This is a genomic window from Bacillus sp. F19 (assembly GCA_023823795.1).
Classification (GTDB): domain Bacteria; phylum Bacillota; class Bacilli; order Bacillales; family Bacillaceae; genus Bacillus_P.
In genome coordinates, this window is record CP085710.1 from 4,093,712 (window position 1) to 4,151,382 (window position 57,671).

The window sequence follows — 57,671 nt, forward strand, 5'->3', positions numbered from 1 at the left end:
TGGATCGCTGTTATAGGATTAATCTGCATGGCTACAGGCTATTTTTATACAGGCGGCCCTATGCCAATTGCGTACACTCCATTTGGAGAGCTCGTTGCCGGTTTCTTTATGGGAATGGTAATTATCCTGCTTGCTTATTACATTCAAACTGGAACAATTTCACCGATCAGCATTATTATTTCCATTCCCATCGCTTTCCTGGTTGGAAACATCATGCTATCAAATAATATCCGCGACCTTGATGGTGATAAAGAAAATGGACGCAAGACCCTTGCGATCCTGATTGGACGCAAAAAAGCGATTATTTTCCTCGCTTCAATGTTCGCTGCTTCCTATGCTGTCATCTTAATCATGATTGCACTCGGCTATTTGTCCTTTTGGGCGCTTTTAGTCTTAATAAGCACCCCTAAAGCATACAGTGCCGTAAAAAAATTCTCAGGCAAATCATTGCCGCTGGAAATGATGCCTGCGATGAAAGCAACAGCTCAGACAAATATCCAATTTGGCTTTTTGCTCGCACTAGGTTTATTCATAAGCACGATCTAAATCTGCACGGCCCTTTGACGGGCCGTGTTTTTTTGTGCATTATTTACAATCATGATTTAGATGATTATGTTCATACTAAGAAAAGCAGAACACCCTTTTAGCTCCCTCATGATGATGATTTATTTTGTCCGAGGAGTCGGGGGATGGAGCTAGACACCATTGGCGAAAATTTATACACATTTAAAAAATACTTATTTTTTAAGGAAGGAGCGTGAATGGAATGCTTAACAGCGGTCAAATAGCTTCCTTTCGCTCACAGCTTGATGCAAGAAAAGCAGAAATCGAGCATCATCTGCAGGAAAACCAACATTTTGGACTTGAGCAAAGCTTCGGGCACGATTCTACTGGAGAGCTTTCAAGCTACGACAACCATCCGGGCGATGAGGGTACAGAGCTTTATGAGCGTGAAAAAGATATCGCTTTAAATGAGCATGTTGAGGAAGAATTAAGTGATATAAATCGAGCACTTGCAGCCATCGAAAAGGGAACTTACGGGGTATGCGAAGTATGCGGAACAGATATACCTGAAGGAAGACTTGAAGTGCTTCCGACTGCAACAACTTGCAAGGAACATTCCCCGGAGCAGGCTATTTCTCGCTCGAGACCGATTGAGGAAAGCATACTTGAGCCGGCATTCGGACAATTCGAATACGATGAAAGCGATTCGGAAGCTTATGATGCGGAGGACTCTTATCAGGACGTAGAGCGCTTCGGCAACTCTGAAACTCCTTCTGACATGGAATATCCTGTTGATTCATACAACGACGTATACATGGAGAACGATGACCCAACAGGGTATGTAGAGGATTATGAAAATTTCGCGGCTACAGATATTGAAGGAAAGAACGTAACCGTGTATCCAAACATACAGCATAGACAGTATGAACATACACTCGATGAAGAAGGACTGATGACTCCTTTCGGGGATCTTCCTGCATCAGAAAAAGAACCATATAGTGAGGAATAAAAGCAAAAGCGTCTTGTTAAGCTCCGAAAGCAAGATAAGAATCCGGCAGAAATCAGCGAATCGATTCTGATCAGGAGTTAGAAGAACATCAATTTTATGCTTTTCATAATCTTAAACAGAGTTTCCGCCCCGGAACTCTGTTTTAATTTGTTTCCGCGATTTTTTTCAGCTCCTTTGCCCGGTCTGAGATAAATTTTTGCATATACCTCTCTAGAAATAATAAATCTGCGGCTTTGCCCAAAAACCCTAATGGAGATTGATAGTCAAAATGATCAATCATCACTGTTTCATTTCCTGAAGCAACGAAAGTATGAGTATGAATAAAAGACTTAAATGCTCCTTTAACCATCATATCTTTAAATTCATAAGGTATGTTCATCTCTGTTATTTTGGAAGACAGTCTTTGCTTTATACCGAAGTGCACGGCTTCCCATTCTTCGAGAAGCCCGGAAGTTACACCGCCAACCGCTTTCTCTTTTGTTTTTTTAGTCGTTTTCGGATGGACTTCTACATTCCGTGCGAGGTCAAAGCAGACTTCGATTGGCGCTTTAATACTCTTATCCCCTTTATATGACGAACTTCTTTCATTATTAATGGAAAACAGAAGGGTTTTCTTTCTTTATGACGAATGTTTACAAAAAAAAGCAAAGAGGTGACCATTTTGAACGCACATGAAATTGATTACAAGATTTATGGAGATGACATGCAGTTTGTTGAAATTGAGCTCGATCCAAGTGAAAGTGTAGTAGCCGAGGCCGGGGGTATGATGATGATGGATGACGGCATTGATATGGAAACCATCTTTGGTGACGGATCAGAGCCAAAGGGTTTGATGAGCCGTTTAGTAGGTGCCGGTAAGCGTGTTATTACTGGAGAAAGTTTATTTATGACGGTCTTTACAAATAAAGCTGGGGGCAAAAAGCAAGTTTCATTTGCAGCGCCCTATCCAGGCAAAATCATTCCTGTCGACTTAAAAGAAATGCAGGGAAAGGTCGTTTGTCAAAAAGACGCTTTCCTCTGTGCTGCTAAAGGTGTGTCTGTCGGAATTGATTTTCAGAAAAAGTTAGGAACCGGTTTTTTTGGCGGTGAGGGATTCATTATGCAAAAATTAGAAGGAGACGGACTTGCTTTTCTGCATGCTGGAGGTACGATACATAAACGGCAGCTTGCACCTGGGGAACGCCTGAAAATCGATACAGGCTGTCTTGTCGCGATGACGCGGGACGTTCACTACAACATTGAATATGTCGGGAAAGTCAAAACGGCCTTCTTCGGCGGTGAAGGATTATTTTTTGCAACTGTACAAGGACCTGGGACAGTATGGGTACAATCACTCCCTTTCAGCCGTCTTGCTGACCGCATTTTTGCCAATGCTCCAAGCACCGGCGGGAACGCTTCAGGAGAAGGCAGTATTCTGGGCGGACTTGGACGATTGCTTGATGGAGATAATTGATAATTCGGTAGACGCATGAAATTTTCATGCGTTTTTTTCCTGACTTACTATCAATGCGATTATCAAAAGCTTGTACATCGAAATCTTGATTTTTTTTCGAAATCAGAGAACATATTGGCAAATCTTTAAAATACTAAACAGCAGAAAACCCGCTCAACAGGCGGGTTTTCAAATACTTAATGAATAACAGGAATCGGCTGGATATCCCAAATGCCATCAGCATACTCATGAATCGTCCGGTCACTTGAGAAATAACCAGAGTGAGCAATATTAAGAAGTGCTTTTTCAAGCCACTTATCTTGGTTTTTGTAAGCTTTTTCAAGTTGTTCCTGGGCATTGACATAGGATGCAAAGTCACGTAAAACAAAATATTGATCATTTTCATAAAGCAGAGAGTCTTTAATCGCTTCAAACTCATCTTCTGTATCAGGGAAGAATCCGTTTGTGAGCTGATCGACCACTTGTCTGATCCGCAGATCATGATGATAATACTCAGATGATCGATACCCGCCATTTTCGTAATAATTCAGAACCTCATCGGCATTTAAGCCAAAAGTGAAGATGTTTTCTTTTCCGACTTCTTCTAAAATTTCAATGTTCGCTCCGTCCAAAGTTCCCATTGTGAGCGCACCGTTCATCATGAATTTCATGTTTCCTGTTCCAGATGCCTCTTTACTGGCAGTTGAGATTTGTTCACTTACATCTGTCGCCGGGAAGATATGCTCTGCGAGCGAAACCCTGTAGTTTTCCATGAAAATGACTTTCATCATCTGCGAAACCTTAGGATCGCTGTTCACTTTATCTGCAAGCGAGTTAATTAGTTTAATGATCTTTTTCGCATAATAGTAGCCTGGGGATGCCTTGGCTCCAAATATAAACGTTCTTGGATAGATCGTAAAGTTTGAATCCTCTTTCAGCCTGTTATAAAGATACATGATGTGCAGCACATTTAACAGCTGTCGTTTATATGCATGAAGACGCTTAACCTGAACATCAAAAATCGAATGTTTATCGACGGCAATTCCCGTTTTCTTTTCGATAATGTCTGCAAGAATCGCTTTTCTTTTTCGTTTAACGGCTGCAAATTCTTCTTTTAAAAGCGGATTATAGATATGGCGTTTTAGTTCAATCATGAGGTACGGGTTTTTAATCCAGTCGGTCCCGATTGTTTCGGTAATGAGATTTGTCAATTCTGGATTGGCTTTAAGCAGCCATCTGCGGTGAGTGATTCCATTGGTTTTGTTATTGAACTTTTGAGGATAAATTTGATGGAACAATTTCATTTCCCGGTTTTTCAGAATGTCAGAATGGATCTTTGCGACTCCATTGACGCTGTGGCTTCCGACAATCGCTAAATGGGCCATTTTCACGTCACCGTGAGCGATAATCGCCATATTTTCAATACGCTTCCAATCTCCAGGGAAACGATTCCACAGATCTTTGCAGAATCTTTCGTTTAATTCCTCTACAATCATATAGATTCTTGGGAGCAGCGGCTTAAAGATATGCAGCGGCCATTTTTCAAGCGCTTCAGATAATGTCGTATGATTCGTATAAGATATCGTATTAAATGTAATATTCCAAGCTTCTTCCCATTCCATATGCTCTTCATCAAGCAAAATTCTCATCAGTTCCGGGATGGCAAGAACGGGATGAGTATCGTTTACATGGATGGCAACATGCTTGTGGAATTCATGCAGGGTATCATTCTTTTTAAGGTAAGACCGGACAATGGACTGCAAGCTTGCAGAGACAAGGAAATATTGCTGCTTAAGTCTGAGAATCTTTCCTTCGTCATGCGTGTCATCCGGATATAAAAACTCCGATACTGCTTCTGTTTCACGTTTATAAGCAAGAACATCACGGTGAGGCGGATTTGGAGAAGGCTCAGCGTTCCAAAGCCTCAGCGTATTAACTGTGCTCGTTTCATACCCAATCACAGGCATATCATAAGGTACAGCCATAATATTTTCAAAATGAACATGGCGGAAGTCAAGCTTACCATCTTCGTATACATGTTCAACTTTTCCCCAAAACGGAATCTCAATCGCCTGATCCGGCTTACGGACTTCCCATACATTTCCGTGTCGTAACCATTGCTCAGGCAACTCCACTTGATAGCCATCCACAATCTTCTGATCAAAAAGACCATGTTTATACCTGATGCCAAGACCATGTCCCGGCAAATTTAATGAAGCAAGCGAATCTAGAAAACAAGCAGCAAGGCGGCCTAAACCGCCATTGCCAAGACCTGCATCTGCTTCACTTTCTTCAATCTCTTCAAGGTTGATGCCAAGATCATCAAAGCCTTCAAGCACAACGTCACGAATGCCCAAATTTAAAAGATTTTGTCCGAGCAGTCTCCCAAGCAAAAACTCAATCGATAAATAATAAACTTGTTTGTTGTTGCTTGCCCGGTTCCATTCGTTCGTAGTAATCCAATTGCTGCTGATATGTTCTCTTACCATATTTCCAAGCGTTTGGTATTGATCACGTTTTGTTGATTCAGCAAATTTTTTTCCATAACTCATTTCCAAGCGCTTAAGAAAACTGTCTTTAAATTCATTTTTGTTAGAGAACATGACTCCCACTCCTAGTCATTAAATCAGCATATAGCTGGTTGTATTTAAACGCTGACTGCGCCCAACTGTAGTCTTCTTTCATCGCTGTTTTGACAAGGCTGTTCCAGATGGTTTTATTTTTATAAATAGAGCATGCGCGATTAACGGTGTTCTTCATATCGTGAGCATTGAAGTTGGTGAACGTAAAGCCATTCCCCTCGCCTGAATCATCGCGGTAGGATGTTACAGTATCATTCAGGCCGCCTGTTTCTCTTACAATCGGAATCGATCCGTACCGAAGAGCAATCAGCTGGCCAAGACCGCATGGTTCAAACTGCGAAGGCATTAAAAAGAAATCCGAGCCCGCATAGATGCGGTGGGCAAGCGGCTCATCAAATCCGATATATGCTTTGCACTTATCAGGATACAGCCACTCCATGTGCCTGAAGAAATCCTCGAACTTTTTCTCTCCGGTTCCAAGGATAATGATCTGCATATCTGATTGAAGCATTTCATGCAGGACGCGATCGACCAGATCAAGGCCCTTTTGCTGTGTTAAACGAGTGACCATTGTAAGAAGAGGCGTATCCTCTTTTTCCGGAAGGCCAAACATCTTCTGAAGCTCTTTTTTATTCTTTGCTTTGTTTTTGACAGAGTTTTCATCAAACGGAAACGCTATGTATGGATCGTCCTCCGGATTATAAATCGCATCATCAATTCCATTTAATATCCCTACAAGGGATGCTTCCTTCACCCGCAGCAGCCCATCAAGACGCTCACCGAAGTATGGGGTCTGAATCTCATTCTTGTAGGTAGGGCTTACTGTTGTAATCATATCTGAAGCCACAAGAGCTGCTTTCATAAAGTTCACAAAGCCATGGAATTCCAGCTGATCTGCATTAAAATACCGGTCATCAAGACCAAGTAAATCATGCAGAATATCTCTTGGGAAAATACCCTGAAATTGCAGGTTATGAATCGTAAAAACCGCTTTCATATTTTCATAAAACGATTGAGAAGCGTACTCTTCTTTTAATAGGAATGGCACCATGCCTGTATGCCAATCATGACAATGAATCACATCAGGCTGGAAATCGACTGCTTTAATCGAATCCAGAACAGCTCTAGAGAAAAAAGAGAAACGCTCCCCATCATCATAGTGGCCATATAAAGAATCACGCTTAAAATAATATTCATGATCGATAAAATAATACGTGACTCCTTCAAATTCCAGCTGTTCAATTCCGCAATATTGTCTTCTCCATCCGACAGGAACAACAATATCTTTGATTTTTTTCATTTTTGACCGGAACCGCTCCGGAATTTGACCGTATTTAGGTAAAATCACTCGAATATCTGTTCCAAGACGCTTTAATTCCTTGGGCAGCGCCCCTGCAACATCCGCCAGACCCCCTGATTTTACAAAAGGGACACATTCCGATACAACAAATAATACCTTCACGATTTCATCAGCTCTCCTTGTACTGTTCCTTTTCTAAGTACGATCGGCAGATCAGCAGATCCTTTTAATTCGATGCCGCTGCCTACTTTTACATCCTTATCAAGAACTACATTCTCAAGCACGCAATTTTCTCCAACTTGAGATTTTTGCATAATAATACCATTTTTTACAACTGTTCCTTTTCCGATATGAACAGCTCTGAAAATAATACTGTTTTCTACATACCCTTCAATCACGCTGCCGTTTGCGATCATTGAATTTTTCACAACAGCATTCTGTCCGTGTCTTGCAGGCGGCTCATCCTTCACCTTTGTTAAGATCGGACGGTTTTTAATAAATAACTGCTGCCACACTTCCGGCTTAATCATTTCTAAGCTGTGGCGGTAATAGCTTTCAATTGAATCAATAATGGCAACGTATCCATCAAACTCATAATCACAGATCATCATTTTATGAGTATTCTCCATGATTACTTGTGCAATGGTTTTATAACCCGTTTGATTATTGTCATGGATAAGATTCAGTAATAATTTTGTCGACATCACATACATATGCAGAGATTCGCCGTCTTTGCGGACTTCCGTAATATCGCAGCCTATTTTCACATGTTTCGCCAGAACATCTTTGAAATCAATGTTGCAGACTGTATAGCTGTTTGTGATCACCGCATATTCCTGCTTGCTTCTCAAGAAATAGTCAATGTGATCTGACAGCTGGCGAATGGATCCGAATTCACTATACTGATCATTTAAATGCGGAGACGGGAAAAAGAACAGCCCATCGCGCTTTCTATTAAGATCCCATTGCTTGCCTGACCCTAAATGATCCATCAGGGAACGATATTGGTACTTTGGAAAAATAGCTACACTTTCGATATCTGAATTCACCATATTTGATAAAATAAAATCAATTAATCTGTAACGCCCCGCAAACGGAATAGCAGCCATCGACCGATTTACCGTTAAGTCCTCGATGGCATTTGTATACGTTGTTGCATCAATAATTCCCAGCATCCTTTGATTCATAGCTGTTCCACCTCTCGCATTAGTTTATTTTCATCGGAAATAAATAGGGTTTCTCTGCTGTTTGCACATCGAACTTACCGGTTATGCTCCTGCCGTTTGCTCTACTAGCTCTTCCGTTACTAAAATGACTTCTTCAATATCTTTATCCGAGCGAATCACCATGCCATCCGGTACTACTAAACCTGATGGAACAATCGCATTTTCAATATATACATTATTGCCAATGACCGCATCCGGCATGACAACCGTGTTTTTCAGGAACGAATGCTGCCCTACTGTTACACCTTGGAATAAAACCGAATGGTGAATGGTTCCATAAACCACGCATCCTTCATTCACCAGAGATTCCGTTACTTCTGCACCATCTGATAAATATTGAGGCGGCTGATTCGGGTTCACAGAATATATCCGCCAGTTGTTATCAAACAAATCAAGTTCTGGCACTTCATTTAAGAGATCCATATTGGCTTCCCAAAGACTTTTAACCGTTCCGACATCTTTCCAATAGCCTTTAAATGGATAAGCCACAAGTTTTTTCTTTTCATCAAGCAGCAAAGGCAATACGTCTTTGCCAAAGTCATGACTTGAGTACGGATTCCGTTCATCCATCTCCAAAAAATCTTTTAATATCGACCATTTGAAAATATAAATACCCATTGATGCAAGGTTATTCTTAGGATTTTGAGGCTTCTCATCAAATTCGATAACTTCTAAATTTGCATCTGTATTTAAAATACCAAAGCGGCTTGCTTCTTCCCAAGGCACTACTTTAACAGAGATCGATACGTCTGCATCTTTTTCAACATGGTAATCAAGCATTTCCGAATAATCCATTTTATAGATGTGATCACCAGATAAAATCAGGACATACTCAGGATCATACTGTTTTAAGTAGTTCATGTTTTGATAGATGGCACTTGCCGTTCCTTTGTACCATTTAACCTCTGATGATTCTGCGTATGGAGGGAGTACTGTAACTGCTCCATTTTTACGGTCTAGGTCCCATGCACTGCCAATTCCGATATAAGAATTCAGGACAAGCGGCTGATATTGTGTCAGCACCCCAACTGTGTCTACACCTGAATTGCAGCAATTGCTTAATGTAAAGTCGATAATGCGGTACTTTCCGCCAAATGGAACTGCGGGTTTTGCAAGGTTTTGCGTTAACGAACTTAAACGACTACCCTTTCCTCCTGCCAATAACATTGCGACGCACTTTTTTTTCACCATGGTTGATTGTCTCCTCTCGTTTTTTAACTGCGCGTAAAATGGATATTCCATAAGGGGGAATGGTCATTGATATGTGATAAGGCTGATTATGCTTCATGCCTTCTAGTGCTTTAAGATCTTTCTTATTAACCTGGCCTGATCCTCCAAATACAGTGTCATCACTGTTCATGATTTCAATGTATTTTGTATCAGCCGGCACCCCCACTTTATAATCGTGGTAGGTTTGCGGTGTGAAGTTGCAGACTACAACGAGCTGCTCATTAGGCTTTAGGCCTCTTCTGATAAAGGAAAATATACTTTGCTCGGAATTATTCACATCAATCCATTCAAAGCCTTCATGAGAGTGGTCCTGCTCATACAGAGGGCGCTGTCTCTTATAAACAGCCAGCAGTTCCTTGAAATAGCTTCTTGCCTTTTGATGCATGTCAAAATCATCAAGCACCCAATCAAGCTGCTCAAGATCCTTCCACTCATCAAACTGGGCAAACTCCCCGCCCATAAACAGCAGCTTTTTGCCTGGATGAGTCATCATATACCCGAGCAGCAGACGATATTGAGCAAACTTCTGCCAATAATCACCCGGCATTTTATTCAGCAGCGAACGTTTTCCATGAACCACTTCATCATGTGAAAGCGGAAGGATAAAGTTCTCAGTAAAAGCATAGATCAATGAGAATGATACCTTGTGATGCAGGTGCTTCCTCTGTTCAGGCGGAGCTTCCATGTACTTGAGGATATCGTTCATCCAGCCCATGTTCCATTTATAGTTAAACCCAAGTCCTCCATCAGAGGTAGGTGATGTCACTAAAGGATAGTCTGTTGAGTCCTCTGCGATCATTAAAACACCAGGATCATACGCAAATACATTTTCATTCAGCTTTCTCAAAAAGCTCACTGCAAATGGATTCTCGTGAGGCTCTTCAGTATTCTGCCAGTTCAGCATATTTGCTACTGCATCCACTCTGAATCCATCAATATGATACTTTTCAAGCCAGAAAAGAGCATTTGAGATTAAGAAGCTCTGAACCTCAGGCTTTCCTAAATCAAAGTTAGCCGTACCCCAAACCTCATTCTCCCGGTCTTCATATCTCTTATATTCAAATGTCGGTTCCCCGTCGAAATAATAAAGCCCATGAGCATCCTTGCAGAAATGGCCAGGTACCCAGTCCATGATGACGCCAAGATTATTCTGATGACAAAGATCTATGAATTTCATTAGTTCATGAGGAGTTCCGTACCGGCTGGTAGCCGCATAATATCCTGTTCCCTGATACCCCCATGAACGATCATAAGGATGTTCAATAATAGGCAGAAGCTCAATGTGAGTAAATCCATGATCGAGAACATACGGAATCAATATATCTGCTAGCTCCAAATATGTATAAAGGCTTTCGTTTTCTTTCTTTTTCCAAGAACAAAGATTAAGCTCGTAAATATACATCGGACGGTTATAAATTTCCTTTTGACGCTTCTTCTTCTGCCACTTCTGATCGTTCCATTCATATCCTGCCAGATCATAAACAATTGAAGCGGTATTAGGTTTTACCTCAGCATAAAAAGCAAATGGATCAGATTTAAGAATTTTCTCATTTTTCTGTGTAATAATCTCGTATTTATACAGGTCTCCCTCTTTTATATCCTGAATAAAAGCAGACCAGATACCTTGATCATTCACTCTTTCAAGCTTGTGATTCGAGCCGTCCCAGTGATTAAAATCACCTGAAACCCGCACCTCAAGCGCATGAGGAGCCCAAACAGTAAACACAGTACCGCAAACACCGTTCCGTACGCTGCTGTGAGCACCAAATAATTCATGAGCTTTAAACAAATTTCCCTCATGGAAAAGATGAACCTCAAAATCAGTTGGCGTAGCAAGATTCATTCCTAATCACCCTTTCTATAAAGTTATCTTAATTCTAAATTCAATTAGAGGGAAGGATTACCTTTTTTGTAAGCGCTTCTACTTATTGACATGATATGTCATGAACCATTATTCATTTTTCAAAAAATTATTCTTTTAAAATAACTCTTAAAAAAATGTCGAATAAAGAAACGAAAGAAATAAGGATAATAGAAGAATTTGGCGAAATAAACATCAGTCAAATATACTAAATAATTCATTATGTGTAAGAAAATACAGGAATTTCTACCATGATATTCGAATAGTGTAATTCGAGTAAGTTATATCACAAAAACAGTTAATTCGACAAAACGAGTAAGAATTGTCGAAATCTTTTTATTCTTCGCTTTTGTTTTCTTATTACCATTACTTATACCTCTGTTTGTGATTAATGAAACCTTCACGCTCGATATTTTTATAAAAATTTATATTATTTGTTGAAAATATATTTTTTTGGCCGGGGAAAAGAAAGTGAATTATTTTTTTATAACCTGTGCTGAAGTTTTGATGAACGGAAGCTCCATTCGAGTTTTCAGAATGATTTTGAGTTGTTTTTTATAAGTGGAATTTATTCTGGCGAGCTGCAACACTATTTTTAAATAGTTGGAAGGGCAATCTGCGAGCAGGGGAATCATTTCGGATAGTAAGGCGAAAAGGCAGATACAGCTTGATTCATAACCAACAATGACTGCTACTTAAAAGATCCCATAATAGACTTGATCGATTTACAATCTAAGTTTCAGCATTTAAAATCAACAAAAAAGCGCTGCACTATGTGCAGCACTCTTTTAAGTATGACCCGTACGGGATTCGAACCCGTGTTACCGCCGTGAAAGGGCGGTGTCTTAACCGCTTGACCAACGGGCCAAAAACAGGCTTTCTGGCGGAGAAGGAGGGATTTGAACCCTCGCGCCGCTTACGCGACCTACACCCTTAGCAGGGGCGCCTCTTCAGCCACTTGAGTACTTCCCCAGATATGGCTCCGCAGGTAGGACTCGAACCTACGACCGATCGGTTAACAGCCGATAGCTCTACCACTGAGCTACTGCGGAATAATATTGAAACCTTATTTCAACAAAACAGAAATGGTGGGCCTAAATGGACTCGAACCATCGACCTCACGCTTATCAGGCGTGCGCTCTAACCAGCTGAGCTATAGGCCCATTATGGAGCGGGTGATGGGAATCGAACCCACGACATTAGCTTGGAAGGCTAGAGTTTTACCATTAAACTACACCCGCAATATGAATATAAAAATGGGGCGACTGATGGGAATCGAACCCACGAATGCCAGAGCCACAATCTGGTGCGTTAACCACTTCGCCACAACCGCCACTATTATATTTTTTAACATTTACATCATTAAGGTAAATGGTGGCTTGGGACGGAATCGAACCGCCGACACAAGGATTTTCAGTCCTTTGCTCTACCGACTGAGCTACCAAGCCATTTGTTTTAATTAAATCTTCACCGCATTTTACTAATACTGCGCAAATCAAGTAAAAATGGCGGTCCCGACCGGGATCGAACCGGCGATCTCCTGCGTGACAGGCAGGCATGTTAACCGCTACACCACGGGACCATTTGGTTGCGGGGACAGGATTTGAACCTGCGACCTTCGGGTTATGAGCCCGACGAGCTACCAGACTGCTCCACCCCGCGACAATAATAATCAAGCTCTTTCTCATCCGATTATGCTGTGTATCAACCGGTTTGCTGAAGTAAGATATTTCACTAATTTAAAATAATAATGGAGGAGGTAGAGGGATTCGAACCCCCGCGGGATTTGACTCCCCTGTCGGTTTTCAAGACCGATCCCTTCAGCCGGACTTGGGTATACCTCCGAAAGACTAAATAGAATGGTGGACCTTGTAGGACTCGAACCTACGACCGGACGGTTATGAGCCGTCTGCTCTAACCAACTGAGCTAAAGGTCCTTTTTTTTGGTAGCGGCGGAGGGAGTCGAACCCACGACCTCACGGGTATGAACCGTACGCTCTAGCCAGCTGAGCTACACCGCCCCAGGAACAAAGTCAATTAATTCTATTTAATTGGTGGAGCCTAGCGGGATCGAACCGCTGACCTCCTGCGTGCAAGGCAGGCGCTCTCCCAGCTGAGCTAAGGCCCCTAATTAAAAGTTGAAAATGGTCGGGAAGACAGGATTCGAACCTGCGACCCCTTGGTCCCAAACCAAGTGCTCTACCAAGCTGAGCTACTTCCCGTATATATGGCGCGCCCGATAGGAGTCGAACCCATAACCTTTTGATCCGTAGTCAAACGCTCTATCCAATTGAGCTACGGGCGCATATATGATATAAGTGGTGCCGAGGACCGGAATCGAACCGGTACGGTAGTCACCTACCGCAGGATTTTAAGTCCTGTGCGTCTGCCAGTTCCGCCACCCCGGCGCAAGTAAGAGCGGAAGACGGGATTCGAACCCGCGACCCCCACCTTGGCAAGGTGGTGTTCTACCACTGAACTACTTCCGCAAAATATGATGCGGGTGAAGGGACTCGAACCCCCACGTCAAAGACACTAGATCCTAAGTCTAGCGCGTCTGCCAATTCCGCCACACCCGCATATTAAGGAAAAATGGTGTGCCATGAAGGACTCGAACCTTCGACCCTCTGATTAAAAGTCAGATGCTCTACCGACTGAGCTAATGGCACTTAGTTAAGAAAACACTCTTTAGTTTTGCAAGACACCCAAATCTCAGAAAGATTATTCAAGGAGTGGCTCGATTTGTGTGCTGAAGCGTAAGCTTCGAAGATTACTCGGTCGTGCTCTGCCGACTGAGCTAATGGCACGTAATTAATTTATATCTTAATTCGGTTTCAGACCGAATGGTGCCGGCAAGAGGACTTGAACCCCCAACCTACTGATTACAAGTCAGTTGCTCTACCAATTGAGCTACACCGGCATATGAGGTAAGTAATACTTTTTTGCTAATCTCTTTTGCAGCATGTTAACAACAAGAATATATGGTGGAGGATGACGGGCTCGAACCGCCGACCCTCTGCTTGTAAGGCAGATGCTCTCCCAGCTGAGCTAATCCTCCGCTTGAATATTTTTGTCATTAGCCTGGCAACGTCCTACTCTCACAGGGGGAAACCCCCAACTACCATCGGCGCTAAAGAGCTTAACTTCCGTGTTCGGCATGGGAACGGGTGTGACCTCTTTGCCATCATCACCAGACATAGTGACAAAAATTATTATACTATGAAATCAAAAGATTTCAAGCTTTTTTTTTGAAAGAAGTTATTCTTTCAAAACTAAATAACGTTTGATAACAAGATTCACTTACATTTACACATATTAGACTGTGGTTAAGTCCTCGAACGATTAGTATCTGTCAGCTCCACACGTCACCGTGCTTCCACCTCAGACCTATCAACCTGATCATCTTTCAGGGTTCTTACTCACTAATGTGATGGGAAATCTCATCTTGAGGGGGGCTTCATGCTTAGATGCTTTCAGCACTTATCCCTTCCGCACATAGCTACCCAGCGATGCCTTTGGCAAGACAACTGGTACACCAGCGGTGCGTCCATCCCGGTCCTCTCGTACTAAGGACAGCTCCTCTCAAATTTCCTGCGCCCACGACGGATAGGGACCGAACTGTCTCACGACGTTCTGAACCCAGCTCGCGTACCGCTTTAATGGGCGAACAGCCCAACCCTTGGGACCGACTACAGCCCCAGGATGCGATGAGCCGACATCGAGGTGCCAAACCTCCCCGTCGATGTGGACTCTTGGGGGAGATAAGCCTGTTATCCCCGGGGTAGCTTTTATCCGTTGAGCGATGGCCCTTCCATGCGGAACCACCGGATCACTAAGCCCGACTTTCGTCCCTGCTCGACTTGTAGGTCTCGCAGTCAAGCTCCCTTGTGCCTTTACACTCTGCGAATGATTTCCAACCATTCTGAGGGAACCTTTGGGCGCCTCCGTTACATTTTAGGAGGCGACCGCCCCAGTCAAACTGCCCACCTGACACTGTCTCCCAGCCCGATCAGGGCTGTGGGTTAGAATTTCAATACAGCAAGGGTAGTATCCCACCAATGCCTCCACCGAAGCTGGCGCTCCGGCTTCCAAGGCTCCTACCTATCCTGTACAAGCTGTACCAAAATTCAATATCAGGCTACAGTAAAGCTCCACGGGGTCTTTCCGTCCTGTCGCGGGTAACCTGCATCTTCACAGGTACTATAATTTCACCGAGTCTCTCGTTGAGACAGTGCCCAGATCGTTACGCCTTTCGTGCGGGTCGGAACTTACCCGACAAGGAATTTCGCTACCTTAGGACCGTTATAGTTACGGCCGCCGTTTACTGGGGCTTCAATTCAAAGCTTCGCTTGCGCTAACCTCTCCTCTTAACCTTCCAGCACCGGGCAGGCGTCAGCCCCTATACTTCGCCTTGCGGCTTCGCAGAGACCTGTGTTTTTGCTAAACAGTCGCCTGGGCCTATTCACTGCGGCTTTTCAGGGCTATGAACCCTAAAAAGCACCCCTTCTCCCGAAGTTACGGGGTCATTTTGCCGAGTTCCTTAACGAGAGTTCTCTCGCTCACCTTAGGATTCTCTCCTCGCCTACCTGTGTCGGTTTGCGGTACGGGCACCTCTCACCTCGCTAGAGGCTTTTCTTGGCAGTGTGGAATCAGGAACTTCGGTACTAAATTTCCCTCGCCATCACAGCTCAGCCTTATATGAGAAGCGGATTTGCCTACTTCTCAGCCTAACTGCTTGGACGCGCATATCCAACAGCGCGCTTGCCCTATCCTCCTGCGTCCCCCCATTGCTCAAATGGTGAGGAGGTGGTACAGGAATATCAACCTGTTGTCCATCGCCTACGCCTTTCGGCCTCGGCTTAGGTCCCGACTAACCCTGAGCGGACGAGCCTTCCTCAGGAAACCTTAGGCATTCGGTGGAGGGGATTCTCACCCCTCTTTCGCTACTCATACCGGCATTCTCACTTCTAAGCGCTCCACCAGTCCTTACGGTCTAGCTTCAACGCCCTTAGAACGCTCTCCTACCACTGTTCGTAAGAACAGTCCACAGCTTCGGTGATACGTTTAGCCCCGGTACATTTTCGGCGCAGAGTCACTCGACCAGTGAGCTATTACGCACTCTTTAAATGGTGGCTGCTTCTAAGCCAACATCCTGGTTGTCTAAGCAACTCCACATCCTTTTCCACTTAACGTATACTTTGGGACCTTAGCTGGTGGTCTGGGCTGTTTCCCTCTTGACTACGGATCTTATCACTCGCAGTCTGACTCCCAAGGAGCAAGTCTTTGGCATTCGGAGTTTGACTGAATTCGGTAACCCGATGAGGGCCCCTAGTCCAATCAGTGCTCTACCTCCAAGACTCTCATACTTGAGGCTAGCCCTAAAGCTATTTCGGAGAGAACCAGCTATCTCCAGGTTCGATTGGAATTTCTCCGCTACCCACACCTCATCCCCGCACTTTTCAACGTGCGTGGGTTCGGGCCTCCATTCAGTGTTACCTGAACTTCACCCTGGACATGGGTAGATCACCTGGTTTCGGGTCTACGACCACGTACTAAAACGCCCTATTCAGACTCGCTTTCGCTGCGGCTCCGTCTCATCAACTTAACCTTGCACGGGATCGTAACTCGCCGGTTCATTCTACAAAGGCACGCCATCACCCATTAACGGGCTCTGACTACTTGTAAGCACACGGTTTCAGGATCTTTTCACTCCCCTTCCGGGGTGCTTTTCACCTTTCCCTCACGGTACTGGTTCACTATCGGTCACTAGGGAGTATTTAGCCTTGGGAGATGGTCCTCCCTGCTTCCGACGGGATTTCTCGTGTCCCGCCGTACTCAGGATCCACTCTGGAGGGAACGAAGTTTCGACTACAGGGTTATTACCTTCTCTGACGGACCTTTCCAGGTCGCTTCATCTACCCCGTTCCTTTGTAACTCCGTATAGAGTGTCCTACAACCCCAAGAGGCAAGCCTCTTGGTTTGGGCTAATTCCGTTTCGCTCGCCGCTACTTGGGAAATCGCGTTTGCTTTCTCTTCCTCCGGGTACTTAGATGTTTCAGTTCCCCGGGTCTGCCTTCATTATCCTATGTATTCAGATAAAGATACTGTTCCATTACGAACAGTGGGTTTCCCCATTCGGAAATCTCTGGATCAAAGCTTACTTACAGCTCCCCAAAGCATATCGGTGTTAGTCCCGTCCTTCATCGGCTCCTAGTGCCAAGGCATCCACCGTGCGCCCTTCATAACTTAACCTAAATGGTCAGTCGCATCATAAGATGCGTTTCGCATTTCGTTGTTTGTTTAGACATAAATGTCTAGAAAATCACTAATTATGGTAAGCGTAAATCTCAGTGAATTACTTGTTATCAATTACGTTATCTAGTTTTCAAAGAACAACCGACAAATCAGATGATTTGTCTTCTATCATAGAGAGAATGATCTCTCAAAACTAAACAAAAACCAAAAGCGTCCTCATATACCCTTAGAAAGGAGGTGATCCAGCCGCACCTTCCGATACGGCTACCTTGTTACGACTTCACCCCAATCATCTACCCCACCTTAGGCGGCTGGCTCCTTGCGGTTACCCCACCGACTTCGGGTGTTGCAAACTCTCGTGGTGTGACGGGCGGTGTGTACAAGGCCCGGGAACGTATTCACCGCGGCATGCTGATCCGCGATTACTAGCGATTCCAGCTTCATGCAGGCGAGTTGCAGCCTGCAATCCGAACTGAGAATGGTTTTATGGGATTGGCTAAACCTCGCGGTCTCGCAGCCCTTTGTACCATCCATTGTAGCACGTGTGTAGCCCAGGTCATAAGGGGCATGATGATTTGACGTCATCCCCACCTTCCTCCGGTTTGTCACCGGCAGTCACCTTAGAGTGCCCAACTGAATGCTGGCAACTAAGATCAAGGGTTGCGCTCGTTGCGGGACTTAACCCAACATCTCACGACACGAGCTGACGACAACCATGCACCACCTGTCACTTTGTCCCCCGAAGGGGAACCTTCTATCTCTAGAAGTGGCAAAGGATGTCAAGACCTGGTAAGGTTCTTCGCGTTGCTTCGAATTAAACCACATGCTCCACCGCTTGTGCGGGCCCCGTCAATTCCTTTGAGTTTCAGTCTTGCGACCGTACTCCCCAGGCGGAGTGCTTAATGCGTTAGCTGCAGCACTAAAGGGCGGAAACCCTCTAACACTTAGCACTCATCGTTTACGGCGTGGACTACCAGGGTATCTAATCCTGTTCGCTCCCCACGCTTTCGCGCCTCAGCGTCAGTTACAGACCAGAGAGTCGCCTTCGCCACTGGTGTTCCTCCACATCTCTACGCATTTCACCGCTACACGTGGAATTCCACTCTCCTCTTCTGCACTCAAGTTTCCCAGTTTCCAATGACCCTCCCCGGTTGAGCCGGGGGCTTTCACATCAGACTTAAGAAACCGCCTGCGCGCGCTTTACGCCCAATAATTCCGGACAACGCTTGCCACCTACGTATTACCGCGGCTGCTGGCACGTAGTTAGCCGTGGCTTTCTGGTTAGGTACCGTCAAGGTGCGAGCAGTTACTCTCGCACTTGTTCTTCCCTAACAACAGAGTTTTACGATCCGAAAACCTTCATCACTCACGCGGCGTTGCTCCGTCAGACTTTCGTCCATTGCGGAAGATTCCCTACTGCTGCCTCCCGTAGGAGTCTGGGCCGTGTCTCAGTCCCAGTGTGGCCGATCACCCTCTCAGGTCGGCTACGCATCGTTGCCTTGGTGAGCCATTACCTCACCAACTAGCTAATGCGCCGCGGGCCCATCTGTAAGTGACAGCCGAAACCGTCTTTCCAACTTGAACCATGCGGTTCAAGATACTATCCGGTATTAGCTCCGGTTTCCCGGAGTTATCCCAGTCTTACAGGCAGGTTGCCCACGTGTTACTCACCCGTCCGCCGCTAACCTCCGAAGAAGTTCGCTCGACTTGCATGTATTAGGCACGCCGCCAGCGTTCGTCCTGAGCCAGGATCAAACTCTCCGAAGAAAATTTGTGACTCAATTTGTTGCTGACTTCAAAAATTTAAAACGTTTGGTACGCTTTTGGTTTTGTTTAGTTTTCAAAGATCATTTGCCTCAAGCGAAGCTTTATTAATATAACATTTTGCCGTTTTAAAGTCAAGCGTTTATTTTGCTTTTCTTTTTTTCAGGCTGTGTTGCTTTTTCGCGTTTTTCGCGGCAACGAATAATAATATACCACGCTGAATCCCCCTTTGCAATAGCTTTTTTATCATTTTATAAAAAAAGATTTTAATTATCGAAAACGCACTGAATTTGTCTGAAATTCAGTGCGTCAATTTCTATTTGAATCAGGTCTGTTTTAAATGAAGAACATCAAGCAATCTCCTTTTAAGTAAAGCAAATTCAGAACTTGTAATGAGATTTTCTTTCCTTGGCCGTGTAAATTCTACGTTCACTTCTTCTATTATGCATCCAGGTCTTGGTGAGAGGATGAAGATTCTGTCTGACAGGAAGATGGCTTCATCCATATCATGTGTAATGAATATCACTGTCTGATCTGTTTCCTCGCATATTTGGATAAACCACTTCTGCAGTTCAAGTCTTGTCATCGCATCAAGCTTGCCGAACGGTTCATCTAATAGAAGGAGTTCTTTATTGTTTAGGTATGCTCTAAGGAAATTGGCGCGCTGCCTCATTCCGCCTGAGAGCATAAAGGGATAATGATCTTCATATCCTGCAAGTCCGAATTTCGGGAAAAGGCCGCGTGCTTGATTGCGCGCCTCATCTCTCCCGGTACCTTGTATTTCTAATGGAAGAATAACATTATCCAAAACCGTTCTCCATGGAAACAATACATCACTTTGGGGCATATAGCCGACAAGACCGGTTTTATTTGTAATATCTTCTCCATTGTACTTTACACGGCCTTTAGTCGGCTTATTGATGCCGGCTATTATATCAAGCAATGTGCTTTTTCCGCAGCCGCTTGGTCCAATAATGCTTACAAATTCGCCTTTTTTCACATTCAGGTCTGTCGGCATCAGGACATGCTGATCTCCAGAATAAGATTTGCTGATTTGAGAAAGAGTCAGCATGCTATTCCTTTCCTTCGGGCAGGAACTCATTTGTAAAAGCTTCACTTGGTTCAATGTTCTCTTCAATCAGCTTTCGTTCATACATCCAATCGGCATATCTATTCCAGACTTTTTCATCTTGAATGCCCCATTGCTTTGCTTTTCCCTGATACTGATCACTTAGCCACACTTGGCTTTCCTTTACTAGCTCAGCATTGATCTCAGGTACATTTTTAATCAGAATATCCGCTGCTTCTTCCGGCTCTTCAATGGCAAATTGATAACCCTTTGATGTGGCCTTCATGAAGGACTGAACCATTTCTTTGTCTTTTGCAATTTTGGATTCGCTTGTTGCAATAACTGGAGTGTAATAGTTTAATGCTGGATCAAGGTCTTTTAAATAGATGTAATTCAATTCAATTCCCTGGCGAGCAGCCTCAACCCCATCCCATCCCTGGAAAATCCACTGAAAGTCTGTATCGCGTCCAATCGACTTGAAAAAGTCTGTTGCTCCAAGCGTGACATAATCCACTTTTTCAAAGTCTGCATTCGATTTATCCATTACAGCTTTAATAACAGCTTCTTCTGTAGGAGAACCCCATCCCCCGTAACGTTTTCCTTCGAAGTCCTTTGGAGAAGTGATGTTTTCTTCTTTTAAAGAAGCGAATGCAGAAGTATTCTCCTGTATGATTGCTCCTATTGAAACAATCGGCACTCCAGTTGATCTTGCATGTGTAATATTCTCCTGATGGCTGACAGCAAAATCAACTTCACCAGAAGCAACGATCTGATCCGCACTGACTCCTTCACCAGGTTCAACTATTTCAACATCAAGACCTTCTTCTTTATAGAAGCCATTTTCTTTCGCTGCATAAATGCCTGTATGATTTGTGTTTGGAAACCAATCAAGCATAATCTTCACTTTTTTTAATTCCTCATTAGTGGTTTTTTCCGCTGATCCGCATCCAGATAAGATGAATACTAAACTAAATAGAATAAATAAGAGTTTTTTCATTTTTTCTCCCCCGTAGCTAGTTAGAATGCTTTTGCTGCTTATATTTCCAGGGCATCATGATTCTTGCCAGTATTTCAATGAGTGCAAAAATTATTAAGCTTAAACCTACTATTAAGACGATTGTTGCAAATACTTTATCTGTTTGAAACGACTGGGAAGATCGAGTCAATAGAATGCCGAGTCCTTTGCTTGCACCCAGCCACTCTCCGATAACCGCCCCCATCACACTGTATGTTCCGGCTATTTTTAACCCTGAAAAAAAGAAAGGTGTTGCAGCAGGAAGCTTCAATTTTAAAAACATCTGTCTGCGGCTGGCTCCAAGCGTTCTCATGAGCTTCACCATATCCCTGTCTATTAAACGGAAGCCGTCAGACAGATTGATGGCGATCGGAAAGAAACAAACGAGCGCCACGACAATTACTTTAGGAAAAATGCCGAATCCAAACCAGATGATAAGCAATGGAGCAAGCGCTATAATAGGAATGGTTTGCGAAAGAACAAGCAGCGGTTCAACTGCTTTTCGAATCCAATCTGACATGTCTATTAAGATAGCAATCAATACACCCGCTGTTACAGCGATCAATAAACCAAGCACTGCTTCAGACAGAGTCTGCACGATATGTCCGCCTATCGTTCCCCTCATTTCTGCAAGCGTGATGAAAATATGAGTCGGACGCGGCAGAATCCATTCTTCCACTTTTGATACGATGACAGCCAATTCCCACAAAAAGAGGAATGACAGCAGCACTATACCAGGAAGCGCAATTCCTGAAAGTGTTTTAACGATATTTCTTAAGTTTTTCATCCATTGTGACCCCTTCTTTTGGACGGTAATGAATTTTCATGTGAGTCATTACCTCAGAGGCACCGGCTGAAATACAGGCATCCTGCGCTTGCTTAACAATATTAATCAGTTCATCAAGCTCTCCCTCCATCACCGTCTCCATCGCACCGACCTCATATTTAACTCCTGATTGCTGAACAACCTCGATCGCTTTGTCGACGATTTCATATGTATTCCCTTCTGATGATTTAGGCAGCACCTGAAATGCTAGATTTACACTGGACATTTTTTATCCTCCTTAAAATTTATTAATATATGAATATCTGACCGAACCACAAAAAAGGCTGCCACTGGGGCAGCCTTAACGCATTCGCAAAGTTATGGAAAAATATGCATCTTCCGCATTCCCTCCGCTGGCATTACCCAGATCAGGTTAAAAGGTCGATACAAGAATCAGTATCCTCTCAGCCAAGTTCACTCAGCTCCCCTGCATATATTGGATTCATGGAAACTATAGCAAGATTTTGGACCCTTGTAAAGACGATAAAAGAGCTTCCCATTATTTTCTGAAAAAAATCAAAATTTAACCTTGTCGAATTTTGCAACTTCCTGTATAGTAGTGTCTAAATCATATATTGCATTTGACCACTTGGGGAGCCATTCGGCTGAGAGTGAACGTTGTGTTCAGACCCGTTGAACCTGTATAGTTAAAGCTTACGTAGGGATGTGGCGATGGATCTAGTGATAACCCAACCAAAGCAGTGCGTGGAAACCATCCGACATTCCCCGCATTGCTTTTTATTATGGAAAAAAACAGCCCCAGTCGAATGCCGAAAAGGGGAAAAGCTATGCAGACAAATAAACGTTAGTGCATCCAGTCCAGGGGTTTCTTGACTATTTTGTCGCATTTACCGTGGTAGGTGCCGGAGGAGTATTCTATAAACAAGTCCAAAGCTCTTTGAATCCTCTTAACAGAGGACGATTAATTGCTTACGTAGTGGCAGCAGCTTTTCTGGGAAGTTTCCTTAGATTTGCAGCACATACACTTGCTGGAGCTGTATTCTTTGCAGAATTTGCAGGTGATAAGCCCGTTCTGCTGTATTCAGCCGGCTATAACGCTTCCTACATGGTGCCTACATTTATCATTTGCTCAATCGTCTTAGTATTGATGCTCACTGCTTCTAAATCACTTGTCTTAAAAAGAAAATAGATTCTGCCAAAAGCACCGATGTTTTTTTCGGTGCTTTTTTTATCCTATCAAAATTTATATAATCCCTACCATTTATTTCTATTCCATCGCCCAATTCCTCGGTCGGAACGGATCCGCCTAAAAAGCCAAACCCGGACTTTTCCATCGGATCCTTATCCTTTTCTTGTCATAAACTCTCTATCATCGGCATGTACTAGTAGTAATAGATTGTTGAAAGTCTTGGAATAAAGTGTGGAAGTCTCGGAATTAAGTGTCAAAGTCTCGGAATTAGTTGAAAGTCTCGGAATTAAGTGTCAAAGTCTCGGAATTAGTTGAAAGTCTCGGAATTAAGTGTCAAAGTCTCGGAATTAGTTGAAAGTCTCGGAATTAAGTGTCAAAGTCTCGGAATTAAGTGTCAAAGTCTCGGAATTAAGGGGAGGGCAAATGATGAATCTATCCTACTCATTGATGATGATAACATTTATATTGTCGATTATTCATTTTCTATATGGTTATTTTGAAGCGATAAGGATCAGCAACGAAGAAGAATTAGTCAACGGCTGGTCAATGATTTTCTCTTTCCCGCTTGGGTTTGTATTCGCATATTTTGCTTCGGTATTTCATCAGCAGATTTTACCTCACTAAAAAGAAACGCGACACTGTCACGTTTCTTTTTTCATTGCCTCTATTAATTTCTCTATGTACGGATCCAATTTCTCAAATGAGTATCCAGCACTTTCAGCCTTTGACACATTCAGTGTCCAATCCCCTGATAATCCATAAGGTGAAGCATTCTCTTTCGCAATCTCACTTGTCACAATCGCTTTTTTCCCGACAGCACATCCGATTTTATGCAGAAGATCATTCAGTGACAGACTTTTTTCAAAAGCGGCATTGTAAGCACCCGTTAAGGTTTTTTCTCCAGCCATATACAAGAATCCCGCTGCGCCCTCAGATGAGGTATAGCTGTAAAAATATCCAGGATCTTCAATTCCAATCGGTTCCTCGTTCTTCACCTTTTTCACATGAAATAAAAAGCGTTCTGTATAATCATCTATTCCGATTACCAGAGCTGGTCTTACAGCGGCAACAGGGACATCCGCAGTCTGAAAAAGATAGGCTTCTGCACTGCGCTTCGCTTCCTGATAGCCGCTTAACCCTTTATAGGCTTTGCGCTCTTTAAAGGAAGGCTCATACGACAGCGGATCAAAGTCATCTTCTGTCTGCCCTCTCCCAAATTCATAGACTGCCATGGTCGATGTGAAAATATAATGCTTGATTTTGCCCTGAAGCGCTTCATAAGCAGATTTTGCTTCAAGCGGCGAAAAACACGATTGATCATAAACAACGTCCCATTTTTTGTTATCAAAGGCTTTAATCATTGATTCTTTGTTTTCACGATCGATAATCAGACGCTCTACGCCATCTCCAAAGTCATCATTTGTTCTTCCTCTTGTTGCAATCGTCACTTTTGCCCCATTTTTAAGCAGCTTTTGAACAAGTCTTTTGCCGAAAAATTGCGTTCCCCCCAGTATTAATGCTCGATTCACAGTGATTCCTCTTTCCTTTTCAATGCAGCTGACAGTTTCGTCAAATCACGCCATCCCAATGCGGTCTCCTGATGATCTGTTCCCTCAATTGTGTAGAAGTCCTCAGCGATCCTTTCAGGTAAAAAGCGTTCGTAGAATCCTTTTGAAGGATTCGCATTCATTACCCACAGCAGCATAGATTGATAGTTTTTCCGAAGCAGTTCATCTGCAGTTGCCTCTACAAGCCTGCGCCCGATGCCTGCTCCCTGCACTTCTTTTAATAGATAGATCGCATATAATTCTCCATCAATTCCATGTTCCTTTGACCGTTCTGGTCCGAAGCCTGCAAACCCTACTATTTGGCCATCCTGATTTTCTGCAACAAAAACAGTCTCCGGATCAATAGACCTCCACATTTTTTCTTTGCTTTCATATGTAAGACTTTCAAGATATGCATCTGCTACAATACCTTTATAGGTTGTTCTCCAGCTGTCCACGTGAACAACTGCAATTTGCTTCGCATCTTCTTTAACAGCTTTTCTTATCCTATAATTCATTTTCAACACTCCTTGCTGATAAAATTCGACAAGCGAAAATTAAATCCCTACCTCTAAAAGGAGTTTCTTTTCCAAAAACAGAATATGTTCATAGACTAAGACAAAACGGAGGCTGCAAGTGAAAATACTTCTGCATAGTTTCTTATCAATCCTGTATATCGTTTATTTCACCGGGGTGTTTTACGTCCTGTTTCTCTTTTTGAATATACCTGCAAGCGTAATCGCAGGAAGCGTTATGACGCTTTTGCTGCTTGGCTTGTTTATCTATTCTATATACGAGATGATCCACCGCAAAGAGAGGAATCTGCTCTTTTTCAAGGGACTGTCAGGATCCATCTTCCTTTCCATCACAACCATCAGTTTAATTATTACCTTGTTTTTCGTAGTCCTAATGAATGTGATGACGACTTATTTTAACTATCAAAATATCAGCCCCAGGGAGAAATTTGAGTTTCAGGTGAACGCTTTTTTGCCGATTGACCCTTACGAAGAATACAAAGAGTCTGCTGAAACGAAGAAAATTTCACATCTTACTGTTTACTATTCCTCTCTTGATAAAAGGGATATCCAGCTGGTTGAGGACGAATTCGATCACGCAAGGAGCATCAGCACCCGCTTGTTCGGCAAGATCGAGGATCAGCCCATTGACCTGATTCTGCTAGATGAATCGCCGGACTCGCTGCAGGAGCTTGAGTATTTGGATTATATGGGGTTTTACGATCATGTGAAAGAAACCATGGCCATCGTGATTCCGGATGATCTCGATACCGCATCTCCGCTTGTTGTGGAGACCTTTTACCATGAATATGCCCATTATTATATGGAGAAAGCATTAGAGAAAATGGAAATTGACTCGCTGAAAATTCCAATCTGGTTTAATGAAGGCGTTGCAGAATATGCTGGCTATAACGGAGAGGATGCAAAAATCCCTATTGACACGGTGATCCCTTTCGATAAGCTCAGAAATCCCGGAAGCTGGGCAAATGCATTGGAAGACAGTCCGGAAGCGGAAGTGTATACTCAAAGCTACTACGCCATTAAAATTTTGGCAGATGAATTTGGAGAAGACATTATCCGGGACCTTCTTCTTGAAACAGGTAAAACAAACAACTTTGAAGAAGCTTTAAAAAAGAAGACGAAGTATACGTTTAAAGATCTGGAAAAGAAAATCATGGAAAAACAAAAAAGGACTCGGAATTGAACTGCACCCCAATTGTTAGACAACATCTAACAATTGGAGGTGCAGTTTTTTTGACTAAATATACGATAGACGAAAAATCACATGCAGTTTTAGAGTACTTAGAAGGGGAAAAATCCTATAAATCTATTGCTCAAGAAAGAAATGTAGGTTTATCCCCTCTGAAAAGATGGGTCGCTCGCTATCTAAAACATGGGATGGAAGGACTTGTTTCATCCTATACAAATTACACTCTGCCCTTTAAACTAGAGGTACTTAAATATATGAACGAATATGGGGCATCGATCAACGAGACCGCTGTACACTATAACCTTCCTTCCGATTCTACACTTTTGAATTGGGCAAATCAGTTTAAGGAAGGAGGTATAGACGCCCTTAAACCAAAGAAAAAGGGGCGTCTATCCATGAAAAAAGAAACTAAGAAAAAATCGCCAGCTAATGGCTCTCAAGAAGCACTTCTTGCCGAATTAGAATACTTACGTGCAGAGAATGCCTATCTAAAAAAGTTGAATGCCTTAGTTCAAGAAAAGGATGCCTTACAAAAAAAGAAAAAGCGAAAGTAGTCCATGAACTAAGGAAACAATTTGATTTAAATCTGCTTCTATCCATTTCTAAAATGGCGCGGAGTACGTACTATTATTGGGTAAACGCCTTCGGGCGTGAGGATAAATACACAGAAATTAAATCCCTTATCAAAGAGATTTTCCATACGCATAAAGGGCGTTATGGGTATCGGCGTATCACCCTAGAATTACGTAATCGAGGTGCTCGCATCAATCATAAAACAGTTCTCAGATTGATGAATGAATTAGGATTGAAGTCATTGGTTTGCATGAAGAAATACCGTTCGTACAAAGGGAAAATCGGCAAGATTGCGCCCAACATTCTAGCACGTGATTTCAAGGCGGCAAAGTCCAATGAAAAATGGGTGACAGACGTCACAGAATTCCATATAGCTGGGGAGAAACTATACTTATCGGCCATTCTTGACCTGTTTAATGGAGAAATCATCGCCTATAATATCGAATCTCGGCCTGTTTATCCGCTCGTTTCCAAAATGCTGGATAAAGCCTTTGATCGCTTGGAATCGAAAGATTCACCCATTCTCCATTCAGATCAGGGCTGGCATTATCAGATGAAACAATACTCGCATGATTTGAAAAAACATAACATTACACAAAGCATGTCACGCAAAGGAAATTGTCTCGATAATGCGGTCATTGAAAACTTCTTTGGCTTAATAAAATCCGAATTACTCTATCTTCAAGAATTTAAAAGCATGGAGCATTTCAAACAAGAACTAGAAGAATATATCCATTACTACAATCATCAACGAATCAAGGTAAAATTAAAAGGCATGAGCCCGGTTGATTACCGGATTCATGCCCTCAAGGCTGCCTAAGTAAATAAAGTGTCTAACTTTTTGGGTTCACTTCAAATTGAGTCCTTTTTTGTTTACAGTGCTTGTTCACTGGAAATCTCTTCCACTTCTTTCTTTTCAAAAAGAAACAGCATGACGCCAATGATAATGATTGCTCCGCCAATTAATTGCGTAAGAATAACCGTCTCTTCAAGGAAGTAATACGCAAGAATAATCGATCCAACCGGCTCAAACAGAATCGCGACAGAAATGACATTTGTCGAAATCCATTTCAGCGACCAGTTGAATAGCGAATGCCCAAGCAATGTCGGTACAATCGCAAGCAGTAAAAAGTACAGCCAATCCTGCTTCGGAAAACCTGATAGCGGATAGCTTAATATCACACAGTAAAGGAATAGTGTCACAGAGCTGACCGCATAAACGATAAACGTATAAAGTGTCAATGTATGACGCTTTCTTACACCTTGGCCAAACAGCAGGTAAGCCGTGACCATCGCACAGGCCGCAAGTGCAAGAAAGTCTCCAAACAGCGCAAGCCCGCTAATCCGGAAATCTCCCCAGCTGATCACAACACTCCCTGCAATTGCAAGCATCGCACTGAGTATAGCCCTCGATGACACCCTCTCTTTAAAAAAGAAATAGGTTCCAATAAACGCAAACAGCGGCTGAAGGGTTACCAGTACAACCGAACTCGCTACAGAGGTGTAGTTCAGCGATTCGAACCAGAGAATAAAATGAAACGCAAGCAGCACACCCGCTAAAATCGAATAGCTCCAGTCTTTCTTCGTTAACGTTTTAATATAAGGCAGCGATTTTGCCAAAAACAGCGGCAGAACGATAAGCGTTGAGAAAAACAGGCGATAAAATGCGATAACTGGAGCAGGTGCAGAGGTCAGCTTTACGAAAATCGCAGATGTTGAGACCGCCGCAACTCCAATCGCGAGTGCCAGATAAGGATAAAATGTTGTTTTATTCATGATTGATCCCCTTTTGAAAATACGTCTCGTCTATTATACTCCAACTGCTACTGCATACATTAGGGAATAATAGTTTTCAAAACTTTCTAAAAATAGTTTATAATGAAAGCGTAATCATTCTTTTTGTCCAGGGAGGTCCCATGCAATCACTAAAAAATAAAACCATCGGCCAATTATTGAAGGAAACTGTGTCAAAATACGGAAGCCAGGATGCCGTTGTCTATTCAAAGGAAAACATCCGCTATACGTATGATGAGTTTTACAGCGAAACGACGAAGCTCGCAAAAGCCTTAATGGGTCTTGGCGTGAAAAAGGGTGAAAACATTGCCATCTGGGCAACCAACGTCCCTGAGTGGCTCCTGCTTCAGTTCGCATCTGCACGCATTGGCGCCGTACTTGTTACCGTCAACACAAGCTACCAAAGCAGCGAGCTTGAATACCTGCTGAAGCAGTCTGACTCCACCACTCTATTCTTAATTGACGGCTTTAAAGGAACATCTTATGTGGACATTGTCCGCTCCATCACGAATTCAGCTTCTGCAGAGAAATACAAACAAATTGAAGCACTGCCGCACTTAAAAAACCTCATTTACATAGGAAATCAGAAAGCACCCCATGAAATGTACAGCTGGAATGAGCTACTCGATCACGGATCTAGGGTTACAGATGAAGAGCTTGCCGAGCGTGAGAGCCTACTAACTCCTGAGGGCGTCATCAATATGCAATACACCTCAGGCACAACAGGCTTTCCTAAAGGTGTCATGCTTACTCATCACAATATTGTCAACAATGGGTTCCTTGTCGCAAGCTCAATGAATTTAACGAATCATGACCGTTTATGCATCCCGGTTCCATTCTTCCACTGCTTCGGCTGCGTACTTGGCGTTCTGGCATGTGTATCTGTCGGAGCAGCCATGGTGCCAATCGTTGAGTTTGATCCTGACCTTGTCCTTCAGACCGTTGAAAAAGAAAAATGCACAGGACTTCACGGAGTGCCAACAATGTTTATTGCTGAACTGAACTCTCCTAACTTTAAAAACTATGATCTCTCAACCTTGAGAACAGGGATAATGGCGGGCTCAACCTGTCCAATCGAAGTCATGAAAAAAGTCATCAATGAAATGGGCATGTCACAAGTAACGATTGCCTACGGCCAAACAGAGTCCTCACCTGTCATAACACAGACAACAGTGACAGACTCCATTGAACGCAAAGTTGAAACAGTCGGCAAAGCCCATCCTCATGTAGAAGTGAAAATCATTGACCCGCTTACAGGAGAGGAAACAGCACCAGGTGTTCAGGGAGAGCTTTGCACAAGGGGCTACCTCGTCATGAAAGGCTACTACAAAATGCCTGAAGCAACAGAAGAAGCGATTGATAAAGAAGGCTGGCTTCATACCGGTGATCTGGCTACGATGGATGAACACGGCTATGTCGTCATTACCGGTCGCCTGAAAGACATGATCATCCGCGGCGGTGAAAACGTCTACCCGCGTGAAATTGAAGAATTCCTTTATCGTCATGAAGATATCATGGATGTTCAGGTAATTGGCGTTCCTGATGAAAAATATGGAGAAAAAGTAGCTGCCTGCATCGTTCCAAAAGAAGGCATCACCCTGACTGCAGAAGACATTAAAGCATTCTGCAAAGGACAGCTCTCCCATTATAAAATTCCTGAATACTATTATTTCGTCAATGACTACCCGATGACCGCTTCAGGAAAAATCCAAAAATACAAGCTCAGAGAGCATGTAAAAAACCATTTAACACAGGAACTGTCAGGAAGAAGCTGAAAAGAGAACTTTGCACATCACTAGAATGAAGGTGAAGGGAGAGAGCAAGATGCTGGAACATTCACAGGCAGTACGCTCTGAATTACTGAACGAAGTCAAAAACATGACAGATAAACAGCTCAACCAAAAACCTTCACAGGACTTTTGGAGCCCAGGCCAAATCCTTCAACATCTCTACTTAATGGAGCGTGTCATCACAGGAGGCATGAAACAGGTTCTCATGTCGGGCGAAAAGAAAGAAGTAACCGAAAAACCGCTGGAATTGGTCATCGATCGTTCCCGCAAAGTCCCGGCACCCGAAAACCTCAAACCAGCCGAAGAATCATACGTAAAAGAAGAACTCTTATTAAAACTTGAAGAATCACGCAGGGAGCTGATTAACTTTGCAAAAACGGCACCCGTCCAAGCCCTGAACGAAAAAGCAATGAAGCACCCTCACCTTGGCGAGCTTTCCTTAAAGCAATGGGTTGAGTTTATTGGGTATCATGAAAAAAGGCATTTGCTGCAAATAGCAGAAGTGAAAAGTGAGGCTAATTAAGAAGTAAGAGGATTTTCCTCTTGCTTTTTTTCTTTTTTATAACAGTCATATCGTATAATAATGTAATTTAAGTGAAAAACCCGAGTATACAGACGCTGGAGAATTCATTGCCGATTTCCACGCTTTCTCTACCGAAACCACTGGCTGGGACCGAATCTACAGCTTAAACATGTCCGATCAAACCGCCCGCGCCGCCGCAGCAAAGCATATGCCTCACACTTCGTCCCGCTTGTTGAAGATCCAGCATTAAAAACGGACCTTGAATCCATTATCCGCCATCCCGAAAGTGTCATAAACGCCGACACCTTCCAAACCCTCCATCGCTATTTTCATGACTTGGATATCGTTTTTAATGGGTATGTGCATGTGGACTTTTTTGGAGTGATTGAGAGTGAGTGAGGCTTTTATAGTCTATTTTGAAATTAACAGTCAAAATATTTTTGTTTTGACTGTTAATTCCTATTGCAAGTATGCTTCAGAGGCGGTATAATTTATAATATCGCAAATGAAATTTTGCAGATTCCTTATTATACGGGGCATTAGCTCAGCTGGGAGAGCGCTACGCTGGCAGCGTAGAGGTCATCGGTTCGATCCCGTTATGCTCCATCTATTGATTTACCAACGTTTTTACAACGTAATATGTTCGGCAGCGTTACGGTACTAATTCCGACAGCGCAACGCCCTCTTGTACGGTGACATTATCGTATAGGAGGGCGTTTTTTATTTTGCATTCGGAGAACAGGCGCGGAAAGCGTGTTAAGACGGACAGAACGATTAAAGGTTCGCGCAAGAATATCTATTCGATCAGTGCGTTATTGGAGAAGGCTTATTTCGCAAAAAAGGCGGAAGGTTTAGCGGAAGGAACGCTATTCAGATATAAACATTCACATTCGCTTTTATTGGAATACTTAACGCAAAATGACGTCACTGATATTCGGGACTTGTCGCTAGATATCTGTCGCAAATTTGTTACATGGCTCCTAGAGGAACGCGTTAAAAATGACGGTCATAAATACAAGCCGGATTATGAAAAAACCAACGGAGTATCTCCTCGATATGCAAACGATATTATTAAGACGTTGAAAACATCATTCAGCGTGCTTGTAGCGGATGAATTAATCGTAGGGAATCCGTTTGAAAAGGTTAAAGTGGTAAAGCAGCCAGAAAAATTAATCGAGGTACTTTCGGTAGATGACCTGAAACGTTTATTAGGCGTAATGGATCGTAGAGATTATGCCTCCTTTCGCGATTATGTAGTAGTTAACGTAATACTAGATACGCTTTGTCGCGTTGGAGAAATACTGTCTTTGCGGCTTACAGACGTCGACTTATCTCGTAAAGAAATCGTTATCCAGGCGCAGAATACTAAGACACGCAAAGGACGAATACTCCCGATACAATCAAGAACTGCGCGGTTAATAGGCGAGCTTATTACCGAAGTATCCGAATTTGAGAGCGAATATATCTTCCTCGCGAATTACGGCGAGCTACTTACGACTAATAATTTCCGCAAAAGGTTATCGGCTCATGCGAAGAAGGCCGGCATTAAGAAGAAAGTTCATCCACATCTATTGCGCCATACAGCAGCGACTCTTTACCTCGAAGCTGGCGGTAATTTACGCTATCTTCAAGCGCTACTAGGACACACTGACCAACGGATGACGTCACGCTACACTCACATATCTAGGGCGTCAATTGCGGATAACCATAGCCTATACTCGCCGCTCAACCAAGTAGTTGGAAACTTAAATAAACCGCGTAAAACTAAGCGGTAATGTAGGGACGTCTCCGGACGTCTTTTATTTGTATTTGCCGGTATAATCCCACTTTCCCGCTTCAATCTTTTCGAGGTTATCCGATATCAGTTGGCGCAGTTCCTCCGGAAACGTTTCATCGTCCAATCGCTTTAACGGAACCTGCCATATTCCTCCGCGGCCAAAGTCCATCGCCTGGACAACGATATCTAAATTACCGTGAATGTCTGATTTCTTTTGCGTTAACATAATTGCGTAACTCAACGCAATCACCTCCGTATAGTTATTATATACGAATGTACGTTCTTTTATATAGCTCTAAAATATTTATTATATTTAAAGTTTTTCCAATTAATAGTATAATAAGTGCAACTTGATATATGGAGCTGGAGTAATGTCTAGATTTGGAATACTTGTTGGAAATGGTTTCACTTTAGATTATTCAATACCACGAGAATTACACTCTTCTTACCCATTAAGCACTTTCAGAAGTAGTAAAATAAGTTATAAAGATTTCATTAACAAGCTACCTGATGTAAAAAAGGACTTGTTACAACAAAAAGGAAGCTCTCATTTTAACCGAATAAGTGACTATATTGATAAAAACTGGTCAGACGCTAATAAAAACTGTCAACTAAGAAGATTCTTAGCACTAGCTTATTCAACTTTTCAACTTACTCTTGATAATCATGATATCAATGAGTGGAGATGGACTGACTGGTTAAGGGAAAATAAAGAAAATCTCGTTTGTGCTATATCTTTTAATTATGATTTAGTTCTTGAAAATGCATTTAGAGCGGCAGATACTTCATTTTATCGAGTTGGAACTAATGAAGATATAGGTAATATCCCAATTTTAAAACCACATGGATCACTTGATTTTGATCTTCCAGATAAAATTATTAGCTGCCCTATAGAACAGAGATGGAATATTTCAACTAAACTAAATGATGCGCAGTATGTTCAAACAATTCCAAAGTCTGACTGGTTGATACCAAGAATGGAAGCCGACATAATACCACCATCTTTGCATAACATACAATTAAGATTAAGTTGGATTCAAAAAATGTTTAATATTTATTTAGAGCAAGTCCGTCAAATGGATTCTTTTGTTATTGTAGGATCTTCGTATTGGGGAGTCGATAGAAATGAAATAGATTTCTTTTTAAAAAATTTAAAAAAAGGATCAAAAGTTTACATAATTGACCCTAATCCAAACATTGACCTTATAAGAAAAGTCCATTCCTTAGAGTTATTATTTTCGGAGCCAACTAAAAAAGGATTACCTTGGTAATTAAAAGCATCTACGTTATGTAGGTGTTTTTAATTTATCACAATGTAATCCTTTGAATATATACCATATTGATTTCCATCACATACTACAAGCCCAGTCTTCGGAGATAATACCTCCTTAACAATCCAAACACTTCCTAAAGGATACCTTATTTCACCCCAACCAGGATGATTTTCTCTGACTACCATTATTTTATCCCCGACATTGGCTGTTTTCTTTAATCCAGCTATGACAACCACCCCTTGGTTATATTGTATTCTCATTAATATTGTAATTCCATAGAAATATAATACTTATAACTCTTTTTTATTCTAAAGCATTAACATATTAGCATGTATTTTAAAAGCCCAGCCGAAGCCAGGCGTATATTTACTGTAGTCTAGCTTTCATTTCTTTGATTTTCTCTGCAACCTCATCGTCTGTAAGTGGGCGGTATTCTCTATTTATGGCGTCTGTGTTCGTAACTTCCGATTTATTAACGAGTAATCCCATGCGCTTATAGTAGAGCTCAAGCGCTTTGATGGATCCGAGTCCGTTCGCCCCGCCCCTTAAACATAACTCGCGTAGCATAGCGTCTGCTTCTGATTGGAAAGAATCCGTAACACGATATGAGATGGCGTTACAGTACGCTATAAACTTCGCATCCTTTGAACGCCAGTTGTAGAGTGTTTTCGTATCAATGCCGCATTCTTCCGCGATTTCATCATACGTCTTGGACTTGGCGCCTCCGATCGATTCGATATCGCCATTGACGAGCAGCCATGCAGCTTTTCTTTGGACTCCGCTTATCTGAACCTCTAATTGGTCAAATGTAAGATTGTTCATAATTTCCTCCTTTATATAATTACGTTGTGGTTTACTTCGTCTAACTCGGATTCGATTTCGTTATAGTAAGCGAGAGCTTCGTCATAATCACTTATCGAAGGTCCGGAATGATCTGCCTTTTCTTCTAATATCTCTTGTACCGATTTAGTATCGTAAATGTCCGTCATTATGTCATCGATGCGGAAAACGTTGGCGATCCCTCTAACTGCGGACTTAGCTTCGATACTTCCGTTTGAGTATAATTCCATCACATGCAGTAAATCTGTAGCGTTTACCCATTGACCGCAATGCTCCGGATTTATAGACATACGCAAAAGTTTCAAGTCATTCTCGTATTTATCGAAGTCGCCCATTTCTACTGGAAGATCGCTATAGAGTAAGACGTCAGCTAAGTCTGCTGCGAAACCAAATATCGGCTTTACTCGCTCAACTAGGATCGCACTTAACTCAGGCGATACAAAGTCGCGCGGCGCTTCCGGTTTCTGTCCTTTTGATAAACGAAGTGCTAATCGTTTCTCTTCATTTTCCTCAATAAGTTCATCTAATTTCTGAATCTCCGCAAATATATCTTCGTTTGTTTGACTACCTTCAGGTAAATAAGACATTACTTAAACCCCCTTCATGCCGCCTATGCGCGCTTTATAGCTGAGTTCTGTCGATAACTTACGCGAGATAATATCTGCCAATCCGTTTGGATCGCCTTGATCGACGTTTTGAAACAATCGCTTAATAGGCTGATATGTCTCCGATCGGCCTTGCTCAACTTTAGAGCGTTAATCTTGCGCAATCCCTCTGCGACTTTCTTTTCTGCATCCTTGAACGCGGCGATAATGATTTCGTCACTACCGGACTTACTGGCTACGGTTAACTGGCGACCTGGTACCGTAATGTTTTCGTCAATGATACGTTTAACATCGTGTAGAATTGTTCATTTTGTCAGCTCCTTTTCGGTAATAGAAAAAGGGCCTCCGATTATGGAGAACCCTTTGACCTTTTTAGAATTAAAAAGAACGCCGGTGAGGGCGTCCGATAAATGGCGCTATAGAATTACGAGTTCTTAACAATTCTTTAAATCTTTAAACAACTGTGGCTCTTTAAGAGCCTGTTTCAATGTTGTTTTTAAAATCTTATGAATTACTTTTGAAACATGATCAAACTTAACTAAAACCTTCAAATCGCCATTAAAGTCTGCAAAATCACCATGTGCAATATCACTACGATACTCATATAATTTGGCAATAACCTTTTCATATCGAACATCCCCAAAAAATTCAGAGAAATTTATCGGATCTTCAAAACGATTATTTAATAAATTTAACTTTGTTTTTATCTGGTGTGTAATAGAGACTTGGCCTTTATGAACTAATAACGCCTCTAAGATGGAGAACATCCCAAGTATATAAAAAGGAGATTGATTTGGAATATTCCTCAATTGATAATAATCATCTAGAGCTTTTGCAATATAAGTATATTCAACTTTATTAAATTGCTCTAATAAATTATAAATATCTTGAATTTCAATGATGTTAGTTTGGGAAATTTCTTTGAACTCATAATTTGCTCTAGTAGTATTTTCTGCTATAAAATTTGAATAGGAAAACTGCTGGTACATACTTACTAACTTGGGTAACTTTTCGAACAAACTGAATAAATCACTTGTTGAAAGAAGTAAGGCTAATTTTATATTAAATCTTGATTGTGATTCATTGTGCTCAACTATCCAATAATTCCAATCCTCAAAATTTTCAGTATGGTAATATCTAACATTGTCGTCTTCCTCACCCTTTATTAGCTCATAATTCATTGAGAAGAAACTAATGTTACCTGTTGTGTTTTTAATAAATTCTACCTGTTGTCTATTAGCTTTTTTCAAGTAATAATCTTGAATTAATTGAACTTCCTGTTCTTCCATTAATAACTTTATTCTGTCGCCGAGAAAAATGAAACCTTTGTTATTGGTCACTAAGATAATCTCCTTTTTGCTAATTATCTTACAACTATCAATTTTATTCAATTTGATAAATAAAAAGAGCCCTCGCGATGAGAGCTCCGATTGTGTTATTTCTTATTCGGTTTCTTCTGCTTGTTTTGCTTCAAAGTAACTCTCCGGATTATTCATTTGCTCGAATGTACCGCGCTCGAATTGTTGGCCTACGCTATCGGATACGGCAAAGTTAAAAATTCTTGCATCCATCATACCTTCGACGGCTTCGATAACTTCCTTCGCTTCTTTCTGTTCATCAGTTGCGAATGAGCTGTTTAATCTTCCGTATACTTCGCTAAGAGCAAGCTTTATTTCTCCGGCTTCTGCTCCTGTTGCGCTACTGATGATCGGAGTAATTACGCTAGAAAACTGACTGCAGAAATCACTCGCAATAAAAGGATCCGAGATTGATTTTACGAAGTCTTGGACTAGCGCTTTCGCAGATGAAGGCTTTAGCGATAGCATGACGTTTGTTCTAAGTTCCTCAACTTGTGCGCGGTACTTGGTCATCGTCTTTTCGTCAGGCTGTTTTAATGGCGCATCCAGGAGTTTTTCTGCGGTTGCTTTGGCTTTATTTAACTCGCCCTGATATTCATCTTTGATTTGCTTTGATAGCCTTAAAAGGTCTTCTTTGTAATCATCTTTAAGACTCTGGATTGCTAGGTCTTTACCAATCCTAGATAGTGTTTTACTTGTTCTGATTTGCGCGATATCAGCCTGCATCTTCTTCATTAATTCTAAATACTTAGTTGTTGAATTTTGCTTGATTAAGTGAGCTGCTTCGATATTTGTTTTCATGTGATAATCCCCTTTATAGTTGGTTTTTTAATAAATAAACGCCGAATCAATTAAGACTCGACGCGGTTATCTCTTATTCGGATTGTGTTGGTTGTGCTTATGATCCTTGAACGTCTTATGTGTCATCTGTAATCGTCTGAACGCTCCGTCTGCTGATCCCGGCAGTGATTGCGCAATCTTTACGGCAAGCATATCGCCCGACTTAACCTCTTCTAACCTTCCGTATAAGTCCTTCGCTTTTCTCGTTAATTCATCCGCAAATTTATGTCCATGTGTTGCCTCAGTAACACGGCTAATTTCCTGCAGTAACGCCAGCTTGCGAGTGTCCGTCATATAGGGTACTTGGGCGATCAGGCTGTCTAGCGTGACTCTGCCGTCTCCTAGTTTAATTGCGGTAACTGTCTCGGAAACTACATCTCTCGCTGCCTTGCGCTCATCATCTGAAATAAATCGGCGCTTGTTTGCCGCATCTCTCATCGCTTCCTCTTTCATAGCTTCAACGATTCCGGAATACTGACGATTGAGCTCCGTTACTTCCTTCTCTAATTCGGATTTCATTTCAGCAGCATAGAAATCGATGGCGCCTTCGACTTTATATTCCGGACGCGGACTTTTAATCATCTCGTCATACTTCTTTCGATATCTTGCTACCGCATTATTAATGCCGTTTTCTAGCTCATCTAATTTGTTAAACTCTACGACGATCCCATTTCCGCTACGCTCGATTTGATATGCTGAACTCGGATCCATTGACTGTAATGATTGACTAGGTAATCCGTTTACTTCGCTTGTTAAAAATACTTTCTTTTCCATGTGTAATTCCTCCGTTTTATAATTTTTCTACTATTGATGTTTTATATTTCTCGGAACAATGCGGCGATCAATCGGTCCTCTTTAAAAATCTCGGCTACAAGTTCGTAACCTTCAGTAAATGTCAGGCGGTGAATTTCGTATAAATTGGTAGTGTAAATCATAGCGCTGTACCTTCAATCATCGCTTTGTACGGCGAGTCTATATCGATAACTTCGTAACCTTCTTTAGTTGCGTATTTTATGGCGTCTTCTATCGTTGCCTCAATGATGCTTGCGAAGTAAGAGGACGGCCGGATAAGCGTCTCCTGTCCGTATATTTCTCCGGTTCCTATGTCGACAACTGATGTTTTTAATATTGATTTGTTAATAGCTTGATGGATTACGACTTGTTTCATTTGTGATCACTTCCTTTTGAGATAACGTCGATCTTGTCGTTAATCCCTTTTAGTTGGCTCAATAACTCATCTAATTGTTTAACCGCGTCTTTCTTCATCCCTCATCCATCCCCCATCATTTTTGTTTAGTTCAGTCCTAGCACTGTTTGAATCTGCTTGATTACTTTTTTAATCTCAACGTTCGCGTAATAATCTGCAGCCTTTAACTCTCCAAGCACGCGTAGAAAGTCAATCAGCAGTTCTGTGCGTTTTTTCTCCTCCATCCTCATCCATCCCCCTTTCGATTTATGTAGCGTCTCTCCACGTTTCAGCTTCATCAAGACATAATAAAAAGCCCCGCGATTGCGAAGGCTCTAGTTTCGTATTAATTTAAATTGTCGCTAAGAGTGAATAATGCCTTTGCTACAGCTAACGTCTCAGGTTTTCCCGCGAATACTAAGTCAGGGCTTATGATGACGCCTTTCTTACCGGCTGCCTTGTAGCTTGTTCCGTAATACCCGAATACCGGCTTACCTTCGTACTTGATTTTCTCGATTATGCTGACGAGATTTTCTGTCCGTTTGTATCCAAGTAATGCCGCAAGCTTCGATACTGACATCGGCTTGATTAGTTCTAAATTGCTTTCAGTCGGATTAAAGCAGATAACGTTGTAACCGAAGTTAACAAATGGCAATACAGCGTAGAGAGTCGCCAGCTGCTTAATCGTCCGTCCGTTATATGCGTGATAAAGCTCTCGCGCAGTATTCCGGAATAATCTAACGTAAGACTTATCGCTGATATCGTAGTTGTTTTCTTTCATATTACCGCGATAGAATAACGTCGGATTCATAAAAAGATGACCTGTTTCTTTATCTTCCGCGATTATCTCCGCATCCAATAGCCGATGAAAGAGCTCCGCAAATCCGCCGTGAGACATCCGCGTTAAGGTTTCTAGCCCTCTCCGGTCGATCGGTACGCCGTTATCGTACTTTAGCTGACCGTCACCCCATCCGGTATAAGTTCCGATAAACATAACCCTCGCGAAATCAGACTGAGTTAAATTGGGAAAAGTCGCGTCCATAGTCGAAAGTGAATTAAACATCGCGAATACAAACCCCCCGTTTTCATTTTCGTGGTCAGCCATATCTGAATTGTTCTTGAATGCCGTAACCTGTGCTTCCGTTGTTTTTAATACGATTTCTACGCGGTCAGATACATCGTTTCCTTCATTGTCAGTAATTACCCCGTTTTTAATGGTCGCATTCTGCTTAATAGATAGATGGCGCGCTTTTTGCTTAGTTGATAGGTTGCTCCATACCCTTTGTTCTTCCATCCCGTTTCTGCTCATTTTCTTTCCCCTTTCCAAAAAGTTCGTTTTTCATGAACAAATCAGCCAAAAGTTTCGTTTTTCGTGAACAAGCTAAAAGCGCCTTCAACCTTACAGCCGCAAGGGTTACAGCGTTTTTTGCGTTTGCTGGTATATCTTAGTCATCTAAGACCTTGCGCCTTCACATTCGTTCGGCGCCATACTTTTTCTCTTTAAAACCTTTTCGCAATAAGAATATATAATACATACCGTTGAGGGCGGTTTTACCCGAAACGGAGGGCGCCTTTTGCCCTGTTACTTACCGTTATTAAACGTTTTAATAAGATCGTCTAACTGGCGCAATAACTCCGGAGTAAGTCCGAATTCACCCGTTACCTTCTTGCGCACATCATCCGATATTATTCTTTCGCCGCGCTCAAGCTTCGTAATCAGCGACTGACTTACGTTAAGCCGGTCCGCCATCCCTTTTTGCGATAATCCGCTTAAACCGCGAATAACGTTTAAAAGCTCTGGGTTCATCCCGTGCATAATGCGTCATCCTTTCGTTTGTCATTTTTAGTACAATTAAGTAAATAAAAAGCGCCTTAATCCGTTAGGCATTCGGATCAAGATCCTCTATATAAAGGCTAGATAACTAAAGCCTTAAAAGTTGCATACTACTTTAAAAACCCTCTTCCCACATATTTAAAAATACTGCATTTTGTGACGTTATTTTACCTTCTTTCGAATCCTGGATAACTTTTTTCTAAATCCATCGTAAGAAACGCCCATCTTTTCCGCGATGTACTTGCTAGATATGCGCAGTTCTCCTTCTTCGTTGCATGTGTAGTTATCCGTTTCTCTACTGTCGAAGTCCGCTAGTACAATCTGCATGATTGCGTCCATGAAGTCGCGCTGACTCTTCGATAATTTATCCGCGTGTCCTCTATAGTCAACGCCTAGAATCGTCTCATACAAGTTCTCCGGAAAGTGAGGATTTATGATACTGCTGTTCGTTCTCCCATAACCACTCTTCCTGCGGATCCGGCGCAATCCATTCCTTTTAATCTCATCGTCGGAAAGCTTGCTGCTAAACGTTTGATTGATATACTTAACGATTTCACTGTCCGTCTTGCTTGCGTCAACATACTTTAGAGCGTATTCTAGCGCCTTTATTGCCGATTGATTAACTTCTGCTATACGAGCATCTTTCTCTTCCTTAGAACGCATCATAGATGAATAGAATTGTTCGAATAAGCTTTCGAAATGTGCACGCTGGCTCTTGTTAAACATATCTTCGAATCGCTCACCGATATCCTTTAACTGCGGCTTCAACTGTTCGAACAGGTCGGCCGTTAGGGTAAAGTAATACTGATAGTAATCTTTATCGTAGATTTCCGCGTCAAACTTAATGCCAAAGTCTATATAGATAATCGATAGTAGGCGCTGGAAATCCTTTTCGTAGCTGGCCCAAACGTGCTCCTCTTTACCGACACTTTTCATAATTAACTCGCGCATAGCTCTAATGCGATATGCAATGTAATCTTCCGGATTCTTTAGCGAGATCGTTATATCGCCGCTCGGACTCTTACCTTTAACCCTTTCGCGTGTCCAATTCTCCATGAAGCGCTGCTCTACCGCAGTCATAATTTTATTGATTATCGTTCTATCTCCGATCGCCTGATATCGTCTTATATCGTCCTGTATCGTCAAAGTAGTTCATCCCCCATCACCCATCAATTATAACGCAGAAAAAAGACAGTTGCCGCTGCCGTTTTTCTTGAATTTTCAATCTATTTATGGTATAATAAGTATATCATTTAAGACTTAAATAGTAATTTCAGAAGTTCGGGAACCGTGAGACTCGCCAAAGCCAACGGATCTTCGAGCTTTTTTGTTTTGCCCGCCAGGTTTAAATCAAAGCGATTGCCGTCGCTATCTACATCGATAAACACTACGTAATCTTCATTACTTACCGCATCTACTTCGCGGAAAACTATCTCGTCATCATTAATTTCATAAACGATTGTCGGAGCGATTAGATAACCGATTGCCGTCTCGGTAAAACGCTCTTTTGTATCGCTAAATCTGCCGTTAAATACTATCGTTATCTTGCGCGGTTGAAATTCCGTCATATCTCTATCGCTCCTAAAACTTCTTCTAGCGACATTGTGCTGTTTAATTGACGCCGTATCTCGCAGGATGTTCGGACCGCTTTACCGTACTGAGTTTCTACCGTCTGGACTTGATCGCGCAGCATATAGTACACCGGCTGAATCTTTTTCATTTCGTCCTTCACAACGCGTCTATGCGTAAGGGTAGTTTTAAGTTTCTGCATTAAATCGCGACCTTCTGCGCCATCTACTGAATCCAAGCGCTCGATATCGTGGTAAGTATCCGCCAGTTGTCTGTCGAGAGCAGATTGTAATCCGTTTAATTTTTCGAATCCTGATTTAACTTCCGCATTCAGCTGCGTTAGTTGTAGGAAAAATTGCTCCGAATAGCTCATACGTTTAGTTCGCTCCTTTACCCTTTTCGACATAACCGGATGCTCTCGCGATTGCAAAGATAAGGTCTGCAGCTGACATCGTTTCAAGCATCCATAAATCGAATTGTTCCGTATCAAACGCAATACCGTGAATGCTGAATACTTCATCAAGAATCAGTCCGGCAGAGTCAATCTTCTCAACCTTAATTTCGTTTTCGTAAATTGTTGCGACAAGACCGTCGGCCAGTTTTAGCGACACCTGTTGCTCCACATACACTTCATAAGGCTCAGGATCGTACCATGTGAAATGCGTATTCACTTCCTCGAAGCTTTCTTTCGGTTCGTTACTGATCCATTCAAATTTACTCATTTTACATTCCTCCAAAGTTTTTTTATGGAGTATTACGCCTTTCGTATAACTCCTAATTTGATTATATTACTACAGGAGTAATACGTCAACAGTATATTCGAACTTTTTTCGATTATTTTTAACTTGTGTAGTAATACGTGTGAGGTCTATGTATAATAGGGATAACGAAGCATAGGGAGAGGATTATTATGCCGTACAAGTTCTTCTTAAAGGAAGTATTAGAGGAAATCGATCAGTCCAGGAATTCAATCGCAGTTGAAGCGAAGGTCAGACCGGCGTCTTTATACGATATATACCACGGGAAAATGAAGAGGATTGAGCTCGAAAGCTTCGGCCGGATCCTTGATACGATTAACATGTTCGCGGAAAAGAAGGGAATCGATAAGCGCTATACGATCGAAAGCATTGTCCGGTATGAATACGAAGGCGAGGGCGTTAACTGACGTCAGAATACATAAAGAAGGCCCCGACAATGACGTCGAGGCTTTTTTATTTGGCGTATTAGTTGGCGCATACAGTCATTTGATTCGCCAGGATAAACCGCGCTATGTCAGGCTGGGATTGCGTTAAATGATGGCGTTATGATCGGGACTATACTACGCATATAACGGTGGAAACAGTTTTCCTATTAAGCACCCTTTACTGATTTCCTAATTACAATTACAGTTTCGAAGTATGATAGTATTGCTTGGAAATCGTCCTCTATATGTTCCCTAGAGTGCACTACGTAATCACCATTATTATATGGACTTATAATTATTTCTCTATCTTCAAAGAATATCGTGGCTCTTACTGCTTTTATACGGCTGCTGTAATACACATTATTATATTCCACATTCATCCTAACAATTGAATTTAAGTTAACCACTTCCCTAGAGATATCCATTTCCAACTGATGTTGATCTTCCGTTGGTTTAGCGGTGTAACTATAGATTTCTAAACTGTCTTCATTTGCGACCATAACCTTTCCCTCATAGTCAGCATTTGATAAATCAACTTCAATTCCAATAGGACTCGATTTACTATAAAAGTTTTCTTTAATAATTGCGCAGAATTTCCTTATAGCTAATTGATCCGAATAATTTAGTCTTGTTAATAACTTCAATGCTTATAACCTCCTTTTTTTGTAATGATTCGACAATTTTTTACCAAAAACCTCCTATAAATTAACATGAAATTAAAATATTTAATTTATAATTATATTTATTTATATCTTGGAGGGACAATATGAGTTTAGAGAGCGCGAATCGCAATATTTTAGAATTTATGAGGTTCGGTAAAATCCGCATTGATATCTTTGAATTTCCGGAATCATACGAAGTGGTTGCGAAGATCGGTCGCTGCAGCTATATTGCAAGAGGTTCCGATAAGTGGGAAACGATTAACAAGGCGCTTGCCCGTGTCGCTCGATTACACCGCGAAATGCAGGAGCCGAAGTAATCCCGAGGTTTGAAAATACTGCGCAAAATAAATCCGGCTTATGTCTAATTTTCACCGCGGATTTGTTTCGTATACTTGTTGAGTCATATGCAGGAGTCTATAAATTTATTTATTTGTAAAAATTATCTTTTTTTGTCTATTAATATCATTTTTTGATAAAATATAACTATTACAAATATCATATAGATTGGGGACAAATTATGGAAATTACTGGAGTGAAAAGAATAAGGAACTGTATGAATTATCTTATTGGTGTTGGAGACTCAGACGTATTTTATTTAGGAATTAAGATAGATGAAACAATTAAATCAAAATTAATCGAATTGGGGTTTAGTGACAAGCAAAATAATGGGGAGTCCCTATGCCCTAAAAATACCTATGGTTCAGTAAGTAAGTTTAATTCATTAGGTGGTCATCTTAAAAGACCTGATTTACCTAAACAAACCACTTATTATTCTTATTGGAGTGAATGGACTCTGAATGGATATTATTATAATGGGATCCAATTTCGCAGTAGAGAAATTATTCATAGAGAAATTATCCCTCCACCATCTTTCGAGTTAACCATTTTAGAAAAAGACCGTAACAAATATATAGTTATTGATAAGCTGTTTAATAACTCAGAGGAATTTTATAAAGAAATAACTCATGGAATAAATTTATTATTAGAGATATTCAAGTCAGCAACTGTGTATAAAGAAGATTTTTCGAATTTTACAACCACTACGAGACAGAAGTTAGATTGGATTGTCCTCCCGAGTGGGGACAGACCATGGGAAACCAGTACACCAGTTATAAAAGAATTTATTGATTCACTTTCAAGAAAGAATCAGCCTGTAATTGTGGATAGATGGTCTAAAATTAAAGAGCATAAGCCTGATAAAGAAATCTTAGGTACAAAAGGGTATAGAGGTTATATAGTTTTTGTTTTCAAAGAAAAAAACATTTCGATATTTGAGAGCGCTTTATATGGCAATGCAACTTATGTTTTTGAAGGTGACTGGGAAGATCTGTCTAAACTTACCAAAGCTGAAATAATAAATGAAAATCTATATAAAGACAGAATAATCCATACTAGAGAATGGTCAACTAAGATTAATAATTTACTTCAAGATCCTGCTTAATGCGGGATTTTTTTTATCCTGAGGTTTAAATTTTACTGCGCATAAGTTTTATACCCCTGGTGAAACGGATTTGAATTTTACCGCCCCGCCCCTTAATTCGATCGATTTGTAAACGACTGTCTTGCTCAGTTGTATGCATAACGCTGCATAGACACGACATTTCTTGTTTACATAATAGAACCTATAGGCAGTTGATACTTACGATGAACCGTGTCAGATCAACGTTTGTTTACTACGAAATATTATACGATATGCACGTTCTTATACATCGTAGTGATACCAACGGTTGCGAGCGCTACATCATCCGTTATTTCCCGCAATAACTGCATAAACTTTGCGCATGATCGACCGCCTTGACCCCGAGGTTTTGGCAGCGTCTCTCCGTCCGGACCACACAGCCGATAAAATGGGTAGTGTTGCACGGTGTGAGTGCGCTAATATCGGCAAATATCGGCAACTAAAGTAATGTTCCGTAATACTGTCATAGTCGCACGATAGACGTCATACATATGTAGTGTAACGCTAATCGAATTACGGGAGGCTATACGCTATGACTAAAGAGAACGCTATTATCTTACTTACGCAGGATAACGTTTACCTTACTGAAGAGGGCCGGTTAATGCTCGAATCACTACTTGCGGAGGAAAGCGAATGTGTTATCGCCCAACCGTAAGATATGACGATGTGTACCGCTCCTATATCAATTCCCTTTTCCGCGCTACTAATCTCGATCGCAATCAACTCATAAGACTTGCGCTATTCACTGCCGGTCACTCAGGCGAATATTACACAATCTTACGTCAGCACAAACGCAAAGACGTCCCTACCCTTCCCTCTCCGATATGGAAGCCGAATCAGCACGGTTATTGGACGGAGCAGGTATTCGCGGTAGAAGAGGAGGTGGATACGGATGCGAGACGTCAGCAAGCGCCAGAGAGACGAGAAAGGCCGCTTCACAATTCAGCCGAACCAATCCGAATTACTAACGCAGGAGGCATTAGATTCTCGCTGGAATAAAGTCGTCATTAAAAAGATCCCGGACACTCACGCAAGCTATCTGATTAAGCAGCGGTTGTTTACCGAGATAGAATCAGAGATTGCACTCATAATTAGTGCAACGCTTGTCTTATCGATATTCATTTAACTTTTACGGCCGGACGTTGAATCGTCTGGTCTATTTTTATCCGCGTTTTCTTTTGCGATTCTAATTAGTGCTGGCTTGATCGCATTGTAGAAGTTCTTTAACGCATCTTCTGACGGTTTATTCATATACGCTCACCTCCTTGTCGCGAAAAAAGTCGACAGCGTAACGGTATGAAACGTTGAAGCGTAACGGTGCTATGCGGTATAATGCGAGTATAATCGTATAAGAGGTCGTTGTAAAACCGTGTGCGCACGCCATTCTTGGCGAATGACATTTCGGAGAGGTATTAACGGACGCTGGCAGCGTAGAGGTCATCGGTTCGATCCCGTTATGCTCCATATCCGAAAACCCTTGTGCAGCAAGGGTTTTTTCTTTTTTTCCTACTTCTGTTTTTTGCTCCTGATAGGATACATCTTAGTAAACAAGGATCTCAAATGATGGCTTTTTTGATAGCCTGCCGATATTAATACATAGAGAAAAGATGTATTAATATCGGCAGGCTCATCTTGGAGAGGATATTCCATTATTCCTCTTCTCTAAAGTCAATCATCACTCCAACAACCTCTTTAGAAACGTTATATTTTACTTTCACTTCGTACATTCCGTCACCATAACCAGACATTGAAACCGCACCACCTGGAACAACTCCGCCCTGTGCATCAGAAGCAACTATATCACAACATGCAACATAATATTTTAATCCATCTTCAGCAATCTCAATGTCATTGACATTTTTCAATTCAAATTGGATAGTATCACCTCTACCAAATGCTTCCAGATCGAAAATTCCAGCTTGTGCAGAGTCAACTCCAATTAGTTTATCGCAATCATGCCATTTCCCACTCGGTTTGTTTTCTCCATAAAATACAAGTAAACTTTTAACCACTTCTTCATTAGAGTAAGAGATGGATGTTGTCCAATTCCCTTTTTTTACATTTGAAAGTATGATTTGCATCTCATTTTCATCATCCACCTGATAACATGGATCAGTAACAATTAACTCTCCACTTTCTACTGTAAAAGTACCAACTGTTTTGGGCTTATTAGTATTCGCTCTCGGTACATACCAATCAATAAATTGGCTTAATGTTGATGCTTTGCAATCGCTTATTCCAGTTTTATCATTCCAGAGATAGATTTGTTCCTGCATAAATCTTTTTCTAATACGGTAGCAGAGTATATCACCATTCATTTTTTCACCAATACAGATCATATCACTAGGTAAATTTTTCGGTCTTTTCTCTCGATTTCGTTTTACAATATCAAATCGTAAATTCTAAATGTTCATCTGTTGGAATAGGGAACAAAGTCCAATCACCAAATTTTGCTCCATTCGTTTCTAAAAAGAGTTCCTTGTATTCATCTGGAAAAATAGCACCAAGTTCTTTTTCTGTTTTTTTCAATTCAAGCAACGACACTCTTGGCACTTTCGAACTTGAATCAATCATGTTAATTACTTTCTTCATCTCTTCTCCTCAATGATAATATTCTAACGTGTTTCCAACTTAACTATATCTTATTTGCAATATTAATTTCTTATATACCTTTTAAGAATGCCTATTATTAACGTTGATTGTTGGGAAGTTTTTAATGAAGAACAAAAACAGGAATGGATCAAGGAGCTGACAGAGGTAACGGTTAACTTGTTTAACATCCCTCCAGACAAAGTTTTAGTTCTTTTAAGAGAGGTTCCACTATCGAATTGGGGGCAAGCAGGGACTGTAGCATCCGATCAAGATTTTTTAGCTATAAGCCGCATTACTGAACTGCCAATTAAATAAAAGACTAATAATCAAAAGGAATCCCTTTAGATTAAGGGATTCCTTATAAGTTAATTTAGGAAGGCAGTTGTTTTTCCAGGGATCTTGCATTTGAACAATTCAACTGGAGGATTTATGAGACGGTATCAGTTTTTAAGCAATTGTACTAATCTGTGTATTCAAAAACTCTGGATAAAAAAGATGCAGCTTTCTAACTGGAAATTTTACCAGCTTTTCGATATAAACCTGCAGGTCATGTTTAAATATTACTAACGATTTTAAAGCCGAAACGATTTCGGAGAAAATCAGGAAGACGTAATATTCTTCTACTGCAGTTCCACCAAACGTACTGGTCCTATGAATATATTCTCTTCCTCCCATACGTTCATAAAATCCAAGTTTCCTACTTTTTTGTCAATTGATTTCGATCCTCAACGTGTGGCGGTTCTTCCATCCAACCATTTTTGACCATAATTTTTCCACCTTGTTTTGCAAAATCAAAAATATTTTTTGCAAGCAGCGCCATTTTCGCCGGCAGATCACTTCGTAAACTAAAGGCGCCGCCAAGTGCATTACTTCCTAGCCCAAATGTACTTAACAAACTGGTATTATACATCATCAATTTATCGGAAAAAGGAGCAACGGTTGAATTGGTTGCTTTTCCGGCATGAGTGGCTGGTGGTTCAATGTAATCTTGACGTAAAAATTCACCTAACGATGTTTCGATTTTCTTTGCTAGTTCCATTCCTTTAATAAAATGGTTTCGGACCTCTTGATCATGTGCTACTTGCGCAAATCCGATCATTAATTGCATCCCCGTAAGGTTTGTCTCAATGGAATGATGAATAAGAGAAATCTCAATTGTATTTAAGGATCTTTCATTACTAAACCAATTCAACCCCCCGGACATATAATTTTTATCTTGTACAAACTTCACTTCCTTTGGCATCGAAACAAATGGGGGTCGAGAAAGAACACCTGTTTCTAAAAGAATATTTGTCGCTTGGTCATATGCCTCTTGTGCTTCAGTTGTTAAACGTCTGAAAAATTGTCTTATATCTTGACGGTAAGACATAGTCGAATAGAGCGCGTAAAGACCAGTTCCTAATTTAGCCATCATATGTAAATACATGACATCATACATAAAATCGAATAACTTGGGAGCCCCTTTATTCACGTCGTTTTCAGTAAACCCAACTGGAATAACCGCACCTTCCTGTTGAAAAATAGATTTCACAAACTCTACACTTTCAGCAGAACGTTCATAATAAGACTGCAGAATTTGCCGTGTTTCCTCTTTTTCAACGTGTTCAAGAAAGTATTCCAGAAATCTCATAATCATTGTTTTGTCTTGATACGTCATCCACAAGTTTCCTAATTCTGAAGATGTAATTGGGACTCGATTTGAACTGCTCATCTAAAGCCTCCTAACCCATTCGTTTTCTTTAACTTTACCAACTTGAAAAATTTTATTAATCCATCTTGTTTTTTTAGTATTAATTTAGAAAAGCACAAATCCAACGGGTGCTTATAATCACACGGCATGTCTTGGCTATTAGTGTTGGGAACACCGTCTATTTAGGGTATAGCAGCCAAAACGAAATAAGGGGCCATTGTAATTTTTATGCACTTTTCATCAAACATTCTTACTCCATAAACTGGCCTTTTAATGGAATTAAATGATCAAACTTTATTTTAAATCTACGTCTTTTATCTATTAAATCGAAAAGTTCTACATTACAGGAATGCTGCCTTTTTAGTTAATCAAAGAAAAATCAAACAACTTTATTATCCACTCAACATTTGGAAGTATTTTAAATACAACAAGTATATCTAAGTAATTTGGAACAAATATTATAACTGTTGCAAATCCAAAGGAGGTGGCTACAATGAACGCACAACGAGCACAGGAAATTACTTCTTCGCCAAGTATGATTAATGTAACCTATAATGGAGAAAGTATCTACATTGAGCACGTGGATGAACAAAATGGAAAAGCTACAATCCATCCCCTTGATGAACCAAATAATAAACAAAGTGTTTCTGTAACCAACTTAAAAGAACAGTAATTTGTTATATTTCCTAGATACATTAATAAACCTCTACCTACGGGTGGTGGTTTATTGGTCATGGAATAACTACAATATGGCCTCAGTCCTAAAATTGCTCAACTCACAATTCTCCTTTAACTAAACCAGCTAATAGGATGTCAATATCTTTCTCTAATTGTCGTTTTTCGGAGTTACAGAAGTTTATTTTCATGGTAGTTCTATAAAAAAAGCGAACCTTATTAAAGATTCGCTCCCTAATTTCAAGACCTATTTGACAACTATTTTTTTGTCTGTTACAATAAATTCCAATAAAAGCATACAAATTCGTTGATGAGAAAAAGTAGCGTTTCGTCTTGATCCACAGAGAGCTGACATTTTGGTGCAAGTCAGTGTTCGAGTGTCACGTGAAAATCCTCTCTGAGAAGTTAGGCCGAATCTTTTAGTAGGTCTGACCGGGTGTCTACCGTTAAAAGGAACACGTATGATTGTACGTTGCTAAGTGCTATTGATCGGATCAATAGAATTAGGGTGGTATCGCGGTTAACCCCGTCCCTTTATGGGACGGGGTTTTTGTATGCTTTTTAAAAAAATTTATAGGAGCGATATCTATGAACTCTAATGAAAGTAAAGAAACAGTTGTACAGCGTGAGGAACAAATACGTAATTATTGGTCAAAAGAAAATACTTTTAAACAATCTGTTCATATAAGAAAAGGTAAGGCACCTTTTGTTTTTTACGAAGGACCACCAACGGCAAATGGACTGCCCCATGTAGGTCATGCCTTTGGGCGAACGATTAAAGATGTCGTGGCACGGTACAAAACTATGCAGGGCTTTCAAGTGGAAAGAAAAGCCGGCTGGGATACACATGGTCTTCCGGTCGAGCTAGGTGTTGAAAAACAACTCGGTATTTCAGGAAAACATGAAATTGAACGCTATGGTGTAGAGTCGTTTATCAATAAATGCAAGGAGAGCGTATTCACCTATGAGAAGAAATGGCGATCATTTACAGAAGAGTTAGGCTATTGGGTTGATATGGACAGTCCTTATATGACATTAAGCAATGAGTACATTGAAAGTGTCTGGAACATTTTAAGTAAGGTTCATAAGGATCGTCTATTGTATAAAGGTCATCGCGTATCTCCATACTGCCCTAGCTGTCAAACTTCTTTAAGTTCCCATGAGGTAGCACAAGGCTATAAAGATGTAAAAGATTTATCGGCTACAGTAAAATTTAAACGTCTTGATGTGGAAGAAGAATATTTCTTAGGTTGGACAACGACACCTTGGACATTACCTGCAAACGTTGCACTAGCGATGAACCCCGCATTAACGTATGTGCGTGTCAAAAAAGAGAATGTGGTTTATATCATTGCCAAATCATTAGCAGAAAAAGTGCTTGGTGAAAATGCAAATGTCTTAAGTGAACATAGTGGCAAAGAATTTGAAGGAGTACATTATGCCCCACCATTTAATTACGTGTCTGTTGAGAACGGACATCATATCGTATTAGCCGATTATGTAACAGAAGATAGTGGAACAGGTATTGTTCATATTGCTCCTGCTTATGGTGAAGATGATTATAAAACCGTTAGGCAAAATGGTTTATCCTTTATCAATGTTGTTGATCAACAAGGACGTTACACAGCTGACGTTGTAGAGCTTTCAGGAAGATTTGTGAAAGACTGTGATGTTGATATCATTAAAATGCTTTCTGAACAAGACACTCTTTTTCATAAGGAAAAATACGAGCACAGCTACCCACATTGTTGGAGATGTGACTCTCCTTTACTTTACTACGCTACGGATAGCTGGTTTATCAAGATGTCGTCTTTAAAGGAGAAAATGCTTGCGAACAATGCAACTGTTGCTTGGTATCCAGAGCATATTAAAGATGGGCGTTTCGGTAACTTCCTTGAAAATCTGGTTGATTGGAATATAAGTAGAAATCGATACTGGGGAACACCTTTAAATGTTTGGATATGCTCGGATTGTCATCATGAAGAAGCACCTGGCAGTATCGAAGAACTACAAAAATTAGCGACAACACCGGTAACAAACGATATCGAGTTGCATAAGCCCTATATTGACCAAGTAAAGTGTACTTGCCCGAAATGTAAAAGTGTCATGCACCGAACGCCTGAAGTCATTGATGTATGGTTTGATAGTGGATCGATGCCATTTGCACAGCATCACTATCCATTTGGAAATAACGAAAAATTCGCATCACAATTCCCTGCTGATGTCGTCATCGAAGGAATTGACCAAACGAGAGGATTTTTCTACAGCCTACTCGCTGTTTCCACTCTATTTACAGGTAAAACACCGTATAAAAATGTCTTGTCACTTGGACACGTACTTGATGAGCATGGTCAGAAAATGTCTAAAAGTAAAGGAAATGCATTAGATCCTCTTGAACTCATAAGCGAATACGGTGCGGATGCACTTCGCTGGTCCTTCCTAGTCGATAGTTCACCTTGGAATCCGAAACGCTTTTCAAAAAAGATTGTGCAAGATGCAAAATCAAAACTAATTGACACGCTGGATAATACGTATAAGTTTTATGCGATGTACTCGAAAATAGATAGCTTTGTGTATGATGGACAGCAAACAGGTAAGAGAACAATCCTAGATGAATGGATACTTTCACGCCTGAATAGTACAGTCAGACTGGTTAATGGCTATATGGATCGCTTTCAATTTACTCAAGCAACACGCGAAATTGCAGCATTAGTCGATGAATTGAGCAATTGGTATGTACGGCGATCAAGAAATCGATTTTGGGCTTCTGGACTTTCTGAGGATAAACAAGCAGCTTACTCAACATTATTTGAAACGCTTACGACAATCAGTCGCTTATTAGCTCCATTTGTACCCTATATGGCAGAAGATATCCATTTGGAGTTACACAAAGACAGTGTTCATTTACAAGACTATCCAAAATCTAACGATTTAATGATCAATTCTGAGTTAGAGGCCGATATGCAAACCATTTTGAAAATAGTGGAACTCGGTCGTAGTATTCGTAATGCCAAAAACATGAAGGTTAAGCAGCCTTTACAGCAAATAATTGTATGGCGTAGTAACGGAGAACGTTTTTTAAACGCTTATACAGCAATCATTAAAGACGAACTTAATGTTAAAGATGTTGTTTATACAGAGGATATATCACAATATGAATCGAATATTTTTAAATTGAATTTTAAAACAGCAGGTGCTGCATTTGGTAAACTGGTAAACTCGATCAAAGAATATGTTGACCACATAACTGATAATGAGAAGAAGGTATTACTAGATCATGGCCAACTACAAATTGAAGTAAAGAATCAAACGGTAATATTAAAGAAGGAGCATATAAACGTTGAATATATAGTTTCATCTGGCTTTGAAATAGCAGGTGATCAGCAGTTAAGGGTGTTATTAGATATAAAACTCACACCTCAACTAGTGGAGGAAGGTCAAGTCAGAGAATTAATCAGAGCAGTACAAGATACACGAAAAAAATTAGATTTGCCTGTCGAGATGTATATATCGATCAAGATCTTCGCAACAGAGGATATTAAAGAAAAATTTCAACGTTTTGAGGGACTAATTAAAGAAAACGTACTTGTTCATCACATTAACTTTGGAATACTAAATGATTCCGAACAGCAGATTGAAGTGAAATTTGATGATGATATAATGAAGGTTTCGTTGGAATATTAGTTAATCGAATAAAAAGATGCACTGCAAACAGTTATATTTTAAAGGCTGTTCACAGTGCTTTTTTTTTACCACAATGCCCATATTCAAACAAGGAAAATATCCATGTTTAGAAATATCATTCTTCTTGCACTATCCTGCTTAAGGCAGCTCTGATCTGTAAGTAAACCAGCTCCTGGTTCTTAATCCAGTCAACCAATCCATAGATCAATGAATTGCGGCTCTCTTCATTTTTTTAACGAATGAGAGGGGTCTTCTTTGATATTGTCGTTTTTCGGAGTTACAGAAGTTTATTTTCATGGTAGTTAATAAGAAAGTTATTTGTCCTATTTTAACCTTCTGGTTGTTTATTCATATAATGTTGAAGACCTATCTGAAAAGGAGTGAAATCATATGGTATTTTTGCCACCACAAGGTCCAATGAGACAACAGCCACAATCGCCTCCCCCGACATTCATTCCACCCAAGCCTTCTGTATCCTATATAATTGACTGTTTATACCAAAACACATATGTTTGGCTAATAAATGGAGAACGCTTTTGGTTTTACCCAACTCGCGTCGAGTATGGTGAAATTTCTGGATATAGATGGAACGGTGTCTTCTGGGTGTTTTATGGTATTGATCCAAGATATATTGATGCTGTTGCCTGTCCTCCAACCCCTACTCTTTACTAAATGCAAAAGCCCCTTGTGGAAATTAAAAACCACAAGGCTTTTTTACATTTATGGCCTCAATAAAAATACGGGTTCATTGATCTATTCTTGAACTCCTTTATTATGATTAATATTTCAATCGCCTTCTTATTCCTGTTAAACTCCCTCTGCTAGATGAGTATTTCTCTCGAATGCTCGCTTATTCGCAGGATTTCAATCCACTTGATAGAATATGAATGAATGAATAAAAGGGGTTATGACCGTTTTGACAATGTGAAGGCAGATGGAAACAGAGGATTCAATATAAATCCTATAATATTCCATATGCTGCACGCATACTCCACGATGCCCCTGGAGGCTTTCCCTCCCATGTCTCAACGGGTCATGTTGACATGCCCTTTCATTCCTTCGTCATGCCTATCCAAGGGGTGGAGGCTGGTTTTGCTAACCTAACGGGTCATTGCCCTTTTGTTTAACACATCCAGTACTCCATGCTTTCTTTGAAATCCTACGAATAAGCCAATACTCGCGAACATCTACTCAAATGGCTATTTTTATGCTGCTTCTTGAGTGATTGGGAATACTCTCTCTGGTACATATTCAGAACCACTTCTAGCCATTCCTACCAAAACTCTAGCGAGTTTACCGCATAACTTCATGACGGATTTTATTTTCTTCATTTTTTTCACCTTCACATTTTTAGAATGAATCGCTTGAAATTCAGGATTATTCATGATGAGGCTCATCGTCGCAATAAACAGGAACCGTCTCAGTCGGGACCTTCCTCGTTTGGACAAAATAATTTGTCCTTTCCATTTACCAGAGCTCGCTTCGGAGAGATGCAGCCCAACATGGCGAAGTAGAGCATTACCGTGAGCGAATCCACTTAAATCACCTGATTCACCGAGAATTCCAGCTAATGTGATGGTGTGAATCCCTTTAATGGCAAGCATCTTTTCAGCAAAAGGTACCTGCATAAGCACATTTGTTACCTCTTGTTCAACGGCTTCAAGTTGGACAGTCGCAAGATCGTATTCCTCTAGTAACTGCTTCAATGGAACTTATGGGCGTTAAGAGCTGATTGAGTGCCGACAGATCGGTTTGCAAGAGTGATCAATGAATGAGCCTTGGCAGTTCCGGCATGTCTCTTCATAACTGTTTTCCATCCTTTCACGATATCATCGGCCTGTAATGAACGAAGTTCAAGTGGAGTAGGAAACAAGCGAAGCGTTGCGATGGCGCCTTTACTAGTCACGTCTTTAAATACGTCTCGAAACTCAGGAAAGACAATGTCGACCCATCGGTTAATCTGGTTGATTGAACTCACACGTCGTTTGTTTACCACGTCCCGATTTGACATGAGGACACGAAGTTTTTCAAATGATTCTGGCGTGTAATAAACGATTGTATAGTAACCATTCTTCACCATATCAGCAATCACAAGTGCATCTTTTTTATCGCTTTTTGATTGAGTATTATCTCTGTTTTCTTTGTTTCTTTTTACGCGATAAGGGTTTACAGTGACAACCTCTATACGTTTTTCAGATAACCATTTTGATAGATTCATCCAGTAATGACCGGTAGGTTCCATCCCGACGGTGGTTTTTCCTAGTTTATATATACGTTTAAGGGAATCAATCCACTGAAGAAATTTTGTAAATCCGCCTTCACTGTTTTCGAATGTCAAAGGATCACCTATTATAATACCCCGGTAGTTTACAGCTCTGGCAACGTGGAAGTGTTGAGCAATATCTACACCCACAACAAGATGGTGATCTGTAATTTTTTCAATCAGTTGATTTTGTTTGTTTTGCATTTTAAAATTCATAGTAGAGCTTCCTCCTTAAGATGGTTTAGATTGGTGTCTATTTCATCTTACTGAGGGGGCCTCTTTTTTTCAAAGTTGAAATTAACTCACTACAGGAATGCTAACTCAAATTAACTAGGGCTCTCAGTTATGAAAAATCCGAAAAGATTCAACTCATGTAATGACAGGAAAAAACAGCTAAGCATTAAAGCAGGAGAGGAATTAGATCCTAAAGTTTGCCAAGATTCATTCATCTCAATCTCTCCTTTAGCTGAATTTCAACCTTGAAGAACAATTCGTTGCACAAAATGAAGGAGTTCTAACATCTTAATTTAAACAATGGTTTAAAAGCATTCCCATTGAGGAGTGTTTTTTTGGTTCTTTAGTCGCTGAACAAAAGGGGAACGAACGCACTTTTTTAACACGTTTTCCCATGGGATAATTTTACTGTTAATCTTTTCCGTTGATTAACATTTTTTTATCAGAGGGGGTGTTCAAAAAAAGAAAGGCTGTAGGCAATGAATTTACCTTATGTATCCTTTTTCTTTAGTGATAGACGGCCAGCTGCTATTTCACCACAATTAATTCCTTTTTTACAAACTTAACAATCCGAGAATAATAAGAAGAATCTTTAGAGGGCAGACTTTATTATTGTCCTGATCCTTGTCATATCATTTGGAAAACATTAGGAGGATGTTAAATGAGGATGTCACGTTTGAAAACTGTCACGTTGAGTCTAACATTACTTGCTAGTTTGCTAGTTCCGAATATAACTTCAAATGCTGAACTGAAAGCAGAAGCTTCAAGTTC

51 protein-coding genes, 22 tRNA genes, 3 rRNA genes, 1 pseudogene, 2 riboswitches and 1 other annotated feature (2 of these 80 running past the window's edge) are annotated in these 57,671 nt (G+C 41.1%); of the genes and pseudogenes, 20 read left to right on the plus strand and 57 right to left on the minus strand.

All coding sequences use genetic code 11. The features are described 5' to 3' along the window. Together LIT25_21060 and LIT25_21065 are read left to right on the plus strand one after the other, a co-directional pair. Positions 1–546, plus strand: the 3' portion of a protein-coding gene (locus tag LIT25_21060; GenBank protein ID USK33039.1) for a 1,4-dihydroxy-2-naphthoate polyprenyltransferase. It extends 390 nt beyond the left edge of the window; 546 of the gene's 936 nt are visible here — the last part of the coding sequence; its start codon lies beyond the left edge, outside the window; the stop codon is at positions 544–546. 220 nt (positions 547–766) lie between these two features. Further along, on the plus strand, positions 767–1,513 hold the full coding sequence (locus LIT25_21065) for a TraR/DksA C4-type zinc finger protein (GenBank protein USK36361.1): 747 nt from the start codon (positions 767–769) through the stop codon (positions 1,511–1,513). 142 nt (positions 1,514–1,655) lie between these two features. Here LIT25_21065 and LIT25_21070 read toward each other — a convergent pair whose 3' ends face one another. Continuing rightward, positions 1,656–2,108: an SRPBCC family protein gene (locus tag LIT25_21070; protein ID USK36362.1), complete on the minus strand. Its 453-nt coding sequence runs from the start codon at positions 2,106–2,108 to the stop codon at positions 1,656–1,658. A 66-nt stretch (positions 2,109–2,174) separates the two neighbouring features. Here LIT25_21070 and LIT25_21075 point away from each other — a divergent pair, with 66 nt between their 5' ends. After that, positions 2,175–2,966 carry a TIGR00266 family protein gene (locus LIT25_21075; GenBank protein ID USK33040.1) on the plus strand — a complete coding sequence of 264 codons (792 nt, stop codon included), beginning with the start codon at positions 2,175–2,177 and terminating at the stop codon, positions 2,964–2,966. Between the two features lie 176 nt (positions 2,967–3,142). Here LIT25_21075 and LIT25_21080 read toward each other — a convergent pair whose 3' ends face one another. The 33 genes from LIT25_21080 to LIT25_21240 form a co-directional block, all read right to left on the minus strand. Next, entirely contained in the window at positions 3,143–5,548 is a 2,406-nt protein-coding gene (locus tag LIT25_21080; GenBank protein USK33041.1) for a glycogen/starch/alpha-glucan phosphorylase, read from the minus strand. Further along, positions 5,538–6,989, minus strand: a complete 1,452-nt coding sequence (gene glgA, locus LIT25_21085) for a glycogen synthase GlgA (GenBank protein ID USK33042.1) — start codon at positions 6,987–6,989, stop codon at positions 5,538–5,540. The genes LIT25_21080 and glgA overlap by 11 nt, the downstream gene beginning before the upstream one ends. After that, a complete protein-coding gene (locus LIT25_21090) occupies positions 6,986–8,014 on the minus strand; it encodes a glucose-1-phosphate adenylyltransferase (protein USK33043.1) in 1,029 nt (342 codons plus the stop codon). Before LIT25_21090 ends, glgA begins: the two co-directional genes overlap by 4 nt. A gap of 81 nt (positions 8,015–8,095) precedes the next feature. Beyond that, a complete protein-coding gene (locus LIT25_21095) occupies positions 8,096–9,241 on the minus strand; it encodes a glucose-1-phosphate adenylyltransferase (protein ID USK36363.1) in 1,146 nt (381 codons plus the stop codon). Next, complete coding sequence (gene glgB, locus LIT25_21100; protein ID USK33044.1) at positions 9,195–11,126, minus strand: 1,4-alpha-glucan branching enzyme; 1,932 nt, start codon at positions 11,124–11,126, stop codon at positions 9,195–9,197. The genes LIT25_21095 and glgB overlap by 47 nt, the downstream gene beginning before the upstream one ends. 813 nt (positions 11,127–11,939) lie before the next feature. Beyond that, positions 11,940–12,011, minus strand: a tRNA-Glu gene (locus LIT25_21105). 14 nt (positions 12,012–12,025) lie between these two features. After that, positions 12,026–12,116: transfer RNA gene (locus tag LIT25_21110), tRNA-Ser, on the minus strand. A 5-nt stretch (positions 12,117–12,121) separates the two neighbouring features. After that, a tRNA-Asn gene (locus LIT25_21115) sits at positions 12,122–12,196 on the minus strand. A gap of 34 nt (positions 12,197–12,230) precedes the next feature. Then, positions 12,231–12,307 (minus strand) — tRNA-Ile (locus tag LIT25_21120). 4 nt (positions 12,308–12,311) lie between these two features. Continuing rightward, positions 12,312–12,385, minus strand: a tRNA-Gly gene (locus LIT25_21125). Between the two features lie 16 nt (positions 12,386–12,401). Next, positions 12,402–12,477 (minus strand) — tRNA-His (locus LIT25_21130). Positions 12,478–12,516: 39 nt separating this feature from the next. After that, a tRNA-Phe gene (locus tag LIT25_21135) sits at positions 12,517–12,592 on the minus strand. 58 nt (positions 12,593–12,650) lie between these two features. After that, positions 12,651–12,726: transfer RNA gene (locus LIT25_21140), tRNA-Asp, on the minus strand. A 3-nt stretch (positions 12,727–12,729) separates the two neighbouring features. Continuing rightward, positions 12,730–12,806: transfer RNA gene (locus LIT25_21145), tRNA-Met, on the minus strand. A gap of 89 nt (positions 12,807–12,895) precedes the next feature. Next, positions 12,896–12,988 (minus strand) — tRNA-Ser (locus LIT25_21150). A 16-nt stretch (positions 12,989–13,004) separates the two neighbouring features. After that, positions 13,005–13,081 (minus strand) — tRNA-Ile (locus LIT25_21155). A gap of 7 nt (positions 13,082–13,088) precedes the next feature. After that, a tRNA-Met gene (locus LIT25_21160) sits at positions 13,089–13,165 on the minus strand. Positions 13,166–13,196: 31 nt separating this feature from the next. Continuing rightward, positions 13,197–13,272, minus strand: a tRNA-Ala gene (locus LIT25_21165). Between the two features lie 17 nt (positions 13,273–13,289). Further along, a tRNA-Pro gene (locus tag LIT25_21170) sits at positions 13,290–13,366 on the minus strand. 6 nt (positions 13,367–13,372) lie between these two features. Then, positions 13,373–13,449 (minus strand) — tRNA-Arg (locus LIT25_21175). Positions 13,450–13,463: 14 nt separating this feature from the next. Then, positions 13,464–13,552, minus strand: a tRNA-Leu gene (locus LIT25_21180). Positions 13,553–13,561: 9 nt separating this feature from the next. Further along, a tRNA-Gly gene (locus LIT25_21185) sits at positions 13,562–13,633 on the minus strand. A 9-nt stretch (positions 13,634–13,642) separates the two neighbouring features. After that, positions 13,643–13,723: transfer RNA gene (locus tag LIT25_21190), tRNA-Leu, on the minus strand. Positions 13,724–13,737: 14 nt separating this feature from the next. Further along, a tRNA-Lys gene (locus LIT25_21195) sits at positions 13,738–13,813 on the minus strand. 175 nt (positions 13,814–13,988) lie between these two features. Then, positions 13,989–14,064, minus strand: a tRNA-Thr gene (locus LIT25_21200). Between the two features lie 62 nt (positions 14,065–14,126). Continuing rightward, positions 14,127–14,202 (minus strand) — tRNA-Val (locus tag LIT25_21205). Positions 14,203–14,223: 21 nt separating this feature from the next. Next, positions 14,224–14,339 (minus strand): 5S ribosomal RNA (gene rrf / locus LIT25_21210). A 127-nt stretch (positions 14,340–14,466) separates the two neighbouring features. Continuing rightward, a 23S ribosomal RNA gene (locus tag LIT25_21215) occupies positions 14,467–17,396 on the minus strand. A 233-nt stretch (positions 17,397–17,629) separates the two neighbouring features. Continuing rightward, positions 17,630–19,166 (minus strand): 16S ribosomal RNA (locus tag LIT25_21220). Together the 16S, 23S and 5S rRNA genes with 21 tRNA genes alongside form the textbook arrangement of a ribosomal RNA operon. Positions 19,167–19,488: 322 nt before the next feature. After that, positions 19,489–20,235 carry an ABC transporter ATP-binding protein gene (locus tag LIT25_21225; GenBank protein USK33045.1) on the minus strand — a complete coding sequence of 249 codons (747 nt, stop codon included), beginning with the start codon at positions 20,233–20,235 and terminating at the stop codon, positions 19,489–19,491. Between the two features lies 1 nt (position 20,236). Next, positions 20,237–21,229, minus strand: coding sequence for an ABC transporter substrate-binding protein (locus tag LIT25_21230; protein ID USK33046.1), 993 nt, complete (start codon positions 21,227–21,229; stop codon positions 20,237–20,239). Positions 21,230–21,245: 16 nt separating this feature from the next. After that, complete coding sequence (locus tag LIT25_21235; GenBank protein USK33047.1) at positions 21,246–22,034, minus strand: ABC transporter permease; 789 nt, start codon at positions 22,032–22,034, stop codon at positions 21,246–21,248. Continuing rightward, a complete protein-coding gene (locus LIT25_21240; protein USK33048.1) occupies positions 22,009–22,299 on the minus strand; it encodes an MTH1187 family thiamine-binding protein in 291 nt (96 codons plus the stop codon). The genes LIT25_21235 and LIT25_21240 overlap by 26 nt, the downstream gene beginning before the upstream one ends. Before the next feature lie 100 nt (positions 22,300–22,399). After that, a riboswitch (TPP riboswitch) is annotated at positions 22,400–22,512 on the minus strand. 141 nt (positions 22,513–22,653) lie between these two features. After that, positions 22,654–22,755: riboswitch (TPP riboswitch) on the plus strand. A gap of 126 nt (positions 22,756–22,881) precedes the next feature. On the opposite strand from LIT25_21240, the gene LIT25_21245 reads away from it, so the two are divergent. Further along, positions 22,882–23,223, plus strand: coding sequence for an energy-coupled thiamine transporter ThiT (locus LIT25_21245; protein ID USK33049.1), 342 nt, complete (start codon positions 22,882–22,884; stop codon positions 23,221–23,223). Between the two features lie 426 nt (positions 23,224–23,649). Continuing rightward, a complete protein-coding gene (locus LIT25_21250) occupies positions 23,650–23,847 on the plus strand; it encodes a hypothetical protein (protein ID USK33050.1) in 198 nt (65 codons plus the stop codon). A gap of 17 nt (positions 23,848–23,864) precedes the next feature. Here the strand turns inward: LIT25_21250 and LIT25_21255 are convergent, their stop codons facing one another. After that, positions 23,865–24,752, minus strand: coding sequence for an NAD-dependent epimerase/dehydratase family protein (locus LIT25_21255; GenBank protein USK33051.1), 888 nt, complete (start codon positions 24,750–24,752; stop codon positions 23,865–23,867). Continuing rightward, positions 24,749–25,288 carry a GNAT family N-acetyltransferase gene (locus LIT25_21260; protein USK33052.1) on the minus strand — a complete coding sequence of 180 codons (540 nt, stop codon included), beginning with the start codon at positions 25,286–25,288 and terminating at the stop codon, positions 24,749–24,751. The genes LIT25_21255 and LIT25_21260 overlap by 4 nt, the downstream gene beginning before the upstream one ends. 118 nt (positions 25,289–25,406) lie before the next feature. Here LIT25_21260 and LIT25_21265 point away from each other — a divergent pair, with 118 nt between their 5' ends. Together LIT25_21265 and LIT25_21270 are read left to right on the plus strand one after the other, a co-directional pair. Continuing rightward, positions 25,407–26,489: a hypothetical protein gene (locus tag LIT25_21265; GenBank protein USK33053.1), complete on the plus strand. Its 1,083-nt coding sequence runs from the start codon at positions 25,407–25,409 to the stop codon at positions 26,487–26,489. Between the two features lie 50 nt (positions 26,490–26,539). Further along, positions 26,540–27,888 (plus strand): IS3 family transposase gene (locus LIT25_21270; protein USK33054.1). Its coding sequence is split into 2 segments (ribosomal slippage): positions 26,540–26,984 and positions 26,984–27,888, totalling 1,350 coding nucleotides; the frame shifts between segments, so codons are not numbered across the junction. 53 nt (positions 27,889–27,941) lie between these two features. Here LIT25_21270 and LIT25_21275 read toward each other — a convergent pair. Continuing rightward, on the minus strand, positions 27,942–28,844 hold the full coding sequence (locus LIT25_21275; GenBank protein USK33055.1) for a DMT family transporter: 903 nt from the start codon (positions 28,842–28,844) through the stop codon (positions 27,942–27,944). A gap of 116 nt (positions 28,845–28,960) precedes the next feature. Between LIT25_21275 and LIT25_21280 the strand changes: the two genes are divergently transcribed. From LIT25_21280 to LIT25_21295, 4 genes are all read left to right on the plus strand, one after another. Then, positions 28,961–30,637 carry an AMP-binding protein gene (locus tag LIT25_21280; GenBank protein USK36364.1) on the plus strand — a complete coding sequence of 559 codons (1,677 nt, stop codon included), beginning with the start codon at positions 28,961–28,963 and terminating at the stop codon, positions 30,635–30,637. Positions 30,638–30,662: 25 nt separating this feature from the next. Beyond that, positions 30,663–31,175 carry a DinB family protein gene (locus LIT25_21285; protein USK36365.1) on the plus strand — a complete coding sequence of 171 codons (513 nt, stop codon included), beginning with the start codon at positions 30,663–30,665 and terminating at the stop codon, positions 31,173–31,175. Positions 31,176–31,708: 533 nt separating this feature from the next. Further along, a tRNA-Ala gene (locus LIT25_21290) sits at positions 31,709–31,781 on the plus strand. 119 nt (positions 31,782–31,900) lie between these two features. Then, positions 31,901–32,950 carry a tyrosine-type recombinase/integrase gene (locus LIT25_21295; GenBank protein USK33056.1) on the plus strand — a complete coding sequence of 350 codons (1,050 nt, stop codon included), beginning with the start codon at positions 31,901–31,903 and terminating at the stop codon, positions 32,948–32,950. 24 nt (positions 32,951–32,974) lie between these two features. On the opposite strand, the gene LIT25_21300 is transcribed toward LIT25_21295, so the two are convergent. Beyond that, positions 32,975–33,193 (minus strand): hypothetical protein, encoded by a 219-nt coding sequence (locus LIT25_21300; GenBank protein ID USK33057.1) that lies wholly within the window; start codon positions 33,191–33,193, stop codon positions 32,975–32,977. A gap of 130 nt (positions 33,194–33,323) precedes the next feature. On the opposite strand from LIT25_21300, the gene LIT25_21305 reads away from it, so the two are divergent. After that, positions 33,324–34,223, plus strand: coding sequence for a hypothetical protein (locus LIT25_21305; protein ID USK33058.1), 900 nt, complete (start codon positions 33,324–33,326; stop codon positions 34,221–34,223). Between the two features lie 29 nt (positions 34,224–34,252). Here LIT25_21305 and LIT25_21310 read toward each other — a convergent pair whose 3' ends face one another. From LIT25_21310 to LIT25_21375, 14 genes are all read right to left on the minus strand, one after another. Beyond that, positions 34,253–34,486 (minus strand): hypothetical protein, encoded by a 234-nt coding sequence (locus LIT25_21310; GenBank protein ID USK33059.1) that lies wholly within the window; start codon positions 34,484–34,486, stop codon positions 34,253–34,255. A gap of 106 nt (positions 34,487–34,592) precedes the next feature. Continuing rightward, complete coding sequence (locus tag LIT25_21315) at positions 34,593–35,048, minus strand: hypothetical protein (GenBank protein ID USK33060.1); 456 nt, start codon at positions 35,046–35,048, stop codon at positions 34,593–34,595. 11 nt (positions 35,049–35,059) lie between these two features. After that, a complete protein-coding gene (locus LIT25_21320; GenBank protein USK33061.1) occupies positions 35,060–35,653 on the minus strand; it encodes a hypothetical protein in 594 nt (197 codons plus the stop codon). A gap of 452 nt (positions 35,654–36,105) precedes the next feature. Then, positions 36,106–37,011: a hypothetical protein gene (locus tag LIT25_21325; protein USK33062.1), complete on the minus strand. Its 906-nt coding sequence runs from the start codon at positions 37,009–37,011 to the stop codon at positions 36,106–36,108. 102 nt (positions 37,012–37,113) lie between these two features. Further along, positions 37,114–37,830 carry a hypothetical protein gene (locus LIT25_21330; GenBank protein ID USK33063.1) on the minus strand — a complete coding sequence of 239 codons (717 nt, stop codon included), beginning with the start codon at positions 37,828–37,830 and terminating at the stop codon, positions 37,114–37,116. A 66-nt stretch (positions 37,831–37,896) separates the two neighbouring features. After that, positions 37,897–38,643 carry a hypothetical protein gene (locus tag LIT25_21335; protein ID USK33064.1) on the minus strand — a complete coding sequence of 249 codons (747 nt, stop codon included), beginning with the start codon at positions 38,641–38,643 and terminating at the stop codon, positions 37,897–37,899. 157 nt (positions 38,644–38,800) lie between these two features. Then, positions 38,801–39,037, minus strand: a complete 237-nt coding sequence (locus LIT25_21340) for a hypothetical protein (protein USK33065.1) — start codon at positions 39,035–39,037, stop codon at positions 38,801–38,803. Between the two features lie 125 nt (positions 39,038–39,162). Continuing rightward, entirely contained in the window at positions 39,163–39,300 is a 138-nt protein-coding gene (locus tag LIT25_21345; GenBank protein ID USK33066.1) for a hypothetical protein, read from the minus strand. A gap of 101 nt (positions 39,301–39,401) precedes the next feature. Next, a complete protein-coding gene (locus LIT25_21350) occupies positions 39,402–40,364 on the minus strand; it encodes a hypothetical protein (GenBank protein USK33067.1) in 963 nt (320 codons plus the stop codon). Positions 40,365–40,637: 273 nt separating this feature from the next. Continuing rightward, positions 40,638–40,871 carry a helix-turn-helix transcriptional regulator gene (locus tag LIT25_21355; protein USK33068.1) on the minus strand — a complete coding sequence of 78 codons (234 nt, stop codon included), beginning with the start codon at positions 40,869–40,871 and terminating at the stop codon, positions 40,638–40,640. A 180-nt stretch (positions 40,872–41,051) separates the two neighbouring features. Next, positions 41,052–42,035 carry a hypothetical protein gene (locus tag LIT25_21360; GenBank protein ID USK33069.1) on the minus strand — a complete coding sequence of 328 codons (984 nt, stop codon included), beginning with the start codon at positions 42,033–42,035 and terminating at the stop codon, positions 41,052–41,054. A gap of 107 nt (positions 42,036–42,142) precedes the next feature. After that, positions 42,143–42,457 carry a hypothetical protein gene (locus LIT25_21365; GenBank protein ID USK33070.1) on the minus strand — a complete coding sequence of 105 codons (315 nt, stop codon included), beginning with the start codon at positions 42,455–42,457 and terminating at the stop codon, positions 42,143–42,145. Then, positions 42,454–42,831: a hypothetical protein gene (locus LIT25_21370; protein ID USK33071.1), complete on the minus strand. Its 378-nt coding sequence runs from the start codon at positions 42,829–42,831 to the stop codon at positions 42,454–42,456. The genes LIT25_21365 and LIT25_21370 overlap by 4 nt, the downstream gene beginning before the upstream one ends. Before the next feature lie 4 nt (positions 42,832–42,835). After that, positions 42,836–43,180, minus strand: coding sequence for a hypothetical protein (locus LIT25_21375; GenBank protein ID USK33072.1), 345 nt, complete (start codon positions 43,178–43,180; stop codon positions 42,836–42,838). 188 nt (positions 43,181–43,368) lie between these two features. Between LIT25_21375 and LIT25_21380 the strand changes: the two genes are divergently transcribed. Continuing rightward, entirely contained in the window at positions 43,369–43,623 is a 255-nt protein-coding gene (locus LIT25_21380; protein ID USK33073.1) for an XRE family transcriptional regulator, read from the plus strand. A 185-nt stretch (positions 43,624–43,808) separates the two neighbouring features. Here the strand turns inward: LIT25_21380 and LIT25_21385 are convergent, their stop codons facing one another. Then, entirely contained in the window at positions 43,809–44,285 is a 477-nt protein-coding gene (locus LIT25_21385; protein USK33074.1) for a hypothetical protein, read from the minus strand. Positions 44,286–44,407: 122 nt separating this feature from the next. Here LIT25_21385 and LIT25_21390 point away from each other — a divergent pair, with 122 nt between their 5' ends. From LIT25_21390 to LIT25_21400, 3 genes are all read left to right on the plus strand, one after another. Continuing rightward, on the plus strand, positions 44,408–44,620 hold the full coding sequence (locus LIT25_21390) for a hypothetical protein (GenBank protein ID USK33075.1): 213 nt from the start codon (positions 44,408–44,410) through the stop codon (positions 44,618–44,620). 200 nt (positions 44,621–44,820) lie between these two features. Next, complete coding sequence (locus tag LIT25_21395) at positions 44,821–45,744, plus strand: hypothetical protein (GenBank protein ID USK33076.1); 924 nt, start codon at positions 44,821–44,823, stop codon at positions 45,742–45,744. Positions 45,745–46,654: 910 nt separating this feature from the next. After that, positions 46,655–46,888: a hypothetical protein gene (locus tag LIT25_21400; GenBank protein ID USK33077.1), complete on the plus strand. Its 234-nt coding sequence runs from the start codon at positions 46,655–46,657 to the stop codon at positions 46,886–46,888. A 523-nt stretch (positions 46,889–47,411) separates the two neighbouring features. On the opposite strand, the gene LIT25_21405 is transcribed toward LIT25_21400, so the two are convergent. Both LIT25_21405 and LIT25_21410 read right to left on the minus strand, forming a co-directional pair. After that, a complete protein-coding gene (locus LIT25_21405; GenBank protein ID USK33078.1) occupies positions 47,412–48,080 on the minus strand; it encodes a DUF4241 domain-containing protein in 669 nt (222 codons plus the stop codon). Positions 48,081–48,150: 70 nt separating this feature from the next. Next, positions 48,151–48,354 carry an SMI1/KNR4 family protein gene (locus tag LIT25_21410; GenBank protein ID USK33079.1) on the minus strand — a complete coding sequence of 68 codons (204 nt, stop codon included), beginning with the start codon at positions 48,352–48,354 and terminating at the stop codon, positions 48,151–48,153. Between the two features lie 87 nt (positions 48,355–48,441). On the opposite strand from LIT25_21410, the gene LIT25_21415 reads away from it, so the two are divergent. Continuing rightward, on the plus strand, positions 48,442–48,669 hold the full coding sequence (locus LIT25_21415; protein USK33080.1) for a 4-oxalocrotonate tautomerase family protein: 228 nt from the start codon (positions 48,442–48,444) through the stop codon (positions 48,667–48,669). Positions 48,670–49,051: 382 nt separating this feature from the next. Here the strand turns inward: LIT25_21415 and LIT25_21420 are convergent, their stop codons facing one another. Next, positions 49,052–50,065 (minus strand): DUF3231 family protein, encoded by a 1,014-nt coding sequence (locus LIT25_21420; GenBank protein ID USK33081.1) that lies wholly within the window; start codon positions 50,063–50,065, stop codon positions 49,052–49,054. A gap of 472 nt (positions 50,066–50,537) precedes the next feature. Here LIT25_21420 and LIT25_21425 point away from each other — a divergent pair, with 472 nt between their 5' ends. Next, a complete protein-coding gene (locus LIT25_21425) occupies positions 50,538–50,717 on the plus strand; it encodes a small acid-soluble spore protein H (protein USK33082.1) in 180 nt (59 codons plus the stop codon). A gap of 300 nt (positions 50,718–51,017) precedes the next feature. Further along, positions 51,018–51,256: a binding site (T-box leader), on the plus strand. 51 nt (positions 51,257–51,307) lie between these two features. Further along, on the plus strand, positions 51,308–54,403 hold the full coding sequence (gene ileS / locus LIT25_21430) for an isoleucine--tRNA ligase (GenBank protein USK33083.1): 3,096 nt from the start codon (positions 51,308–51,310) through the stop codon (positions 54,401–54,403). A gap of 1,205 nt (positions 54,404–55,608) precedes the next feature. Here ileS and LIT25_21435 read toward each other — a convergent pair. After that, positions 55,609–56,882, minus strand: a pseudogene (locus LIT25_21435) (IS110 family transposase). A gap of 679 nt (positions 56,883–57,561) precedes the next feature. Between LIT25_21435 and LIT25_21440 the strand changes: the two are divergent. Continuing rightward, a protein-coding gene (locus tag LIT25_21440) for a transthyretin-like family protein (protein USK33084.1) crosses the window boundary here: on the plus strand, positions 57,562–57,671 show its 5' portion. Its footprint extends 2,194 nt past the window's final position; the window shows 110 of its 2,304 coding nt (coding positions 1–110); the start codon lies at positions 57,562–57,564; its stop codon lies beyond the right edge, outside the window.

Bases quoted from the DNA above. Each gene is read 5' to 3' on its own strand.
- LIT25_21065 (USK36361.1), top strand. From the start codon at position 767: ATGCTTAACAGCGGTCAAATAGCTTCCTTTCGCTCACAGCTTGATGCA.
- LIT25_21080 (USK33041.1), bottom strand. From the start codon at position 5,548: ATGTTCTCTAACAAAAATGAATTTAAAGACAGTTTTCTTAAGCGCTTG.
- LIT25_21090 (USK33043.1), bottom strand. From the start codon at position 8,014: ATGAATCAAAGGATGCTGGGAATTATTGATGCAACAACGTATACAAAT.
- glgB (USK33044.1), bottom strand. From the start codon at position 11,126: ATGAATCTTGCTACGCCAACTGATTTTGAGGTTCATCTTTTCCATGAG.
- LIT25_21225 (USK33045.1), bottom strand. From the start codon at position 20,235: ATGCTGACTCTTTCTCAAATCAGCAAATCTTATTCTGGAGATCAGCAT.
- LIT25_21230 (USK33046.1), bottom strand. From the start codon at position 21,229: ATGAAAAAACTCTTATTTATTCTATTTAGTTTAGTATTCATCTTATCT.
- LIT25_21235 (USK33047.1), bottom strand. From the start codon at position 22,034: ATGAAAAACTTAAGAAATATCGTTAAAACACTTTCAGGAATTGCGCTT.
- LIT25_21240 (USK33048.1), bottom strand. From the start codon at position 22,299: ATGTCCAGTGTAAATCTAGCATTTCAGGTGCTGCCTAAATCATCAGAA.
- LIT25_21250 (USK33050.1), top strand. From the start codon at position 23,650: ATGAATCTATCCTACTCATTGATGATGATAACATTTATATTGTCGATT.
- LIT25_21260 (USK33052.1), bottom strand. From the start codon at position 25,288: ATGAATTATAGGATAAGAAAAGCTGTTAAAGAAGATGCGAAGCAAATT.
- LIT25_21275 (USK33055.1), bottom strand. From the start codon at position 28,844: ATGAATAAAACAACATTTTATCCTTATCTGGCACTCGCGATTGGAGTT.
- LIT25_21285 (USK36365.1), top strand. From the start codon at position 30,663: ATGAAGGTGAAGGGAGAGAGCAAGATGCTGGAACATTCACAGGCAGTA.
- LIT25_21305 (USK33058.1), top strand. From the start codon at position 33,324: ATGTCTAGATTTGGAATACTTGTTGGAAATGGTTTCACTTTAGATTAT.
- LIT25_21310 (USK33059.1), bottom strand. From the start codon at position 34,486: ATGAGAATACAATATAACCAAGGGGTGGTTGTCATAGCTGGATTAAAG.
- LIT25_21315 (USK33060.1), bottom strand. From the start codon at position 35,048: ATGAACAATCTTACATTTGACCAATTAGAGGTTCAGATAAGCGGAGTC.
- LIT25_21320 (USK33061.1), bottom strand. From the start codon at position 35,653: ATGTCTTATTTACCTGAAGGTAGTCAAACAAACGAAGATATATTTGCG.
- LIT25_21330 (USK33063.1), bottom strand. From the start codon at position 37,830: ATGAAAACAAATATCGAAGCAGCTCACTTAATCAAGCAAAATTCAACA.
- LIT25_21335 (USK33064.1), bottom strand. From the start codon at position 38,643: ATGGAAAAGAAAGTATTTTTAACAAGCGAAGTAAACGGATTACCTAGT.
- LIT25_21340 (USK33065.1), bottom strand. From the start codon at position 39,037: ATGAAACAAGTCGTAATCCATCAAGCTATTAACAAATCAATATTAAAA.
- LIT25_21345 (USK33066.1), bottom strand. From the start codon at position 39,300: ATGGAGGAGAAAAAACGCACAGAACTGCTGATTGACTTTCTACGCGTG.
- LIT25_21350 (USK33067.1), bottom strand. From the start codon at position 40,364: ATGAGCAGAAACGGGATGGAAGAACAAAGGGTATGGAGCAACCTATCA.
- LIT25_21355 (USK33068.1), bottom strand. From the start codon at position 40,871: ATGCACGGGATGAACCCAGAGCTTTTAAACGTTATTCGCGGTTTAAGC.
- LIT25_21365 (USK33070.1), bottom strand. From the start codon at position 42,457: ATGACGGAATTTCAACCGCGCAAGATAACGATAGTATTTAACGGCAGA.
- LIT25_21370 (USK33071.1), bottom strand. From the start codon at position 42,831: ATGAGCTATTCGGAGCAATTTTTCCTACAACTAACGCAGCTGAATGCG.
- LIT25_21375 (USK33072.1), bottom strand. From the start codon at position 43,180: ATGAGTAAATTTGAATGGATCAGTAACGAACCGAAAGAAAGCTTCGAG.
- LIT25_21380 (USK33073.1), top strand. From the start codon at position 43,369: ATGCCGTACAAGTTCTTCTTAAAGGAAGTATTAGAGGAAATCGATCAG.
- LIT25_21390 (USK33075.1), top strand. From the start codon at position 44,408: ATGAGTTTAGAGAGCGCGAATCGCAATATTTTAGAATTTATGAGGTTC.
- LIT25_21395 (USK33076.1), top strand. From the start codon at position 44,821: ATGGAAATTACTGGAGTGAAAAGAATAAGGAACTGTATGAATTATCTT.
- LIT25_21400 (USK33077.1), top strand. From the start codon at position 46,655: ATGCGAGACGTCAGCAAGCGCCAGAGAGACGAGAAAGGCCGCTTCACA.
- LIT25_21405 (USK33078.1), bottom strand. From the start codon at position 48,080: ATGAATGGTGATATACTCTGCTACCGTATTAGAAAAAGATTTATGCAG.
- LIT25_21410 (USK33079.1), bottom strand. From the start codon at position 48,354: ATGAAGAAAGTAATTAACATGATTGATTCAAGTTCGAAAGTGCCAAGA.
- LIT25_21415 (USK33080.1), top strand. From the start codon at position 48,442: ATGCCTATTATTAACGTTGATTGTTGGGAAGTTTTTAATGAAGAACAA.
- LIT25_21420 (USK33081.1), bottom strand. From the start codon at position 50,065: ATGAGCAGTTCAAATCGAGTCCCAATTACATCTTCAGAATTAGGAAAC.
- LIT25_21425 (USK33082.1), top strand. From the start codon at position 50,538: ATGAACGCACAACGAGCACAGGAAATTACTTCTTCGCCAAGTATGATT.
- ileS (USK33083.1), top strand. From the start codon at position 51,308: ATGAACTCTAATGAAAGTAAAGAAACAGTTGTACAGCGTGAGGAACAA.